General features: G+C 41.2%; 42 protein-coding genes (2 of these 42 running past the window's edge). 28 read left to right on the forward strand and 14 right to left on the reverse strand.

The genetic code is table 11. From position 1 onward, the window contains the following. From IPM95_09735 to IPM95_09750, 4 genes are all read right to left on the reverse strand, one after another. On the reverse strand, positions 1-547 hold the 5' portion of the coding sequence (locus tag IPM95_09735) for a nitrous oxide reductase family maturation protein NosD (protein MBK9329569.1). The gene continues 686 nt to the left of window position 1, outside the view; only the first 547 of its 1233 coding nucleotides appear in the window; it begins with the start codon at positions 545-547; its stop codon lies beyond the left edge, outside the window. An 8-nt stretch (positions 548-555) separates the two neighbouring features. Beyond that, positions 556-1587, reverse strand: coding sequence for a nitrous oxide reductase accessory protein NosL (locus IPM95_09740; GenBank protein MBK9329570.1), 1032 nt, complete (start codon positions 1585-1587; stop codon positions 556-558). A gap of 91 nt (positions 1588-1678) precedes the next feature. Then, positions 1679-3667 (reverse strand): Sec-dependent nitrous-oxide reductase, encoded by a 1989-nt coding sequence (nosZ, locus tag IPM95_09745; protein MBK9329571.1) that lies wholly within the window; start codon positions 3665-3667, stop codon positions 1679-1681. 23 nt (positions 3668-3690) lie between these two features. Continuing rightward, the gene (locus IPM95_09750) at positions 3691-4182 is read right to left on the reverse strand and encodes a cytochrome c (protein MBK9329572.1); all 492 of its coding nucleotides are present in this window, start codon (positions 4180-4182) and stop codon (positions 3691-3693) included. A gap of 203 nt (positions 4183-4385) precedes the next feature. Here IPM95_09750 and IPM95_09755 point away from each other — a divergent pair, with 203 nt between their 5' ends. Together IPM95_09755 and IPM95_09760 are read left to right on the forward strand one after the other, a co-directional pair. Next, positions 4386-5012, forward strand: coding sequence for a Crp/Fnr family transcriptional regulator (locus tag IPM95_09755; protein MBK9329573.1), 627 nt, complete (start codon positions 4386-4388; stop codon positions 5010-5012). Positions 5013-5061: 49 nt separating this feature from the next. Then, entirely contained in the window at positions 5062-6282 is a 1221-nt protein-coding gene (locus IPM95_09760) for a hypothetical protein (protein MBK9329574.1), read from the forward strand. Positions 6283-6341: 59 nt separating this feature from the next. Here IPM95_09760 and IPM95_09765 read toward each other — a convergent pair whose 3' ends face one another. Beyond that, positions 6342-6674, reverse strand: coding sequence for a YegP family protein (locus IPM95_09765; GenBank protein ID MBK9329575.1), 333 nt, complete (start codon positions 6672-6674; stop codon positions 6342-6344). Between the two features lie 56 nt (positions 6675-6730). Then, complete coding sequence (locus tag IPM95_09770) at positions 6731-7963, reverse strand: DNA polymerase IV (protein ID MBK9329576.1); 1233 nt, start codon at positions 7961-7963, stop codon at positions 6731-6733. Between the two features lie 122 nt (positions 7964-8085). Between IPM95_09770 and rpiB the strand changes: the two genes are divergently transcribed. The 4 genes from rpiB to IPM95_09790 all read left to right on the forward strand — a co-directional run bounded on the left by rpiB (position 8086) and on the right by IPM95_09790 (position 9742). Continuing rightward, positions 8086-8520: a ribose 5-phosphate isomerase B gene (rpiB, locus tag IPM95_09775; protein MBK9329577.1), complete on the forward strand. Its 435-nt coding sequence runs from the start codon at positions 8086-8088 to the stop codon at positions 8518-8520. Positions 8521-8664: 144 nt separating this feature from the next. Next, the gene (locus tag IPM95_09780; GenBank protein ID MBK9329578.1) at positions 8665-9018 is read left to right on the forward strand and encodes a 30S ribosomal protein S6; all 354 of its coding nucleotides are present in this window, start codon (positions 8665-8667) and stop codon (positions 9016-9018) included. Between the two features lies 1 nt (position 9019). Further along, positions 9020-9286 (forward strand): 30S ribosomal protein S18, encoded by a 267-nt coding sequence (locus tag IPM95_09785; GenBank protein ID MBK9329579.1) that lies wholly within the window; start codon positions 9020-9022, stop codon positions 9284-9286. A gap of 9 nt (positions 9287-9295) precedes the next feature. Then, entirely contained in the window at positions 9296-9742 is a 447-nt protein-coding gene (locus IPM95_09790) for a 50S ribosomal protein L9 (protein MBK9329580.1), read from the forward strand. A gap of 74 nt (positions 9743-9816) precedes the next feature. On the opposite strand, the gene IPM95_09795 is transcribed toward IPM95_09790, so the two are convergent. Then, positions 9817-11052, reverse strand: a complete 1236-nt coding sequence (locus tag IPM95_09795; protein MBK9329581.1) for an ABC transporter permease — start codon at positions 11050-11052, stop codon at positions 9817-9819. Between the two features lie 202 nt (positions 11053-11254). On the opposite strand from IPM95_09795, the gene IPM95_09800 reads away from it, so the two are divergent. From IPM95_09800 to IPM95_09825, 6 genes are all read left to right on the forward strand, one after another. Continuing rightward, positions 11255-13522 (forward strand): aconitate hydratase, encoded by a 2268-nt coding sequence (locus IPM95_09800; GenBank protein MBK9329582.1) that lies wholly within the window; start codon positions 11255-11257, stop codon positions 13520-13522. 85 nt (positions 13523-13607) lie between these two features. Then, entirely contained in the window at positions 13608-14501 is an 894-nt protein-coding gene (locus IPM95_09805; protein MBK9329583.1) for a bile acid:sodium symporter family protein, read from the forward strand. A gap of 51 nt (positions 14502-14552) precedes the next feature. Further along, positions 14553-15077: a ferritin gene (locus tag IPM95_09810; GenBank protein ID MBK9329584.1), complete on the forward strand. Its 525-nt coding sequence runs from the start codon at positions 14553-14555 to the stop codon at positions 15075-15077. A gap of 46 nt (positions 15078-15123) precedes the next feature. Beyond that, positions 15124-16611, forward strand: coding sequence for a cellulase family glycosylhydrolase (locus tag IPM95_09815; GenBank protein ID MBK9329585.1), 1488 nt, complete (start codon positions 15124-15126; stop codon positions 16609-16611). A 206-nt stretch (positions 16612-16817) separates the two neighbouring features. Continuing rightward, positions 16818-17357, forward strand: coding sequence for a hypothetical protein (locus IPM95_09820; GenBank protein ID MBK9329586.1), 540 nt, complete (start codon positions 16818-16820; stop codon positions 17355-17357). 21 nt (positions 17358-17378) lie between these two features. After that, entirely contained in the window at positions 17379-26282 is an 8904-nt protein-coding gene (locus IPM95_09825; protein MBK9329587.1) for a T9SS type A sorting domain-containing protein, read from the forward strand. Between the two features lie 185 nt (positions 26283-26467). On the opposite strand, the gene IPM95_09830 is transcribed toward IPM95_09825, so the two are convergent. Further along, on the reverse strand, positions 26468-28318 hold the full coding sequence (locus IPM95_09830; GenBank protein MBK9329588.1) for a hypothetical protein: 1851 nt from the start codon (positions 28316-28318) through the stop codon (positions 26468-26470). A 146-nt stretch (positions 28319-28464) separates the two neighbouring features. Here IPM95_09830 and IPM95_09835 point away from each other — a divergent pair, with 146 nt between their 5' ends. The 9 genes from IPM95_09835 (at position 28465) to IPM95_09875 (ending at position 43470) form a co-directional block, all read left to right on the forward strand. Then, positions 28465-29046, forward strand: a complete 582-nt coding sequence (locus IPM95_09835) for a hypothetical protein (GenBank protein ID MBK9329589.1) — start codon at positions 28465-28467, stop codon at positions 29044-29046. Positions 29047-29050: 4 nt separating this feature from the next. After that, positions 29051-30208, forward strand: coding sequence for a hypothetical protein (locus IPM95_09840; GenBank protein MBK9329590.1), 1158 nt, complete (start codon positions 29051-29053; stop codon positions 30206-30208). A 287-nt stretch (positions 30209-30495) separates the two neighbouring features. After that, the gene (locus tag IPM95_09845) at positions 30496-38721 is read left to right on the forward strand and encodes a T9SS type A sorting domain-containing protein (protein ID MBK9329591.1); all 8226 of its coding nucleotides are present in this window, start codon (positions 30496-30498) and stop codon (positions 38719-38721) included. Positions 38722-38760: 39 nt separating this feature from the next. Continuing rightward, entirely contained in the window at positions 38761-39627 is an 867-nt protein-coding gene (locus IPM95_09850; protein MBK9329592.1) for a hypothetical protein, read from the forward strand. Further along, positions 39627-40751 (forward strand): serine hydrolase, encoded by a 1125-nt coding sequence (locus tag IPM95_09855; GenBank protein MBK9329593.1) that lies wholly within the window; start codon positions 39627-39629, stop codon positions 40749-40751. Before IPM95_09850 ends, IPM95_09855 begins: the two co-directional genes overlap by 1 nt. 76 nt (positions 40752-40827) lie before the next feature. Further along, a complete protein-coding gene (locus IPM95_09860) occupies positions 40828-41598 on the forward strand; it encodes an FKBP-type peptidyl-prolyl cis-trans isomerase (GenBank protein ID MBK9329594.1) in 771 nt (256 codons plus the stop codon). Between the two features lie 47 nt (positions 41599-41645). Beyond that, entirely contained in the window at positions 41646-42428 is a 783-nt protein-coding gene (locus IPM95_09865; protein MBK9329595.1) for an FKBP-type peptidyl-prolyl cis-trans isomerase, read from the forward strand. 113 nt (positions 42429-42541) lie between these two features. Next, on the forward strand, positions 42542-43087 hold the full coding sequence (locus IPM95_09870) for a cob(I)yrinic acid a,c-diamide adenosyltransferase (GenBank protein ID MBK9329596.1): 546 nt from the start codon (positions 42542-42544) through the stop codon (positions 43085-43087). A 161-nt stretch (positions 43088-43248) separates the two neighbouring features. Beyond that, positions 43249-43470 carry a DUF2795 domain-containing protein gene (locus IPM95_09875; GenBank protein MBK9329597.1) on the forward strand — a complete coding sequence of 74 codons (222 nt, stop codon included), beginning with the start codon at positions 43249-43251 and terminating at the stop codon, positions 43468-43470. A gap of 76 nt (positions 43471-43546) precedes the next feature. Here the strand turns inward: IPM95_09875 and IPM95_09880 are convergent, their stop codons facing one another. Both IPM95_09880 and IPM95_09885 read right to left on the reverse strand, forming a co-directional pair. Next, the gene (locus IPM95_09880) at positions 43547-43963 is read right to left on the reverse strand and encodes an SET domain-containing protein-lysine N-methyltransferase (GenBank protein ID MBK9329598.1); all 417 of its coding nucleotides are present in this window, start codon (positions 43961-43963) and stop codon (positions 43547-43549) included. 92 nt (positions 43964-44055) lie between these two features. Further along, positions 44056-45843, reverse strand: coding sequence for an arginine--tRNA ligase (locus tag IPM95_09885; GenBank protein ID MBK9329599.1), 1788 nt, complete (start codon positions 45841-45843; stop codon positions 44056-44058). 104 nt (positions 45844-45947) lie between these two features. Between IPM95_09885 and IPM95_09890 the strand changes: the two genes are divergently transcribed. Both IPM95_09890 and IPM95_09895 read left to right on the forward strand, forming a co-directional pair. After that, positions 45948-47336 carry an arginine decarboxylase gene (locus IPM95_09890; protein ID MBK9329600.1) on the forward strand — a complete coding sequence of 463 codons (1389 nt, stop codon included), beginning with the start codon at positions 45948-45950 and terminating at the stop codon, positions 47334-47336. Positions 47337-47578: 242 nt separating this feature from the next. Further along, a complete protein-coding gene (locus IPM95_09895; GenBank protein MBK9329601.1) occupies positions 47579-48913 on the forward strand; it encodes an ammonium transporter in 1335 nt (444 codons plus the stop codon). 73 nt (positions 48914-48986) lie between these two features. Here IPM95_09895 and IPM95_09900 read toward each other — a convergent pair whose 3' ends face one another. The 3 genes from IPM95_09900 to IPM95_09910 form a co-directional block, all read right to left on the reverse strand. Continuing rightward, a complete protein-coding gene (locus IPM95_09900; protein ID MBK9329602.1) occupies positions 48987-49577 on the reverse strand; it encodes a riboflavin synthase in 591 nt (196 codons plus the stop codon). 51 nt (positions 49578-49628) lie between these two features. Next, entirely contained in the window at positions 49629-52313 is a 2685-nt protein-coding gene (locus tag IPM95_09905; GenBank protein ID MBK9329603.1) for a gliding motility-associated C-terminal domain-containing protein, read from the reverse strand. 79 nt (positions 52314-52392) lie between these two features. Next, the gene (locus IPM95_09910; GenBank protein ID MBK9329604.1) at positions 52393-52665 is read right to left on the reverse strand and encodes a hypothetical protein; all 273 of its coding nucleotides are present in this window, start codon (positions 52663-52665) and stop codon (positions 52393-52395) included. Between the two features lie 262 nt (positions 52666-52927). On the opposite strand from IPM95_09910, the gene IPM95_09915 reads away from it, so the two are divergent. Next, positions 52928-53278, forward strand: a complete 351-nt coding sequence (locus IPM95_09915) for a 6-phosphogluconate dehydrogenase (protein ID MBK9329605.1) — start codon at positions 52928-52930, stop codon at positions 53276-53278. 6 nt (positions 53279-53284) lie between these two features. Here the strand turns inward: IPM95_09915 and meaB are convergent, their stop codons facing one another. Continuing rightward, entirely contained in the window at positions 53285-54259 is a 975-nt protein-coding gene (meaB, locus tag IPM95_09920) for a methylmalonyl Co-A mutase-associated GTPase MeaB (protein ID MBK9329606.1), read from the reverse strand. A gap of 82 nt (positions 54260-54341) precedes the next feature. Between meaB and IPM95_09925 the strand changes: the two genes are divergently transcribed. From IPM95_09925 to IPM95_09940, 4 genes are all read left to right on the forward strand, one after another. After that, the gene (locus tag IPM95_09925) at positions 54342-54521 is read left to right on the forward strand and encodes a hypothetical protein (GenBank protein ID MBK9329607.1); all 180 of its coding nucleotides are present in this window, start codon (positions 54342-54344) and stop codon (positions 54519-54521) included. Positions 54522-54918: 397 nt separating this feature from the next. Then, positions 54919-56277 carry a porin gene (locus IPM95_09930; GenBank protein MBK9329608.1) on the forward strand — a complete coding sequence of 453 codons (1359 nt, stop codon included), beginning with the start codon at positions 54919-54921 and terminating at the stop codon, positions 56275-56277. A 33-nt stretch (positions 56278-56310) separates the two neighbouring features. Next, on the forward strand, positions 56311-56955 hold the full coding sequence (locus IPM95_09935) for a DUF47 domain-containing protein (protein ID MBK9329609.1): 645 nt from the start codon (positions 56311-56313) through the stop codon (positions 56953-56955). 80 nt (positions 56956-57035) lie between these two features. After that, positions 57036-57671, forward strand: partial view of an inorganic phosphate transporter gene (locus IPM95_09940; GenBank protein MBK9329610.1) — the 5' portion only. It continues 1035 nt past the right edge of the window; only the first 636 of its 1671 coding nucleotides appear in the window; its start codon is at positions 57036-57038; its stop codon lies off the right edge, out of view.

The raw sequence follows: 57671 nt of genomic DNA on the forward strand, positions 1-57671 counted from the left end.
TTCCATCCCGGTGGCCGCTTATTTTATTGCCGATAATCTGCAGGCTGTCACATTTCCAGGCGTGAATGCCGTTGCCGATCTGCTGTTCTTTGACGGCATATGACTGCAGGGTATTGTTCTTGATGATGCAGTTGGTTCCGTATTGTATATAGATGCCGAAAAACGTATCATCGAGTATGTTATTGATGATGGAAACGTGATGATTGTTATATATTTTTATGCCGGCAGGGTCTTCCAGGGTTCCCATTCCCGAATGTATGATCTTAAATCCGTCAATGGTCACATGATTCGATTTAACGGATATGATCTCATATTTGTCTTCACCGTCTAAAACAGGGTGGTTGATGCCTTTTAAACAGATGGCTTTATTGATAAGAAGGTTTTTTTCATGATAGATCCCTGCGTCAACCATTACCGTATCTCCGTCAGAAGACAGATCAATGGCCTGCTGTATGGTTTGCATTCCGTATTGCTTACCTACATGATAAGTATTGGCAAATACAGGAAATGAAGACAACAGCAATATATTGCACAGCAGATTATACATGAATCCAGTTATTTTATAATATCGTCCCAAATCACACGCACCCCATTTTTTTCTGACATTATTTTTTTCAAACTGTCGATATTCTCAAAGGCAGCGATATTACCCCCCATCGGACTTCTGAAATCCTCGCTTTTTACCAGATGCGCCTCTGTAACCTTGATAAATTTATGCACACCGGAATAGTCGGCCAGATAGATATCTTTTACGCTTTGTTTTGCGTCTTTGTTTTCTTTCAGAAAGCCAATCACGCAATGTACATCATCAAAAAGATACACCTTTCCCTTTTGGGTAATGATTTCAGCGGGATAACGGGCATCGCTTATTGACATTTTACAGTAATGGCACTGGTCGATACCCAGTTTAACCGGCTTAGGCTGGGCAGAACAGGAAGTAAGAGCCGTAGTAAAAACGATAAAAAGAAGAACGGAAGAAACAGTGCTTTTTTTCCTGAATTTTTTCAGGACGCCAGTTTCAATGAATACAGCAACCAGCATACATATTCCGCTGGCAATAAAAAGCCAGCCGCCGTAAGAAGGCATTGAGAAGGCTCCGAAATTCAGCAATTGCTTGAATCCGATCAGCGGAGGCTGATAGGCCATGCCCGGAACGATGATGGCCGCATTCGGATCCAGGTTGTGCCCGTAATCATATTCCCATCGCCAGAAATCAATCATGGATAAAATACCGAAAAGGGCAAAAGCGGCCAACAGGACGAAAAGCAGTTTTTTTCTGGCTGCCAATGCCACAATCAGGGTGAAAAGTGCATAAACACCGATAATGTAGGGGAGTACTGTAAATTCAATAAAATCTTCGGCATGTAACGTTTTCATTCCGATGTAGTGGTTGAGGCCGTTTATGATGTCTACATTTCCGGCTAATTTATACGTATATATCAGCAGGTATAATCCTTCAGGATATTGAGGCGCATCCAGGTCAATCCGCCATAACGGTACAAAAATGGAAACGACCAGCATTGCTGCAGCAATCAGTATCAGCACTCTCGATGCACCGGACATTTTGTTGATGCTACTATTTTTCATGAATGTAGAATTTAAATTTAAACAGAAAATTAAAAGGAGCAGGAAATTTGATTATCTCTGCTCCTTTATTTATAAAAATAATTAGATCGTCTTATTTGGCAGCTTCAGGAGCAGATGCCGTTTTACCCACATGGAATGTAAGCGGTACATTGCTTCCTGCTGGAGAAACCCTGACATATCCCTGCATCTCCTGATGTAAGGCACTGCAGAAGTCTGTACAATACATAGGGAACATTCCCACTTTCTCCGGCACCCATTTCAGTGTCTGCGTTTCACCCGGCATGATCAGCAATTCAGCGTTGTTGGCACCTTTTACAGCAAATCCGTGCGGTACATCCCAGTCTTGTTCCAGGTTGGTGACGTGGAAGTAAACTTCATCACCCATTTTTACACCTTCAATATTATCCGGTGCAAAGTGGGAACGCACGGAAGTCATATAGACGTGAACTTTGTTTCCTTGTCTTACCACTTTAGATTCTCCCTCACCCTTTGTAGCGTATGGATGCTTGTTGTCTTCAATTTTAAAGATTTTCACCTGATTTTTGGTAATCAGGTCAGCAGATAAGGCTTGTGCGTAATGCGGTTCGCCAATGGTTGGGAAGTCTAAAATCAGCTGCATCTTTTCACCACTGATGTCATATAATTGTGCACTCTGAGCCAGCTCCGGTCCGGTTGGCAGATATCTGTCCTTGGTAATCTTGTTGTAGGCGATCAGGTATTTCGGGTTCGGTTTTCTGGTGTTTCCACCGGGTACACATAAGTGTCCTACAGAGTAGAATGTTGGTACGCGATCCACCACTTTCAAGTCTTTTATATTCCATTTCACCACTTCAGAAGAAACGAAGAATGAAGTATAGGCGTTTCCTTTTCCGTCAAATTCCGTATGCAGAGGTCCTAAGCCCGGTTTTTTGACTTCACCGTACAGGGCGGATTCATATTTGATGACAGGAATGCCTTCAAATTCTCCGTCGTAGGATTTATCTGCAATGGCTTTCTGGATCTTATCAAAACTGAAAACCGGAATCAGCGCTGCCAGTTTTCCGCTACCTACGATAAATTCACCTGTTGGGTCAACATCACATCCGTGCGGTGATTTTGGACAAGGAATGAAATAGCAGATATCCTTTAAAACAGAAGCATCCAGTACGGTTACTTCCGTCTTGATGGTGGAGGTAGCTGTATGGGTTTCATCGCTGTATACGTTATGAGCATATTTAACAGGAACTTTTGTGCCTTTTCCAGCTTTCAGGTATTCCTCAGCCTTTTTCCAGTTCACCGCCATGATAAAGTCTTTGTCTTTCTGGGAAGCATTCACTTCCAGCAGGGTATTTGCCTGTTCTGTGTTGTAACAGGAGAAGAAGAACCATCCGTGTGATTTCGCTCTGCCGCAGCGTGCAAGGTCAAAATTGACACCCGGTGTTTTAATCTGGAAGGCGATATTCATTCCGCCGTTCTCAGGATTGATGCTGACGAAGCTGATATGCCCTTTGAAGTTTTGTTTGTAGGAGCTGATTGCAACGTCTCCATTCGCATTGTCTGCAGGTACACTGAAGCGGGTACCAGCCACTATGTATTCTGAATTTTCTGTACCAAAAGGGGAACTGTGGTTACCGGCACTGTTGGGTAACTCAATAATCTCCGCTGTGCGGAAAGTTCTCAAATCAATACGCGCTAAACGGGGCGTGTTGTTAGCATTGCCAAATACCCACTTTCCGTTTATTTCTCCATTGGTTTGTGAAAGTTCCACATGGTGCAAATCATCCCAGGGAACAAAGCCATGAGACGTGTTTAACATGGGTTTGGTTTCTTCACTGTAACCCCAGCCTTTCTCAGGATCTACCGAGAAAACGGGGATTACACGAAGTAAACGTGCTGACGGCAATCCATATACAGACATTTGCCCGCTGAAACCACCGCTCACGAAGTTGTAGAACTCGTCATATTTTCCCGGTGCCACATAGGTTTTTTTTGCTGCGTCACCACTCACCGCACTTCCTACGTTTTTAGGTCTGCAGGCGGTCATGGACACCGCTGAAAAGACAGCGATGCAAACGACCAGTTTTAGATTTAACTTCTTCATTTTATATAATTTTTAAGGTGCATTTATTTTACTCCGTCATTTTTACGCATGAATTCAAGCAAATGTCTGGCATCATCATTTGTAAGACTTTGATTAGGCATTCTGACCAAACAGATTTCCAACTGTGCCTGTGCTGCAGGGTCTTTGTCTAACATTGCGTCAGTATTGGTAATGAAATTCATGATCCATTCTGGAGTGCGACGGGTAGTAACACCTTTCCAGCCCGGACCGACTAATTTTTCATCCGTCAGTTTATGACAGGAAGAACATTTTACATTAGATACCTTTTCCCCTTCTGTCGCCATGGCGGCATCCAGCGTTGCGCCTAGTTCCACTTTAGTAAATTTTCCTTCTCCTCTGTTCGGGTCATAAGAGGGATTCCCATTTTCGGTTGTAGTTGCCTGAGGCGTTTCAGTAGTCGTTTCGGCAGTGCTTTCGCCTCCTGAGTTGGAGTTACAACCGGCAAAAAATGCGGATATGGCTCCCATTGAAATGATAATAAGTAGCTTTCTCATAAAAAAAATATTTGTTGATTTATAGTGCAACATTACATGCATTTTTTGAAATAGTTTATGATTGCAATCATAATATCGTTTTAATTGAAAAGTTGCGCTTATAAAAATGAAAAACATGACTAAAATCATGTTTATAATGACATAAACATGCTGAAATATCGTCAGATAATCAGTAATTTTATCGAAAATGATTACTTGAAATGATGATAGATATTGACATATTACTGGCATCAGGCGCAAAATATAAGAAGGTGAGAAAAGGAGAATATCTTTTTCATGAAGGAGCTGTCTGTAACTATTACTTCCAGTTAGTGGAAGGAAGGGTGAGTTGGGTTAATTTCGATGATGAAGGGAAAATATTCATTCAGTCGATTTTAGAACCGGGTGAATGTTTTGGTGAATTGCCCCTGTTTGATGATGAACCCTATGCCGCTAACGCAGTTGCAGAGGTTGATTCTGTCATTATTCAGCTTCCTAAGCTATCCTTTTCACAGCTGCTTAGAAATAATTTTGATATTCAGGTTGCATTCAACAGGCTGTTAGCTCAAAGGGTAAGGTATAAGTTTTTTATACTGAAAGAAATAGCGTGCTGCAGTCCGGAACATAGGATCCTGACCTTACTGACGTACTTAAGTAAGAAGAATAATATAAATAATACGGAACATTTTGTGGTTAATTATACCAGACAGCAAATTGCCGGCATGACGGGACTGAGGGTGGAAACCGTAATACGCGTTATCCGGCATTTGCATGATCAGGGGAAATTAATGATAGATAAAGGAAAGATTATCATGCCAAATCATGATTACAATCATAAAATTTTCGCCTGAAAACAATTTCCTCTGCGGCAGAAAATTTTAAACACATACTGGTTTTTCAATGGATATAATTTTACGACGCTGGTTAAGAGTATCCTTATTGAATTTGCTGATAGTGGCTTCAATAGGTGTAGTACTGAGATATAAGATTGCTTTTTCACTTCCGTTTATTGACCAGAAATTCCTGTTGCACGGGCATTCCCATTTCGCTTTCTCCGGCTGGATAACCCAAACCCTGATGGTGTTGCTGGTGGCGTATTTGTCTAAACAAACACAGAAAAATAAATTTACAGAATATCGGGGGTTGTTGCTTGCGCATCTTGTAACGTCTTATGGAATGCTGGTTGCATTTCCGGTTCAGGGGTATGGCTTTGCCTCCATCGCCTTTTCCACGATTAGTATTTTCATCCTTTATTTCTTTGCCGTTAAATACTGGAAAGATTTAAACAGGCTTACCTCCAAAGGTATTGTGCATAATTGGTTTAAAGCGGCGTTTCTTTTTAATTTTCTGTCGTCTTTGGGAACGTTTGCATTGGCTTATATGATGGCCAATAAGATCATTCATCAGAACTGGTATCTGGGAGCGGTTTATTTCTTCTTGCATTTTCAGTATAACGGGTGGTTTTTCTTTGTCTGTATGGGATTGGTTTGTGGTCAGCTGTCTGTCAAATCTTTTCTCTCTCAAAAGCTAACAGTCGTCTTCTGGATGTTTGCCGCAGCCTGCATTCCTGCTTATTTTCTGTCGGCACTTTGGATGCCTATTCCTAATTGGGTGTATGTATTGGTTGTCGCCGCCGCTGCCGTTCAGTTCATCGCATGGGTATTGCTGTTTAATCTCGTCAGGCACCACTGGCATCTGATTAGTGAAAACCTGCCGGTCATCAGTAAATGGATATTAGGTTTATCCGCATTAGCCTTAACCGTAAAATTATTGTTGCAGTTAGGCTCTACGATTCCTGCATTAAGCCAGTTGGCATACGGCTTCCGTCCCATTGTCATAGCCTATCTGCATTTGGTGCTGTTGGGGGTAATCACGTTGTTTCTGTTAGGTTATATGTTCGGAACCGGAGTCCTGTCTATAACAAGACTGGCGGTAACGGGGTTGATTATTTTTGTGCTGGGAATAATGCTGAATGAAATCGTATTGATGATACAGGGGGTTGCAGCTATTAGTTATAACAGTATTCCTCATACCAATGAAATATTACTGGGTATTGCTCTGGTGATGTTTTCCGGAATCCTGTTGGTCAACTTATCCCAAATCAACGAATCACATTTATAAGAAAAGCTTCAAAACGGCAGAAGCCATTTTGAAGTTTTTGTTCTGAAAACGATGAATTATTATTCGGTGGTATCTTCTGTCGGTGCTTCAGGCGCATTCTTCTTGACACTCTCAATGCCATTATCTCTGGCTGCTTCACTCTCATATAATTCGCTGGTTCCTATGACTTGTCCGTTCCCTGCTTTCAGGTTAAAGTAAGGCTTGCCGTTCGTGGATACCTTGCGGTCATAACGCCCGTCGTCCGCTGCATTGGATTTGACGGAATTAATGCCGTTCAGGCAGGCAGGCTTGGTGGTATAGGCTTCACTGCGTAAAATTTCCTGGCCGTTGCCGGCTAACAGACGGAAAACAAACTGTCCGTCTTTTTGAGTTTTGATTACAAACTTTCCCATGAGATTAATTTTTATTAAAGGTAAAAAATTTTTGTTCTATTGAGCGAAGAATTTTACTATCCGTATTCGCCGTTGTTCACATCTTTAATGCTACCGAATCCTATTACATCATCCACCGCATCTTCATCCCGCAGTTCGGAAGCACGCTTGATGGTTTTCAGCCCGTATTTGTCTTTTATCTGATAGACGGTTTTTCGCAGCTTATTGTTTCTGATGTGTGAGTTGTCAAAAATGTTTAACTGAATTATCTCTTCATCGATAAAATCCTGTATCACTACACCTATGCTTGTTACATTGGGATTGATGATTTTTTCCGTCAGGTGGTTTCTTTGCCTGTACGCCTTCATCCTTTCCTCAAGAATATGGTATATTTCCATGCCGTCCTGCAAAGGTTGTTCAGTATGAAAATGATCGTCATAGCTGCTGCCGTCTTCATAACGTATATAAAACATAACATGTTTGCAGAAGAGTTGCTTCTTCATCATCCGTTTTTCCAATGTCAGGCACAGCATGCTCAAAATATCATACAGATTCTGTACGTCCTTCCGTTGTTCTTTAGACACCATTCTCATGGCAGACATGTTCTTGTATTCTTCCGTCGTTCGAAGGTCCACTTCCTGAAAATGCAGGCGGTGGTACCAGTACACACCGACAATGCTTTTGCAGGCGGCTTTCAGCTTTTCAGGGGTGGAATAACGAAGTTCGAGCGGTGTGTAGATGCCGGCTTTGTTCAGTCGGTTTTTCATACCTTTGGAAATCCCCGGGAAATCGGTTAGTTCCAGCTTTTTCAGCACGGAATCGATATTTTCCGGGTCAATCACCGTCAGGCCGTCCGGCTTTTGTATATCGGAAGCCAGTTTGGCCAGAAATGCGTTCGGCGCAATACCGATTGAGCACTTCAGCCAGTCGCCGACTTCCTCATTAATATCCCGTTTTATCTTCTTGGCCACTTCCACCACATCCGGGTAAATGTTTTTGTAGCTGGTTAAATCGACCACCGCTTCATCAATACTGCGCGGGATGACATCCTCCGAATACCGTTTCAGGATATTCATGATGCGGGCGTGGAAGGTGCGGTATTTATCGGGATTGGTTTCCAGCGGCACCAGGTCCGGGCAAAGCTTCATGGCATCATTTAAACGCACACCCAGCTTAATGCCTTTTTTCTTTGCCTCAATGGAGGGTGCAATCACACAACCGTATTTTCCCGTGTACACACAAACGGCCACCGGACGGCCCCGCAGCCAGTAATTAGTCTGCTGCTCACAGCTGGCAAAGAAACTGTTCATGTCAATAAAAAGGACACGCGCTTCCAGTTTGGTATGCAGGGAGTTTGGATTCACAGGTTTAAGTTAATAGATTTTTTCTCATAAAATCATAAATCTTAAATCATAAGTCTTAATTTCGTCAGATGAATTTTCCCGCAAAGATTGTAATAGGTTCAGACCATGCCGGTTATGAATACAAAGAAGCCATCAAGCAGTATCTCGCTAAAAACAACATGGCCATTACCGATGTCGGGACAAACAGTCTGGAAAGTTGTGATTATCCGGATTATGCCCATGCGGCAGCCGGGGAAATAGAGAACGGCCATGTGGAGTATGGAATACTGATTTGCGGTTCGGCCAATGGGGTGGCCATTACAGCCAATAAACACCGGAAAATCCGTGCGGCGCTATGCTGGCAAAATGAAATAGCCCGCTTGGCCCGCCTGCACAATGATGCGAATATCATTTGCCTGCCGGCGCGTTTTGCAACGATAGACGAAGCGCTGGAAATGGTACACACCTTTCTGACCACCGGTTTTGAAGGAGGCAGGCATCAGAAAAGGGTGGAAAAGATCTGATTTTACCGGTTTCCAGCTGTTTTCTTTCGTCCAAATCACAGAAATTTAACATAAAACCCCATTTCTAAGGGGCGATAATTCGTTAATTCTCCATTTAATTAGTACCTTTGCACTCCATTTTTAATCAAAATTAGAAACAAAATTATGAGCAATTACGAAACGGTTTTTATTACAACGCCCGTGCTCTCTAACGAAGAGTACACAAGAACCGTAAAAAAGTACGCAGATCTCGTAGAGAAAGCAGGCGGAAAGGTGGTTCACAGGGAAGATTGGGGAAGTAAGCAGCTGGCTTACCCAATTCAAAAGAAGACGACAGGTTTTTATACCTTGTTGCAGTTTGAGGTCGATCCTCAATTCATCCGCAAATTCGAAGTGGAATTTAAACGCGACGAGAACATCATGCGTTTCCTGACTACCCGATTGGACAAGTATGCGTTGGCTTATGCACAACAACGCCGGGACAAATTAAGTGGTAAATCTAAAAAAGCGGAGGTATAACATGGCAACACACGAAGAAATCAAGTTCTTAAACTCCCCGAAAATCGGCTTGCAAAGAAAAAAATACTGCCGGTTCAAAAAAAGCGGAATCCGATACATCGATTACAAGGACCCGCAGTTTTTATTGAAATTTGTAAATGACCAGGGAAAGATGCTGCCTCGCCGCATTACGGGAAACTCACTGAAGTTCCAGCGTAAAATTTCAACGGCAGTGAAAAAAGCGCGTCATATTTCATTATTACCTTATGTTACTGACCTTTTAAAGTAAAAAATCAACATGGAAGTCATTTTATTAAAAGACGTAGATAATTTAGGATTAAAATTCGACGTAGTAAACGTAAAGCCGGGCTACGGTCGTAATTTCCTGATACCTCAAGGATTCGCTCAGGTAGCGAATGTATCCAACAAGAAGCACGTGGAGGAAGTGAAAAAACAACAATCCGCTAAAATTGCCAAATTAGTCGAAGATTATAAGGTGTTGGCGGAGCAATTGAAAGCTTCTAAAATCGTAGTAGGCGCTAAGGCCGGAACTACGGGCAAATTGTTCGGAAGTGTTACGAATATTCAGGTTGCCGAAGCGTTGAAAAAACAATTCGACCTGACTGTTGACAGAAAACGAGTACATATTCAGGGAGAAGTAAAAGAAGTCGGTGCCTATAAAGCGACCGTCAACTTATACAAAGAAGTGACTGCTGAAATTGAATTTGAAGTAGCAGCGGAATAGTCATACAAGCAATAAGTTGAAATGAATAATTAAAAAAACACCGGACGAAGTTCGGTGTTTTTTTAATGGTATCTCTATTCGTAGCGAAGCGCTTCAATCGGATCGAGGTTGGAGGCTTTAAAAGCAGGATAGATGCCGGAAATCAGCCCAACAATCAGACAGAAGGACACACCCACCAGCATCCACATCCAGGGTATGATAAATGCACCGCCTACAGATAGGGAAACGGCATTGCCGGCTGCAATTCCAAGCAAAATACCTAATATGCCGCCCATCTGGCAGATGACAATGGCTTCCAGGATAAACTGCATCCGTATATCTCTTTTGTTGGCACCAATGGCCTTTAAGGTGCCGATTTCTTTGGTTCTTTCCGTTACACTGACCAGCATAATATTCATTAAACCGATGGCCGCCCCGATTAGAGTGATGATGCCGATGATGAATCCCGCCATGGTAGCGTACTGCATCTTCTCTACAAACATACCAGAAATACTGTCGCTTTTCAGAATGTCAAAATTGATGTCTTCTCCCGGATGTAGCTTACGGACATTTCGCATTAAATAGATGGCCTCGTCTTCAACAGGCTGCATGTTTTCCGGATCATCTCCCTTTACGCTAATGACATAGGATGGATTTTCCTGTGGATAGGCCTGCCGTGCTTTGTTTAACGGGATAAGCGCCATATTATCGGTGCTGATAAAACTCGACCCCTTTTCGTCCAGCACACCAATGACCTTATATTTTACGTCGTCTATCCGTACGATTTTATCTTCTATGGTAAAATTACTGCCGAATAATTTCTTGGCGACGGAATAGCCCAGCAGAACTACATTGCTTCCTGATTTTTGTTCAGCTGGCGTGAAATTTCTTCCCTGAAATAATACGTAACTCTCGTTTCTCAGATAGTTTTCATCGGAGCCGAAAATGATGATATTCGGATTGGTCTTTTTCCGGTTGTACTTCACCGTGGAACCCTGATTGGCAAGATATTGAATGGAGGTGGAGTAACGCTCATTGAATTTCTTCTTAAATTCCATGGATTCCAGGTAGGTGATGCTTCTGAAAACTTTAACCGGTGCGTCTTTATCAGAATCCAGGCTGAATCCGAGATTTCTGTTTCGTATTTTAAACGTACCCGCTCCCATACTGCTGAAGCTTTTTGACAGGTAGCTTTTCAGCCCGTCTACCGATGTCAAGATACCGACCAAAGCCATGATTCCGAACCCGATAATGCAGCAGGTAATGATGGTCCGTACAATATTGGCACGTACGGATCGGAAAGCTAATTGCAAGACTTCAACGAAATTCACGGAATAAAGATAATTTTTTTAATGGATTGTCTGTTTGCCTCATCCAAACATTCCGGATGAAACTTAACAATTTGTCGTTGCCGTTCGGGAACTATTACCTGATAAATGAAATTAATGCATTCAAAGGCAGTTCTTTTTTGAAAAAATTGTACCTTTGCGCTCGATTTAAAATCTTATTTTCTAATCCTTTAAATATTTTCCGATGATCTTTGATTTGGATATGATTAAAAAAGTCTACGCAGCTTTTCCTGCCAGGGTAGACAAGGCGAAAGCAATACTCAACAGACCTTTAACATTGGCAGAAAAAATCCTGTACGCGCATTTGCACGAGTCGCAGTCTTTGGAGAATTTCCAGCGCGGCAAATCGTATGTGGATTTTGCTCCGGACAGAGTGGCCATGCAGGATGCAACGGCCCAAATGGCCCTGTTGCAGTTTATGCAGGCAGGCAGAAAAAAAGTGGCGGTTCCTTCTACCGTGCATGCGGATCACCTGATTCAGGCCAAAATAGGCGCGGATAAAGACCTGCAGGAAGCCATTAACAAGAATAATGAGGTATATAATTTCTTAGCGTCCGTTTCCAACAAATATGGTTTGGGTTTCTGGAAACCGGGAGCCGGAATCATTCACCAGGTGGTGTTGGAGAACTATGCATTTCCGGGTGGAATGATGATTGGTACGGATTCACATACCGTAAACGCCGGTGGTTTGGGTATGATTGCGATTGGTGTGGGCGGTGCAGATGCGGTGGATGTAATGGCGGGTATGCCGTGGGAATTGAAATGGCCTAAATTAATCGGGGTAAAACTGACCGGCAAATTAAGCGGCTGGACTTCTCCTAAAGATGTGATTTTAAAAGTAGCCGGAATCCTTACCGTAAAAGGAGGAACCGGAGCTATTGTAGAATATTTTGGTGAAGGTGTTACTTCCATGTCTTGTACCGGAAAAGGAACGATTGCCAACATGGGTGCTGAAATCGGTGCTACCACCTCTACGTTTGGTTATGATGATTCCATGTCAAGATACCTCAGAGGCACAGGCAGGGCGGAAGTTGCGGAACTGGCAGACCAAATCAAGATACATTTGAATGCAGATGCGGAATGCTATGCAGAACCGGAAAAATACTTCGATCAGGTGATTGAAATTGACCTGAATACCCTGGAACCGCATTTAAACGGACCGTTCACTCCGGATTTGGCTACACCGATTTCCAAAATGAAGGAAGAAGCCGTTAAAAACGGATGGCCGCTGGAAGTGAAAGTGGGCTTAATCGGTTCTTGTACCAACTCTTCTTACGAGGATATTTCCCGTGCGGCTTCCCTGGCTAAACAAGCCGTTGCAAAAGGCATCCAGCCTAAAGCGCAGTTTACCATTACGCCGGGTTCCGAGCAGGTGCGCTTTACTATAGAGCGCGACGGATTTATCGATCTGTTCGATAAAATTGGTGCGAATGTATTTGCAAATGCCTGCGGCCCCTGTATCGGTCAATGGAGCAGGGAAGGAGCAGAAAAAGGTGAGAAAAATACTATCGTCCACTCCTTCAACCGGAATTTTGCCAAACGCGCGGATGGCAACCCAAATACTTATGCATTTGTAGGCTCTCCTGAGATGGTTACAGCCATTGCCATTGCGGGAAGACTGGACTTTAATCCCATTACGGATACCTTAACCAACGAAAAGGGAGAGCAGGTGACATTAGATGAGCCGACAGGTTTCGAACTGCCGCCAAATGGTTTTGCGGTGGAGGATGCCGGATTCCAGGCTCCAGCAGAAGATGGCTCCGGTGTGGAAGTAATCGTAAAGCCGGATTCGGAACGCCTGCAATTGCTGGAAGGTTTTAACCCATGGGAAGGTACAGATGTGACCGGTTTAAGATTATTGATAAAAGCTAAAGGAAAATGTACTACAGACCATATTTCTATGGCAGGTCCCTGGTTGCGTTACAGAGGCCACTTAGACAATATTTCCAATAATATGCTGATTGGTGCCGTGAATGCGTTCAATGATAAGACAGATAATGTGCTCAATCAGTTAAATGGCGAATATGGTGCCGTGCCGGCAACTGCGCGCGCTTATAAGGCAGCAGGAATCGGTTCTGTCGTGTTTGGGGATGAGAACTACGGTGAAGGTTCTTCCAGAGAGCATGCCGCCATGGAGCCAAGACATTTAGGTGTCAGAGCGGTGGTGGTGAAATCATTCGCGCGTATCCACGAAACCAACCTGAAAAAACAAGGTATGCTGGCGCTGACTTTCGTCAATAAAGACGATTACGAAAAAGTACAGGAAAAGGATACAATTGATATCGCTGGCTTGACGGATTTTGCTCCGGGCAATAATCTTACTATCGTATTACACCATGCAGATGGAACAACGGATAGTTTTGAAGTAGCACACTCTTACAACGAACAGCAAATCGGCTGGTTTAAGGCCGGTTCTGCCTTAAACCTCATCAAACAGCAGGTTGCAGGATAAAGACAGCATGTTTTCTATAATACTATCGCCGGCAGTTTGTATAAACTGCCGGCTTTTTTTATTCGATTTTTTGTATTTTTAATCAATGTCTACAATCGACCAGGTTCAAATTCAGTTCTCTCCGGGCGGACAAATAGCTTTGATGGCCGTGTTGTCATTTATCATGTTTGGCGTGGCATTGGATATGGATTTCAATAAATTCAGGGAGATTTCTAAAAAGCCTAAACCGGTGTTGGTTGGACTGTTGGCTCATTGGATGTTGCTGCCGCTGGCAACTGTTTTCCTGGTGAAAATCATCCAACCCAGCCCTTCCATAGCGTTGGGTATGTTTTTGGTGGCCGCCTGTCCGAGCGGAAATATGGCAACCTACATCACACATCTGTCAAAAGGAAATACAGCTTTGTCCATCTCTATCTCTACGATTATTGCACTCACCTGTTTTGTGACGACACCCCTGTTCTTTTTACTGATGGCTAAAACGTACTTACCCGCGCAGCCATTATTGCATCAGATTGATATTGATATCTTCCACCTTATTGCTGAGATAGGATTCATATTGGGATTGCCTATGCTGATTGCCGTTATCCTGATAAAAAAGAAACCGGTTGTTGCCTTAAAGATCAAAAAGCCAATAAGTATTTTTTCATTCGTGCTATTTATTATCTTCTTGGTAGTTGCGTTTATAATAAATAAGGCCGTTTTTATAGAGTATGTTCCCGCTGTTGCATGGATAGTGGCCATACACAATGCTGTCGGTTTTTTAATCGGTTTTGTTTCCGGTAAATTAGCCGGTGTGAAAATAGCGGATGCTAAGACAATAGCCATTGAATGTGGTATCCAGAATACAGGGTTGGGTCTTGTGCTGATATTTTCGTTTTTCGGAGGACTGGGGGGAATGGCATTGATTGCCGCATGGTGGGGGATCTATCACATCATAGCCGGGATATCTTTGTCTTATTTATTTAGGAAGATTGTGTAACTTTGAACGGAGAAACGCTTTATCTGTTAGTACCATTAATAAGTTCATATGATTATACCTAAAAAAGTGGAAAAAGTTTTAAATGCACACCTGGAATTGGAAGCAGGCGCATTTTTCAGTTATCTGGCAGCTGCAGCATGGAGTGAGAAGGAAGGCCTGGAAGGATGTGCAAAGTTTTTTCGCAAACAATCAGATGAAGAGCATGTGCATTTCATGAAATTCTTTGACTATGTGAATGAAGTGGGAGGGCATGCGGTGGTGCCTCCTGTGAAACAGCCTAAAATTGACTTTAAGGACATCCTGGAGGTTTGCGTACACTCTTTGGAGAATGAGAAGAAGGTAACCAAATCCATTTATAATATACTGAAGGTTACACAACAGGAAGAAGACCATGCAACAGAGGATTTTTTACAGTTTTTTGTTGCGGAACAAAAGGAAGAGGAGGTGCTGTTCAACCGAATTGTCGATAAGATTAAACTGATAGGAAAAGGACCTCAGAGTTTGTATTATATTGACAAGGAATTTGAGAAGTTAGTTGCCTTACAGACAAAAGAATCCAAAAAGCAGAAAGAATGAATAAGTCCCGGCAATAACCTTAATTGATAAAAAAACTGTAATTAATTTGAAGATTTCCCTGTATCTTATATTATTGGTATCGTTTGTCCTGTTCTCCTGTAATAAAGACACGGGCAACGTATTTTCAGATAAGCTCTTATACGCAGCAAGCGGTAGTCATCCCGGTATTTACGATCAATCAGGCCGGTATGTTATTTTACGGGGAGTGAATTATAATTCATTGGGAGATTATTGGCAGGGTAATCCGAATGTTCCTGCAATAAAAGAATATAATCCGGAGGATATCAGGATGATGGCTTCTTATGGATTTAATTGCATCCGGCTGCTGTTCAGCTGGAGTAAACTGGAGCCGGAACGAGGAAAGTATAATTACGATTATATACGTCAGCTTAAAAACGTAATAGAAGAAGCTGCAAAATATGATATCTATATATTGCTGGATATGCATCAGGATGCCTGGGGGAAATATATCGCTACTCCTCAGGATGTGAACTGCGAAAAGCCTAACAAAGGATGGGATGGAGCACCACAATGGGCAACGATTACAGATGGTGCATCGACCTGTACAGCTGACGGCTCCCGGGAATCCGCACCGGCCGTTTCTCATGCCTTTCAGAATTTTTGGGACAATACGGACAATATTCAGGATGCCTGTATCAGTGCATGGGCGGTATTGGTGAAAGAAACGGCGAAATATGGAAATGTGGTGGGATATGACTTGCTTAATGAGCCGGGGTTGGGGTATAAGCCACTCAATGAGGAAGCCAGGAAATTGAGTACCTATTACGGTAAATGTATCCGTGCTATCCGATCGGCGGAGCGGGATGGAAGAGGGCTGGAGCATATCATTTTCTTTGAAATGAGTATTACCTGGAATGGTCAGCCGGTTCCTTTTATTCCATATCCGGATTTTACCGAAGATAAAAATATCATTTTTGCGCCACACACCTATTTTGAAGCCATCTCATATATACTCACTATAGAACAGGGACTGGATTTGCTGCGTCTTTTATCCGGTATATATAAAACCGGATTGTTTATTGGTGAGTGGGGATTTTTCGGAAATCCGGCAGACGATGTCTCAAAGGTAAAACGGTTTTGTAAGAAAGAAGACGAATATTTAATCACGGGATCTACCTGGTGGCAGTGGGCGCAGGCTCCCGGTGATCCGCACGGCATGAGCTGGGACGGCACTCAGTATGCAAATACCTCCATGCACCTGATCGAACTGGATGTCAATGGCAATTTTACAGGGAATAAGAATGACTATTATTTAAAGGTATTAAGCCGCACCAGACCTGTTGCCATATTTGGAAAGCCTTTCAGGTTAGAATCCAACCCGGATGACGGAACCATGCAGTTGGAAGCCAAAGCTACAGGAACTGGAATTTCAACACTTTGGATTCCGGACAGATTTGGCGTGCCTGCAATCGCCGGCGATAATATACTTTCGTCAAAAATTAACAAGGTAGACGGCGGATATTTTGCTGAAATTTCTGTCAGCGGAACCTACCGTATCAGCATCTCTTTCTGAGTATTTATCTCTTCTTTTCCCGATAGAATTCATTTCTCAGTTCCATATTTTAGTATGAATCCCTTTACACGTATGATTGAACTTTATTTTGCTCTTGTCATGCCAAATGATAAGAAATACTGCTTTTAATTAAAAAAAAATTGAAATTAACAGAATTTTGTTTGGAAATTGTTTATCTTTAATACACTCAGCAAGTAGTATAATTTATGACAAAACGTATACATTTATTTATTTGTATATTCTTTTCTGTAGCTTTCTTACCGGTAAAAGCACAGGATACAATTATGGTAAATGTAGCCGCTGTACCCGGGTATTATCAGTCACTTAATCTGGATAATCAAACGCCGTGTAATTGTAATGAGAAAACGGAAAGAACATTCCAGTTGAATAAGGGGCTTGTTGAGGGAGATGTAGTCAGTTATAACTTGCATGCATATTCGTTCTCATTCGGCAGTAACACACTTCCTGCATCCAAGCTGTTCAAGGCATTTGAAAATGATAAAACGGTTTACAAAATCTCCGTAAAAGAATGGGATGCCTTCATGCTGCTGACCACTCCTGAATTTAATAAAGCATCTTTTGAAAATGCTGCCTCAGGGGTCTTCGCTGATTTTTCCTCCATTGCTGCAACAGATTTCCTTAAAAACAAGAACCTGAAGGCCTATTCAGAATATGTGAACTCTCTGAGCAAAGAAACAAACAACCCCAAAGAAGAAAATATTATTCCTGAAAAAATTACGCATTAATTCTTTGGACAAGTTGGTTATATGAAGAATCGATACCTGCAAATAAGTTCCTGTTTTATTCTCTTCTTTCTGTTGGGTTTTACACACAATGCATTGGGTCAAAAGAATCTAAAATTAAGAATAATCAGTGTCCGTTATCAGCAGACATCTGGTACGGATTGCGATGATGGAGCCTGCTTTGCAGGAAATGGTAAAAATGATATTGCTTTTGATATAGATGATGGTTCGGATGATGTGGATGAAACCTGTCATGAAGGAGATAATAATACGACAGATTACACCTGGAATGCTAATTTTAATCCATACGACAGAAATTTTGATTATGCCTGCCAGTGGCCTTCCGGGAATTTAAACTTTATTGTCGAGGCATGGGACAGAGATGTAGTGCCTGTTGTATGCCCCTATGATCAATGTATAGGCGGAGGTTTGGCAAATACCACCAGTGATAAGATATGTGATGTGAACATTACCGCTGCCTATCCTTCCAGTGTATCCGGGATTGGTGTTAATCAGACCTTAACATGTTCTGCCACAAAAAATTTTGACGGAGGAGGAAATTGCGGAACCACTGTGACTGTTGTCTATCGTTGGGAGCAAACCGGAAACTGGCGGCCACAGACAAGTGATGACTATATCTGCGGAGCCTATAATTTAGGTACTTTAAATTCAGGTGCAACCCTAAGCAGGAATGATTTTAATAATTACGGATATTCAGAGGAGGATATCTGTTCATCCAATGAGCCCAATATTTCAGATGGAGATGAAACCATCTGGCTGAAATTTAAGACAGGCCCAAGTCCCGGTACGAATATCAATGTTGATGCATCGGGTATTGGAGGCAGCGGTTCCGGCGGTGCCTGTATTGCAGGTGGAACCCTCTTTGCCTGGTGTAAAGTGTACGAAGGTCCGGATAACCTGACAGGCTGTCCGTTTACATATTCCTCTAATCAGTTTTCACAACTTTCTCAGGTCGGCAATACCGGATTGGATTTAAGTGATATCGACATTCAATGCCCTAAAGCAAACCAGACTTATTATATTCAGGTGGAAAGTTGCACTCCTGGAGTTGAGTTTGGATGTGCTGCATTGTGTGATGAAGGAAGGTTTAATCTGTCCGTTAATGATAACGGTGTGAAAGCAGGTCCGGATTACATATGTCTTCCAGCCGGCTCATCAACTGTTGGCATCGATGGTTATATGGGAACATTAAACAGTTCTTTTGATCCCAGAACAACAACAGGTTCTGCTACGGCCTGGGATAACAGCGATTATGATCTGGCTATCTTTAACCAGTCTACGGATTGTGCTTCTCAAAGTAAAGGTTGTTGCAATGAGCCGGATAATACAACGATTCTGTCCTCTTTAAGTAAGACCGTTTGGTATCGTTTCAGAACACCTGCACCCGATTATCCGTCTGCTCCTGCTTTGGCGCAGCTGGCACACACCTATAAGGTATTGGTGGAAAGATTGGGCTCTTCCGGTACGTTGACGTATCCTGCCGTTTATGTTTATGAGGAGACCAATTCAGGAACGGTTCGCGTTTGCCCGAACAGCAACGGAGATTATGCCAACCTGTCTTTCATGGACAGAGATGAAATTGACCCGTTGAACATCTTCAACGGCGGAAATGCAGAGGTCAGGCGGCTTTGCCTGAAAGCGAATACGAATTACTTCATCCAGATAGACCCTGTAGGTATTTCTGACCGGGTCGATTTTAATGTAAAAGTGGTCAAGGATCAGTTCAGACCATCTGATATGATCTGTGATGCCGTTGATTTGGGGTATATCACTACGAATGGACTGCAAACCGGTGTGACAACAGGTGTAAACTGGGCTAACAACGGACCAGCTTCCAAGTTGGGTGCAGCCAAATTCTTCGGGTTGCCGCATACGAATAAATGTACCTCTGCGGAAAATGGAGAGCCTCAGGCTTCGCCGGGCGGACCGGGTACTTCCGGTACGCATACAGCTACCGTATGGTACAAATTCACCACAGGCAGCAATATTCCACCCGACTGGATTTACTGGTATGAAAATGATAATGAATTAAGCAATGCAAATCGCGGGTCTGTATGTATCGGTTTGGGTTTTCAGTCAAGAGTTACATTTTATAAGAATATTACATCCTATCCTTGTCCGGTTGGAGGCAATTTAATGGCACAGGATGAGATGAACATACCGGGTGATTTATGTGATGCCTCGACCGGAATAGGCTTTGGCGCACCCTGCTATGCTGACATGTTCAGGCTAAAATGTCCGGAACCCAATACAACTTATTATGTGCAGGTGGAAGACTTCAATGCGCTTTCCATTTGTTACGAAGGACAGTGGTCATTTGATAATGGTTCGTATAAAATAACAACGGCATCCTCCTTGGGTGGCGCCCCGATTAATGATACTATTTGCGGTGCTATTGATATTGGAACGGTACCGAATGGCGGACAACTGGCACCGGCTGCCATTTATGACAATTTCTGTGCTACACCGGACCTGCCCTGGAGAGCAGATTTTACCCAATCGCTGGATAAAGATGTATGGTTTAGGTTTAACCCGCCTTTGTCCGGGTCTGTCCGCATTACCGCCCAATCTGCCCCTACCGGCTCTCCGGGTATTGATGATGATCTGGATATGCAGGTGGCCATATGGGAACCCATTTTAGGGGATGGAACCAATGCACATTGTTCAGATCCCCGTTTCTTATGGACACCCATCATTGCACAGGATCATGGCATACAGGAAGCAACGGAGGAAAGTGCATCCAGTGCATTTGGACCATACTATAATATTTACAACACTTGCGGAAATAGTGTCTTGTGTAATGAAGGAAACAGTCTAATCGCTACGTGTCTGGACCCTAATAAATACTATTATATACAGGTTGACGGAGGGGATTATTTTGGCTGTGACTTATTTGATGCGGGTGATTGTATATCCGGTTATTTTAAACTTCAGGTGGCTGATGCCGGATTGGGATTATATAATTCTGCCAATCCGCCGGATGTGGGTACGCCATTCACCACTTTGGGTGTTCCGAATGCAACCTTAAGACATGATGAACCTTGTTTTGCACAAAGCTTACCGGTAAATGCATCCGCGACAGCATATGGTTCTTTATCGTGGACGAATATGACCAACCGTTGTGCCACATCTATCAACGATCCGGTTCCATCAGAATGGAGTGCACAGAATGCTTCTACGGACAAGACGGTGTGGGCCCGATTTGTGGCGCCGGCAAGCGGAAAAGTAAAAATCCGTGCTGAAAACCGGTCTCAGCTTAAAGGAGATGAAGACTATCACGATGATATCAATTTGCAGCTGGCCTTATATCAGACGGCAAATTGTTTTGATAAATGGCGATTGACAGAAGTTGGAAATGGAAACGGATTTGACGGTGGTTTAACCGAAACAGACTTTTTGAACGATGATGATTATACCGGTGTTTGTGTTCCTTGTGTAGGAATATGCGGGTATGATGAATATTATGTAGGGCGTTGTCTTATTCCCGGGCAAACCTATTATATCATGATTGATGGAGATGCGGGATATACCTGTGGAGCAGATGTGGAGGATGTCGAAGGGGATTTCCGGATTTCGGTTCAGGCATTAAACGGCATTCCGGCATCTACAAACGATTCGATTTGCATGGCCTATAATATGACACCGATTTCGAATGTGGTGGGTGCTGTTTACAATTCTCCGATTGCCTTTAACAATGAATGTGCCGGCATAGACCCTTCTTACGAGGGTTCCGGAAAAGTAGCGCATACTATTGCCGGAACATTGTTTGATTTTAATGTAGAGCATACCTTATGGTTTAAGTTTGTTGCCCCATCGACAGGAAAGGTGACAATAGAAGCTGTGGAAGATGGTGGCACAGATGATATTGACCTGGGCATCGCCATTTTTGACATTCCTTCTCAGAATTGTGCGGATATTCAAACCGGCGGATTTAAGTTTGATGATGACTACGATCCGGCTGTTTTTGGTATTGCCAGTTCAGATGATGAAGAGATTACCGTATCCTGTTTGGTTCCGGGAAGAACTTATTGGGTGCAGGTAGATGGTAACAGAAACCTGACCACCTGCGGACCTGCTTTTTCCGGTACGGATTGTGAAACCGGACAGTTCAGGATGAAAATTACAACGCTTGCCGCAGACCAGACCTATGCATCTACCGTCACTTATTCCTCACCAGCCACGACCAGTCCAGGCGGAAATGATATGTTCTGTCAGGCACATCAGGTCGTCAATGCAGGAGGTACCTATAATTCTGGAAACCAGAATACCTATTTACATCCCGGTGAAACGATCAATTTTCATCACAATAATAGATGTGCTACATCCGAACGAAATGAACCGGAAGCAAACGGCTGGGACCTGAATCCGTTTGATTCCGGTACCGATCCCACTGTATGGTACACCTTTAATACCGGACCATCCTTAGGTCCTCTGCGGCCCGGTGATATTACCATTAGAGTAACCAATCCTTCCGGATTTTGTCTTGACCCGGATTTGGATTTATATGAGTATAATGGCACGTTTACAGCTGCGGCGTGTAATCTACAGGCAGCATCAAACACACAATTCAGTCAAATACTTCGGATAGGTGAGGGTAAAGTATTTAATATCCTTCAACCAAGGGAAGAAGAAATAAAAATTACCTGTCCGAAACCTAATACGCGTTACTTCTTAAGGGTCTTGGGTACCAGTGCCTGTCCGTTATTCGGCGATGACATGGGGGAATTTGATATTTCTATTGCTATGAGCAATATTAATATAAACTTTCAAACGAACGATAATATATGCGGTGCAACAAACGTGGGCAGCGGTACACTGGCAAGTGGAGGTGTACTTTCGTTATCCAATCAGAATAATATTTGTGCCACTCAGGAAATAGGCGAACCGAATACTTCACAGGGCGCTGTTCAGAATGAACCGGAGTATGATGAGACCATGTGGTATAAGTTTACGACAGGCCCCAATCCGGGAGCTGTAGAAGTAGAGGTGACTTCTTTGGTAGGAATTGGCGGATTTTTCACGGTTCCATCTTTAGCGGTCTATAAATATGTACCGAGCGGCAACAATTGTTCGACAACGCCATTTGCAAATTTAGCTTCTCTGGATGATGATATTGGATTTGCCACTTTACTGGGCGGAATTACAGATTTTACGGCAAAAGTTACCTTGCCTTGTGTTTCTCCAAATACTACTTATTATGTTCAGGTAGACGGCGCAGATGTCAGTCTGTTCGGATTTACTTTCCCCGGTTTTACAGATAATTATTATTATGATATTGATGTAAGAGATTTGGGCAGTGGAACAGGAAGGGCGCCAAATGATAATTTAGCGAACGCCATTCCGGTTGACAATATCATCCCGATAGATGGTATGCTGCCTGCAGGCGGTACGCTGACCATAGGCGGACACAACCGATGCGCTACGTGTGAAAACGGAGAAGAAGGAGATTATTGCGGAATCGACCAGACAGACCACACCGCTGCATTCGGAGCGGAGGATGAAACGGTTTGGTACTATTTTACTACACCTTCCAATCCGGGTACAATCTCTATAACAGTGGCTGATGACCCCGGAGTTGGCGGTACTTTCAGTCCTAACTTCGCTTTATATTATAACAATGGTGCAGCACCGAATTACAGGGTGACGGCTGCTCCTTCTTCCAGCATAATTAAAGAAGGGTCTTCCAATACAGCCACTATTCCTGTCAGTTCCGTATCGGGAAATTATACCTGTTTACTACCGGATACGAAATATTATATTCAGATTGACGGAAATGATGTGGTACCGTTTACAGATGACCAGAATGATTTTATAGTTACGGTTACGGATGATAATTCCGGTAATCCCGGTCCGAATGTTCCAACCAACTATGATTTAATATGCAGTGCAAATGTTTTAACTATTCCGGCAAATGGTACTACCGGTTCACTGACAAGAACAAATAAGTGTGCATGGGAAGAAGCCGGAGAGCCGAACACCAGCGATAATATTGGCGGTTCCGGTGATGATGTCACCTCCAACAATTATGATGAGACGGTATGGTTCTCATTTGTGCCTCCTGTTGATGGTGATATGACAATGCTGCTGGAACCAACAGGCGGAATCAATGGTGGTGTTAATTATGTATTGTATCAGGCTCCGGGCACTGCTGCCATTTCCTGCTCCGGTGATATTCCAACATGGACACAACTGACAGAGATAGCCAGTGGAACGGGATTGGCATTAAATACCATTGGTACGACTGACCAGATTGTGGAAACATGGCCTTGTCTGAGAGCCAATAAACGCTATTATATTCAGGTAGACGGTAATGATTTGATTGGTTCTAACGATGTGGGTAATTTCACTATCCAGCTCACGCACGTTTCCAAAACCACTCCGGTGAATGATAATATCTGCGGTATTGGTATAACGTCGGCAACCGGCAACCTGGGTACATTTACCACTTCTGCTACAGCTACCGCAGCCGCACAGGATAACCGATGTGCGACACAGGAGATTGGTGAACCGGCCGTGAACGGACCGTATGATGATATCACAGACCCGGGCTACGACCATACGCTTTGGTATAAATTTGTGGCGAGCACCACAGATGGTACCTATTCAATCAGCATAACCAATGCCGGTGGTGATGTGATAAACGGTTACATCGGTTTGTATCGACAGGATGCAACGGTGTGCAGTGGCGTTACTCCTTCTTTTGGGAATCTGACATTGGTGCATGAAACCCCGCTGGTAAACGGTGCAACCAATAACGAGACGATGAGTTTAGAATGCTGGGAAATTGAGGAAGGAAAAACCTATTACTTCCAGGTTCAGGGTTTTGACGGACTGCTGGGAAGTGATGTTGGTGACAATTTCAATGTTTCGGTGGTATTTACCTCCGGTTCGAATAATCCGGCTGATAATATTTGTACTGCTCCTGCAGCAGCGATTGGAACTACTTATACAGCAGATAACAGATGCGCCACCACACAATCCGGTGAACCGAATATTTCACCATCGCCCCAGGATCCGTCAGACGGAGCTGATTATGATGAAACACTTTGGTATCAGTTTGTAGCACCTGCATCCGGGGAAGTCCGTTTAAATACATCTGCATATAGTCCGGGTACACTCACGTTAAGTGCCGATTTATATAGTGTTCCGACAGGATATAACTGCGGGGTTTCCGGATTTAACGGATTGGTGAGAGAAGATAATACCAATACATTAACGACACTTTCCACTGCCTGGGATTTGAGATGCCTGGTTCCCGGCAAAACCTATTATATGCGTTTTGATGGTAATGACGGTGTGCTGGGAATTCCGCCGGATAAAGGCACCTGGAATTTCAGTATAAACAATCTGGATGCGGCAACTTCATATCCAAGTGTCTTGAATGATGAACCGTGCGGTGCTGTTGACGTAACACAGCATGTAAGGACTGCAGCACAGGGGCCGTGTACATCCGACGGACAATATTACACGGCAAATTACAGCATTCTAGATGCGGCGACAGATATAGACAGAGCTACCCGGTCGGTAACCGCATTGGGTTGTAACGGAGAATTGAATTGCAACGATTACTGGTTTAAATTTACCGTTCCATTGGATGCAACGGGAATCCGGATTCAAGGAAACGATGAGTACCCGGTTGGTTCATTGTTTAATAATTCACACGAGCATATCGGTATTTACAGGTCTATCGGAGGAGGATGTGGCGGAACGTTACAACGTATTAATTGTGATGATGGAGGTTTAGGCGGTGATGTGGATTTATCCTTAGCGGCGTTCCCGGGAGAGACGCTTTTTGTACAGGTCTTTAATGAAAATGCTCCTGCATCACCGGCCAATTCGGCATTTGGTTTTTGTATTTCTGTTGACTGCCCGGCTAAAACAGCCTGTACAGCCAATAATTTAGTGTATAACCAGTCTCAATGCTGGAATATGAATACGAATGGAGCCAACCTTTCTCCTCAGTATTATGATTGTTTGCCGGGGTCTAATAACTCGGTCAACTATCTGTCTTTTTCTACAGATTGTGATGGTACACCAGTTGATACGGTTACGGTTGTGTTTTCAGTCACTACCATTGGGTGTGGGACTACAGCCATGTCCATGTTCCGCGATGAAACACCTTGCGTTGCACCAACAGGTCAGTATGACGATATTCTCATCAACTGCGCGGTCTTTGAGGAAGTAATGGGCGGGACTACCTCCACAAATTTCAACTCAACATTTATATTGCCGGCGTGTGCAACCTATATCATGCAGATTATCAGCGATGAAAATACTTCTGGTTGTGCGTCATCCGGACAAGTCGTTATTGTTAAGTCCACCTTGAATCCTACACAGATATTACCGGTGGAACTGACCATGTTTACCGGGTACAATAATGGAAGTGAAAATATACTGAACTGGACGACTGCCAGCGAATTGAACTCGCTTAAGTTTGAGGTGGAGAAAAGCACAGATGCCATCAACTTTGAGTACATAGGAGAAAGACCGGCTGCCGGAAATAGTAATTCACCTAGAAATTATACATTAGATGATTTGTATCCTGTTTTAGGTAATAATTATTATAGATTAAAAATGATCGATATAGATGGACAATTTAAGTATTCTGAAATTGTGGTTATAAAAGTTAACGAATTGAATCAGGTTTCAGATGGAATTGTATCAGTATATCCAAATCCAACTAATGATAAAGTGAATATTGTGTATCAATCCACTGAACAGCAAAAATTGAATTTGTTACTTTTCAATGCTATCGGACAGAATATGTATTCAAATAATTATGCTGTTAATTCAGGATTAAATACAATAACAATTGACGCATCAGCATTTGCAAAAGGAATGTATATTATAGGTTTACAAAACACATCAAAAGGAAATAACTACCAGGCTAAATTTGTAAAAGAATAAAAATTGCATGAGATTTATTTTTGTAAAAAAACAGGCAATTTATTTGTCTGTTTTTTTTGCAAATGATCTGTAGGTATTTATAAAAAAATGTATGTCTGATTTTACATCTTTACTACAGCAATAAATTCTAAGTAATCGATAAAGTACTGTTGTTGATTTTTTTTGTTTAGTAGAATAAAAAGTACTTATTTGATTTTTATGGGTACCGAATTTTCATTCAGACCGAATTTAACTGCTTTTCTGAAATATTCTTTAGCAGTCAAGGTGTCCCGCTCATTCAAATAATAATAGCCTAAATTTTCCTGTGCAGCAAAAATGGTAGAATCCTTACTTATTAAATCGGTGTTGAATGTTAGGCAATTTTCTTTGTCGTTCATTTCATAGTAAATTGTAGAAATATTGTTTATCAATAACTGAGAATTGTTTTGTAATCTCAAGCCGCTTTTGTAATAAAATATGGCACTGTCCATTTTCTTTAATGAGTAATAGGAGTCTCCTAAGAATACATAACTATCAATCTTCGAAGAATTATTTTTTACAGCGGTTTTAAAACAACGAATGGCCTGATCGGTTTGTTTATTTTGAAAATAATACTGACCTAAAAAGAGGTATAGTAAATGATTTTTAGGATAAACGCGAACACCTTTTTCTGCATAGTATATTGATTTTTCCAGGTAGGCCTTTCGTAATTCTTCATCTTTTTCTTTATCATATTCTTTGCCATATGCACCCGCTGCTATTCGCATGGCTTCATATGAATTATATAAACCAGGAGCATCGGTGTCAATCAGTGTTTTTAAGTTTTTCCATGCAGGAATTCGTAAAATACTCAACAAAGAAAATGGAATTATTATACTGAGAAGTATGAGATTTAAGTATTTTTCTTTATTAATAAATACTAAGATTAAGTATAGAGAATAGGTGAGCAGTAAACAAAAAAACAGGTTGGCTATAAAGATATATCGGTCCGCAATGATACCTGCAACTGCGGTATAGAAATTTAACGCATAGAAGGAAAGAATAAAAATTGCACTCAAAGATATGATTAAGTGCTTGTCTTGTTTTTTGATACCGGCAATTAATGCAATAATAAAACTTAAAACAATAATAAGTCCGCCATAAAATGAAAAAGTATTGACAGATAAAACAGCAAAATAATTGTAACCATAATAATATTTATAACTGGTAACAGGGATCATTTTGGTAAAATAATAATAGACCGTGTTTACCAGTGCTATTACCCTGTTTTGTAATGTAAATGAAACAGCTAAAGGATTTTCAGTGAATGTTACTTTGCCAATCAAATTATCAGTAGCAGACAGGTGAGAAAGCGCATTGTCTTTAATTAATGAGGCGATACTTATGAGTAAAAGTATAATTAAAAATGAAAGAATCGTATAAATTAATTTCTTTTCTTTCTTAAAAAAAAGTACATAAGCGACACATAGAATTAAAAAACCCAAAGCATCCATTTTTGAAAGAATTGCTATAATAGTGAATAGAAAAAATAAAAAGAGATTTATTGTTTTTCTATTTTGCAGTTCAATAAATTGTATAAAACAATAAAACGCAAGCATACCAAAGAGCATGCTTAATAAATTATCTCTGCATTTTAAACTGCACACCACTTCAGTATTTAACGGATGCACACAAAATAGCAATACAGCAAAAAAATACAACGTTGTATGTTTGTTGTCAAAAATGAATTTGAAAAGGCTAAGTGCAATACTGCATATAACATAAAAAAGAAAAACATTAATAGCATGTGAAACTGAAGGATTGATTTCACCGAATATGTACTGTTCAATTCCATAACTCAATAAAACAACAGGTCGATAGTCAGTCTTATTGTATGAAAGGTTAAATAAAGACCAAACATCTTGTAGGGTCGGCGTCTTGTTTGCAATGGTATTTAATATTATATCATCATCCAGATTAAATCCAAAGTAGATAGTTTTGTAATACAACAAAAAGCTGATAATCAATAATAAACAGTACTGAGCCTTAGTGTTTTTCAAATAATTAATGGAAATCATAGGCCTTAGTAAAATTTGATGTGAATTTATTGTTAATTTTTTATTTAAACCGCACAACGGGTTGTTAATTAAATAAAAAACTAGTAAATTTAACAAGTGTTTTTAATTTGTTCACTTTTGGTGGGCAACTTTTATAAATAGTTGGTATGCATAGATTCTACACTTTATTATTTTTAATACTTTTTTCTCAGGCTCAGGCAAAAATAAATGATGTTGCACTAAGTAAAGAACAATTTGATTCATTGCTGCAATTCAAAATAAAAAATACCGATACCGGAAGTATAAAAATAGAAGCATTTATAAAATTTTACAAACAAAACCCTCAGTTGAATACTATTGATTCTTCGGATATTATTTCAATCGCCAAACTACTTATTCAAAATAATTCGTTAACGTATAAAAATGACAGCCACCAGTTGATTTGTAATAAACTAAGCGAGGATATTATTAATTCTGATTTTAATAAACGATGTTTGTTACTAGCAAAAGAACAACAAGCAGAGATTAGTGACTACTTTAAACAAAATTTAAAAAAATATTTACAGAACGAAATATTTAACTTTTACTACAACAATAATGTACTTTCCTTTCTAGATAAGCAATCATATGTGGAAGTATTGAAACCGGCTGCACTAATTGATTTATTAGAAAAACAAAAGGCGGAACGTTTTTTAAACGAATTAACCTTTGTCATTAAAAATTCAAAACACAATTTATTTAACCAATAATGCTATGGAAAATTTTTACAAAATATTGTTTTTACTCCTGACAATTTTGGTTTTCCATTCAGCTCAGGCTCAAAAAACACTCAGAATCAGGGTTTCAGAAACCTATAAAAATGGTGTAACGGATTGTGATGGAAATGATGATGAAAAAGAATGGCTGTTCACCAACAATTCAGTTTGTATAGAAAGAGACGGTGATGTAGTAACCATGCAGGACGCCCGAGACGTTACTTTATTTGGTACTAATACCTATTATTCTTTAGAGTGTTATCCAACATCCTACACCATTACTTTCAAAGGTCAGGAGGATAACGGTCTATCTAATTGCGATGAGGAATGCGGAGGGCAATGGATAGGGACAGCAAGAACTATTCAAACAACCGCGGGAACATATACCAGCTGGGATGATGTATCTATGGCAACGAATTGCGGCGGTTGTTCTGCAAATGTTACGTATCGGTACGATGCTCAACAAATTGTTTCAGGAAATTTTTCCGGTGGAAATTTAGATGGCTCCGGTAATGTAACTAATAAAACATGTGCAAGTGCGATTTATTTAGGCAACACAACCGGCACTCCGCGAACTAATGATGTCACGCAATGTACAGAATCCTGGTACTATTTTGATAATACAGCCACTGCACAAACCCTAACTTTCGACCCTAGCCAAAATGGTTCTTACGTTACTGTCTGGTATTCAGGCACTAATTCTTGTTCAGATTTATGTCAGGTAGCAGAAGGTAGCGGCGCTGCCACGGTTAATGGTCCTGTTGTAGGCAGATATTATGTTCGATTAGGGTCAAGCGGTGGTGGCAATACAAATTTAGCGGTTTCTCGAGCAGGAACCGCATCAAATAATAATGTTCAGCATGCAACTTCATTTTCTTTAAGCCCTGGTGGAACTTATACAAGTAGTTTTAATAACAGCTCATATAATAATCAACAATATGAAGGCTTGCCACATGGCGCTTATAATACTGCATGGTATACATTTACAACTCCTGCTGGTGGACTAACAAGTTTAACAGCTTCTCAATCTGAAAGTGGGAATGATAATACTATTGTTGCTATATACAGTAAAAGTTCCAGTAATTGTTTCTTTGGTAACCTTTCTTTACTTGCTCCAATTATGAGTGTATTAGTTCAAGTACTTCAGCAACTATAAATTGTTTACCTGGAAATACAACGTATTATATTCAATTTGGGACTCAGGACTGTACATTAGATGGCGGTACAACCGGTAATTATAATATTTCTATTTCTGCAGGTGGCAACCCATCTCCTGATGCTATATGTAATGCTATTACACTAGGAAGTGGTGGTGTTCTTGATCCAGGTGAAGCTGTAAATAATACAGTTGTAAATAATATATGTGCTTTACGTGAATCCGGTGAACCTCACAGTGATGTTTTAAATACAGTTTGGTATAAATTTGTTACACCTGCAACAGGTTTGGAAAGTGTAAACTTTCATTTAGGTGAAAATGGAAGCGGTGCAGATAATCCAGCTATTGTTGCATATCGATCATCAGGTGGTTGTACATTTGGCTCTCTTACAGAAGTAGGAAGCGATATTCCTGGATTAGGTACTGATGCAAATTCTGATTTTTCAATTAATTGCTTACAAGGGAATACTACCTATTTCATACAGTGTGGTTATAATGATAGAACATTAGATGCAGGATCAGCTGGTGTTTTTGATTTAGATATTAATGCAACTTCAGCAACTACAGGACCTGATAATATTTGTTCAGCAGTAAGTATGGGTACACTAAACGGAACTGCTGCAGCTTTGTCAATAAGTAATCAATCAAATATTTGTGCATCTGCACCACAGGCAAACGAACCAGGTGGAGGACAAAAAACAGTATGGTATACCTTTACGACGGGTGCTACTGTGGGTAGTAACCTCAATGTAAATATGGATGCAATTGGAAATGGTTTAAACGCTGATGTTTATTTATACAGAGCTTGTGGAACTGTGTGTTCAGGTTCTACTTTAAATGCAGGTGTATTACAGGAAATAGGAAACTGGTATGATGTTAACCCATTAGGCTCAGAGTTTGATGCAGGCGGCTCCGTGCAGGGTGTTATTCTTCCAAACACAACTTATTATATTCGGGCAGATGGTGTACCTACAGTTGGTGAAGATGGACAATTCAATTTATCAGTTTCTTTTTCCGGAGGAGCACCATTATCCAATGATCATTATTGTGGCGCAAGTAGTATGGGAACCGGATTTAATTATAATACTGCTCAGCTTTCTGTTTCAAGCAATACTGATAATGCATCCAGTGAAGATGTATGTTCCACCAACGAACCGGATAATTCTAACGAAAAATCACTGTGGTATAAATTTACTACAGGTGTCAATCCACCTGCAATCATTACCTTAAATCCATCAGCGTCTGGTCTTTGCACCGGACAAGCTTGGGTATATTCCGGTGCTGCTAGCGGTGCTTGTACTGGCAATGCTTTTTCTAACTATAATTCAGGCACAAATTTTAATGGATTAACACGTATCGACTATACTGAATTAGGTAATGATTTTACTATAAATTGTCCGGCTGCCAATACAACCTACTATGTTCAGGTACAGGTAGGCGGTGTTTGTAATTCAGGGGCCATTTCATTAACGGTAACAAGTAACGGAGCTCCAAAACCTTCAAATGACTTGTGTGCTAATGCAATAAGTTTAGGTACACTTGCACAAGGTGGTACTATTGGAGATGCAGCAGGTACTAACCGTTGGAATAATTTCTGTTCTAATGGAACAGGGGACCCAAGCCCGGGCTGGACATTTGATGGTACAACACGTCAAGCCGTTTGGTTTACATTTAATACCGGTACAACAGGTGCAGGTAGCGACATTACCATTGAAGCATATAATGATCCTGCTAATTTAGGTGATCAAATCGATCTTAAATTGGCTTTGTATGAAGGCTCATGTGGCTCATTGACCTATATAGACAGAGATTATAATGTACCATTGTTTGGCGAAACGATGGAAGATAAGTACTGCTTAAAACCCAACACCAATTATTATGTTTTAGTGGATGGTTCAGGTATAAATACACAAGGATTTTTTGGTCTTACCGTAAAAGATAATGGTCCTTACCCTGGTAATGATAAAATTTGTGGTGTAAATGCAGTTACGACTTATGATATTGGAACTTCAGCAGGTATAGCAACAAAAGTAGGTACAGTTAATTCTGACAGCAAATCAGGAACAACAGTAAAAGGTACTAATTGCTTTGATCCTTTACAAAACTGGAGCGGAGGCTGCAATCTGGCTTTTTCAGATGATAATGATTATGGCGTCTGGTACAAATTACCATCAGCTACTAAAAGAAAAGATGTGGTATTAAAAGGTGCTTCATTATCAAATGACATGGATATCAAATTTGCATTGTATAATCAACCAACAGCAAATGCCTTATCTCAGTGTAATGGAAGATTAGGTGGTGCTGATGCAATGTCATTGGTGTCAGGCTCTTATTATGGTGCTTTAGGTTGGGATGCTGCTATTCAGGGTACCTGTGCCTCTCCGGATGAAGATCATATTTATACTTGCTTAGATCCTACACAAACTTATTATTTGTTGGTAGATGCCGGAGAAGGTTTATGTGGTACAGGAGATTTTACAATTAATGCATACTATCCGCTAGAAGGCGGATCAACGCCGTGTACAGCTGAATGGTTACCAGGTGTAACAACTTCTACCTGGTCAGCAGGTATTCATAAGATAGATTTAGCAGCCAATTTCTGCGGAGCCACCTATGCGGGAATACCAACTGCGCCATGGACTTACGAAAAACCCGTATGGTGGAAATTTGTGGCACCTGCATCCGGTACAGTTGAACTAAGAATTAAAAGTGACTCTACCAATCTCGGGGATGAGTTGCGTCCTAAGATTTGGGTGTTTGAAGAAAATACAGCAGGTTCTTGCAGCAATACGTTATTAAATTATACAAACCTGGATCAGAAAGATCCGGATGATTTATTAAGTGTTGGAGATCCGGATTTATTAACGGAGATATTGGATGTCCGATGTCTGGTGCCGGGAAGAACCTATTATGTTGTAACGGATGGAGTAACGACGATTGCCGAAATATGTGGTGTCGGTACTAAAGTTGGGTTCTATAGCCTCGAAATTAAAGATTTGGGACAAACCAAACGCAAGAACGATACCATATGCGGAGCCACACCGGGCAGGGTGGCGGGAGATCCTTATTATTTTATTCCAACGGCAGCCTGGAAGACCGTGAATAAAGAGGTGGAATTAACGAAGAATAATCAGGATAATTATTGCTTTGTTATAGAGAATGAACCGTCCGCTTCCAGCTATGGAGGTACCTGGTCAACCATTAATAACGTTAGGGGTGGATGGTATTCTTTTACCGCACCACCTTCCGGTAAAGTGGAAATTGAATTCAATAATATATCGGTCACCTCAGATCAGGTCGATGCGCAGGTGGCTGTATATAGAATTAAAACGGGCAAAACGTGTAATGATGTTCAAACCACTTCAAATATTAATAATCCAACGTTATCGCCTCTCGAATTTTATGGAAGCAGTAATGACGCATATGCCGGCATTTTGGCGGATGAAGACTTAACGGTTTCCTGTCTGATGCCGGATAGCCTGTATTATATCTATATAGAAGGGATTAACAGCAATACTTTGGGAATTACCGATTTGGGAACAGGGGATTTTAATTTAACCATCCGGTCGTACCCTCAGGATCCTCCGGCGGCCAATGACAATAAATGTAATCCCATCTATCTGGGGCAACCAACCAATACGATTGGTTCCACGACGGGAATTATAAACGCCACTTCAACTAATTTTAACCGGACTTCCAGCACATTAGCTGGTGCTCCTACATTAGGAACGAATGGCGTGACGTTGGTCAAGGCAAGAGGAAATCATGGAGGCGTACTGCCAGTTTCGGCACCTCCGGGGGGTAATGAAGTGGCTTTATCCTGTTCTCCGAACCCGGGTTGTATAGATGGAATTGGCTCTGATTATGACCGGTCCGTTTATCCGTTTAATAATTTCTGTGCAACAGCGGTCGGTGACTCTACACCTGCCAATTGGGGGGCTATTTTCGGTGCGGTGGACGGTAAACCCCGTAAATCGGTCTGGTTTATGTTTAAGGCCCCGGCAGACCTGGATAACAACGGAGAAGAAGCGGTGGAGATTGCATTGAATCAGGAATTGATTTCACTAAATGCGCATAAGGATGGAATGGATTTGAGGGGAGCTGTTTTTGAATCTTCGGATAATACCTGTAACGGTTATTTCTTTGATATAAAAAGCGAATACGACATTGGAGATTTTGATGAAACATTTAAAGTGACATGTCTGGAACCGAATCGATTCTACTGGCTGATGGTGGACGGCTCTCCAATAAATGACGAAGGCTATTTTGGGTTAAAGATTTCAAGGGTAACACCTGACCCGCGTCCGGCAAACGATTATATCTGCAGCGCCTATACGCTCAGTAATTCGTTCTTCAGCGGAGCAGCCGTTGGCAGGACGAAGGATACAAATATTTGCGCAAGAATAACAAGGACATCTGTAGATCCGACACCTGAAAATGACCCGACCGGATTCGATTTGGATCATACGGTCTGGTATAAATTTACGACACCTTCCGCACCCGGAGACTATGCCGTAAAAGTGGATGTGAACGGATGGGGTCCCGGTTTGTTTGGTTATTCGGATAAGATGGATCCGCAGATTGCCATCTTTGAATCTCAGAATGGTACCTGCAACTGGGGAACTGACGGAACGAACATGGTCGAGATAGCCAGTGAATATGATGTCTTCCCGTTTGCTGAATCGATGATAGGCTATTGCCTGCAGCCAAGTAAAACGTATTATGTCATGGTGGACGGTTCCGGGTTAAATTCACAGGGATTCTTTGATATTACCATTGATGATTATTCACCCATCACTCCATTCCCGTCTGCAGTTGCCAATTATGATTTATTTGCAAATGCGGTATCACTCAGCATGCCGGTAACTGCCGGTGCAGGCGGAAAAACTACCTCTGCGTTAGCACATAATTATTGCTCGGGCATAGAAACGGATGAACCCGATTCCTGGACATTATACGATATTGATAATACCGTCTGGTGGAAGTTTACAGTACCTACAACGGGTATCTATTCGGGTCAGCATGTCGATATGACACTACGATTAAAAAGCGACCCCGGCGGTACTAAAAATGACGGTATTAATTTATTGGGTGCGGTATATGAATTAAATGGTACCGCCAATTTCAGTAACCTTACCAATATTGCTACGGGTACCAATATACTTATCTATGATGAAGATATTACACTGACTTGCTTGAAGCCGGGCAGTACCTATTATTTACAGGTAGACGGATATTCAGGTCCATTTAATATATTCAGGGCACAGGGACAAGGTTATTACAAAGTAGAGTTGGAAGTAGCTACCCTTACACCTAATCAGGGTAATGACAGTATCTGCGGTGCCATAACGGTTCCGGTTCATCCAACGAATTATTACCCAACCTCCGGTTCACCATACAACAATATTTGTAAAACGGTACAGGCGAAAGAAAATCTGCCGTGGCTGAATGCGGATGATAAAACCGTATGGTTTAAGTTCCAGCCTCCAGCTACCGGTAATGTTACGATTGATGTTCAAAGCCAGGGTGCGGATGATATCGGTGCACAGGTGGCGATTTATCAGTCACAGATTCCAATAGCTTCATCTGCTTGCCAAACAGTAGATTCATTAGTCTTAGTGGAACAGGATTACGATCCTTTAGCTGCCGGAGAAACGGTGACCGCAAAATGTCTGAATACTTCGGTATGGCATTATATTCAGGTGAACAGTGATATCGTATCTATTTGGGGACAGGGTACATTTAAAATCAATGTCAAGGATATTGGCGGCACCACCACACCGCCTTATAACGATAATATATGCAATGCCTATGATTTTGGAAATGTAACGAACGCAACGGGTACGGCGAAACAAAGACTGAGCGACAGTAACCGTTGTGCATCCATTCAGGTGAATGAGCCAAATACGACAACCGGTTGCAGCTGTATTCAGAAGTCTGTCTGGTATAAATTTACAGCGCCAATATCGGGCAGGGTTAAGGTAACGGTGCATGATGTGGATGGATTTTTAAGCGGAATCGATCCGGAAGTATATTTATATTCCGGAACACTGACGGGTTGTCCTTCAGCAACGCCGGCATTTACCGGTTTTACACAATTGGAAGGGGCATATAATCCGCTTCCGAATTTCCCATCCTCCACGACCGGCGATGAGGTTATAGAATATGAATGTCTGACTCCTGGGCAACTTTATTATATACAAGTCGATGGCACCACCGTTGGCGGCCCGCAGGGATTTTTTGACATTACCATAGAAGACCTTATTCCGAATTATGCTTCCTCTCCGAAAAAACCGGCGAATGATGAACCAGCCAATGCGGTGACATTAACCGTTCAAGATGAACAATGCGCCGTACCGATTGGTGTTACTTCAGAAGGAGATGAACTGCAGGGAAGCGGAAGTTGGTCCACTGAAAATTATAAGAAACCAACCATTACCAAGAAAGATGTAACGGGTACCTGCAATACCAGCGATAACTGCGGAGATATCTGGTATAAGTTTACCATGCCATCAGAAGACTGTATGCTGGGCAGTGTCGTAACGATTCAGGGATATAGTGACCAGGTGGCAATCGGTTCTGCGTACCATAATGATTTAAAGATTCTGGCATACCGTGGGACTATTGGAAGTTTAGTGCCTGTAGAATGTGGCAATACAGATGATAATGCACTTACGGTAGATTATTTCCATTATGAAATAACAGGAACAGCCGGTGAAACTATTTATCTGCAGGTTTTTGATCAGAATAATAATGATACGGATAATGATGATGAGGAGGATTTCTTTATTTGTGTTTCCAGACGTTATGGTGTCGATAAATGCCAGAATCTGAACAGCCTTCCATTTATGGATTTTGGTAAAGATTATTGTTGGAATGTGGAGGGAGCATCAGGTGAGACACCGGCTTCAGCTTATGGAGAAACCAATTCGTCTACGAATCCTACGGAAAATTCGGCCTACCTGAAATTTAAAATGACACCAAGTCCTTGCGACAGTATAAAGATTACCATTAAACAACCAACTCCGCCGAATCTGTTCTTACAGGATGGTACTTTCAATACCAATCAGATTGTATCCCTGAGTGTTTACAGAGAAGACAATGCATTATGTGATGGTACGATTGATGGTGCATTGGTGTCCAAATCTTACGTATGCTCCGGTCCTGCAGCTATTTTTGATAATACCATCACTTATACTGTCGGTGTCAGTAATTTGGATACCAATAAAGTGTATGTGGTTCAGATTGACGGACAAGGTCAGGATGTCACAGGGTATATTAACAACGGAACAATCAGGGTAGATACTTTCCAGCGGTGTGTAAATGTTCAGGCAGTTACATTTAATGATACCAGTGTCTCTTATTTTACATGTCCTGATGGCTGGAGATATTATCATGACAGGAACAAGATTATCATCTTCGCGTTGTATCCAAATGGCAATGTGTTTGATGGCGTGGCAAAGATAAATTATAAATCAACTTTTGACTCTGCCGTTTCCTGTCCTTCGCTAATGGCAGAATACAGTATGAGGAGAATCTGGGATTTCAGTATCTCCAGTGGTTCAATAAATCCGCTTGCTCCGGTGAAAGTCAGGTTCTATTACAGATCTCTGGAAAAACAAGCGATTATTGATGAAGCCAATGCATTCCTGACCAGATGCGGAGGGTTTTTCGAACCGTTCGAGTGGTTCAAGACTGCTTCAGGGATACAGTATATTCCTTCCACTCCGGCACAAATCAATCCGCAAAGAATCACAGCAGGCTACTCTCAAACGTCTTGTTTGGGAAGCGATTTGTTTGGCAGCCCGAATGGTTGTAACACTCTAACGGCTTCAGATAATCAAATCAGCTGTAATGGTACACTTTATGTCGAATTGGGAGCGATTACAGGGTTTTCCGGAGGATCCGGCGCGGTAGGTGTGGGACCTTGGCAGAATACATCACCGCTTCCTGTTGAGCTGACATCCTTTACCGGCTATAATGAAGGTGCTAAAAATGTTTTGAACTGGACAACGGCTTCAGAAAGAAATACACTCAAATTTATGGTTGAACGAAGCGGCGACGGTATTTCTTTCGATCCGATTGGTGAGAAAGCGGCGGCAGGTTACAGCGCATACCCATTAGATTATACTATGGATGATTCGTATCCGTTAGATGGTGCAAATTACTACAGGCTGAAGATTATAGACAGGGATAATACTTTTGAGTATTCACAGACGATACTCATCAGAACAGCCGGAGCTATCGTGTATCAGAATACGATATTGAATATCTTCCCGAATCCTACACACCACGCTGTATTTATAGAGTATCTGGCTTCTGCCAAAGGAACCGTTGCATTAAAGGTGTTTAATGCGCTGGGACAATCCATGCTTTCTAAAAAAACAGATGTAGAGAAAGGAAAACAGCTGATATGGATAGATGTGTCCTCATTTTCGGATGGAATGTATGTAATCCAGCTGCAGGATGAATCTACCGGAGAAATCCTTCAAAGCAAGTTTATGAAAGAATAAAATCATTTTAACATCAACTCATAAAAAAATCCCGGTGATATGCCGGGATTTTTCTATTTTTATACAATGCGATTCCTGTTGTGTCTCTTTGTTTTATTCCTTTCATCTATAACTTTTGGACAGGATTCTGTTTTAGTTTATGAAAGTAAAGGATCAGACAGTTTAACTAAAAATGATACTATTGTCAAAGATTCGATTCTCAAAACGGATACTGCTCTGAAAATCCAATTATCTGACTACCTGCCTCCTGCCAAAAAAATGAAGTGGAATGTTGAGAGGGTTCATCTGTTGTTTGGTATCGATTTTTCACCATTCAATCCAATGGTGGTCGAGAATGATATCTTTCACGGCCCCTATTATCCGGTGGAAGATTCCTCTGCCGTATGGCTGGACAGAGATACTAAAAGCAATTTATCAAAATCCTATAAGTCCGGGAATATTCAATTCAGTCTGCAGGCAAATTTCTGGAAGGGATTGTTCTTCGGAATGAATTATCAGTTCTTTACTATCCGGAAATATAAGAAAGAACCCAACAGGGGGAACTTGTTTTCAAAATCGAATTCCGTATTTTTTATTGTCTCCGCTCAGGTTGGATATGTCTTTGAGTTCCTGAAAAACAAATGTTTGCAGATACATCCCTCCATCCGCATCGGGGGCTATACCGGTGACGGATACTACGACAGCGGCAAGGGCAGTAAGTTTTATTTTGGCGCTGACCTCAGGGTCCGTTATCTTATTAAGAGGAAATTCGGTATAGGTGTTGGGGTAGATTATGATTTCCTCTATTATAAGCAAAAAGGGTACAGTGATTTATTCTCCAGAAATACGTATCAGAAGACGACCTTCAGTAATGTTCACCTAAACGTAGGTATTTCTTATAATGTCACGATTCGTACGAAGCCATAATGAAAAAGAGGATTACATTCGTAAAAATTTTCACCATCGGAATCGTTGTAGGATTGAGCGTTCTTATTTTAAGCTATAACGATTCATTAAGGGTTCCGTCTATTTTTGACGGTAAATTTTATACAGCCGCGTTTATAAAACCGGCAGAACATCCATATCGTATTCCTGAAAATCAAATTGCACTTCCTGAACTTTCCGGATGGACTGACAGCGCCATAGCTGCGGAATACCAGTATCCGGATTTTTTACTCCAAAGTACCAGCACCACTTCATTTTTAGTGGTTCGGAATGATACCATCATTTTTAAACGGTATATGAACGGAGTTAAAGAGGGAGATAACACCCAGTTATTTTCGGTTACAAAGGTTTTTGTAACAGCCTTGCTGGGGATGGCAGTCAAGGATAAGTATATTGCAGACGCGGAAATACCTGTAACGGATTATTTTAAAGGTTTAAAAAATCCGAAATTCAAACAGCTGACGTTAAGGCACCTGGCTCAGATGCAGTCCGGATTGAACTATGATGAATATGGTAAAATATTTCAAACGCTACAGTATTACTACAATAAAAATCTAACCCGGTCCATATACGGTGCTCAGTTTGATACGCCGCCGGGTATGCAGTATATGTATAAATCCATTGATACGCAGATTTTAGGGGAATGCATAAAAAATTCATTAGGCGATAAGAAATTTCTGGATTATTTATATGAACGATTATGGAATAAACTGGGAATGCAGGATACCGCTTATTGGGCATTGGACAGTAAACTGACGCGCAACCCCAAATACTATGGAGGGCTGAATATGTCAGCCAGAGACCTGGCTAAATTCGGCATGATGGTACTGCACGACGGAAGATTTAAGAAAAGGCAGTTACTGCCCGGAGCATGGTTCAATTATTGTGACGATACGCTTCACCGCTGCAGGGAAGATGATAAGTATTGTATGGGCTGGTATTATTCCGTTGATGATAACGAAAGTGATGTATACTGTGCCGCCGGCTTTAACGGGCAGATTATGCTGATTAATGAAACCAGAAATGTAATTGTTATTCGTATGGGAAAAGACCGTGGCGGCGTGGACTGGTACCCGATTATGAAGAAATTATCGGCAGCCGTCTGAAATCTATCATTAAAAATCGTTAATAAATGCATTTATAGTCTCAAATACCGTATTTTTGCACTTCAAATTTTAATCAATGAGAGTATTTATCCTGTTCATATTACTGACTGCTTCCACGATAGGGTTCGCTAAAAGGAACAAATCAAAATCAAAGCCTGCCGAGCCTGTTACCCAGCCGTCAACCACGCTGAAAAATAAGGTGGACACCATCTCTTATTTTATTGGTCATCAGATTGGCAACGACATGAAGAAGAATGGTGCGGAAGATATTAATCCGTACGCAGTTCAGAAGGGGATGGAAGATGCCCTGAAGCATGATACATCCATCGTAGATGAAAAAATTGCAATGGGACTTGCTCAGCAGTTCTTTACAGAAAAACAAAAGCAAAAAGCTGCGGAGAAGGCTTTAAAGGCAAAGACATTCCTGGAAGATAATGCCAGACGCCCGGGTGTCAAAGTGACTCAGAGCGGTCTTCAATATGAAATTATTCATGATACGACCGGTCAGAAGCCACTGGCAACGGATGTTGTTACGGTACACTATACCGGAAAGCTGGTGGACGGAAAAACATTTGACAGTTCTGTGGGTGGTGAGCCGGCTACTTTTCCGCTGAATGGCGTGATTCCGGGATGGACGGAAGGATTGCAGTATATGTCAGTCGGCTCAAAATACAAATTTTTCATTCCTGGAAATCTGGCTTACGGCGAGCAGGGTGTACAACAGGCAGGAATAGGTCCGAATGAAACGTTGATCTTTGACGTAGAATTGCTGGATATTAAAGCACCGGCACCGGCAATCCCTGAAGTACCCAAGGCACCTTCCAATATCAAGGTTACGGAAGAATAATCAATCAATCAATCAATTAATCAATAATAAACTATCAAAACAATTTTATGAACAAAAATAGTATGCCATTGATACTTGCAGCAGTAATCGCACTCTTTGCTGCCTGCAATAACAAAAACAGCTTTGTAAACTCAAAGCCTAAAAAAGAAATTGACTCCGTCTCCTATGCCATAGGATTACAGATGGGACAAAACCTGAAAGCAAACGGATTAGACAGCACACTGAATGTCGATATTCTTGCACGCGGAATTTATGATGCCATGAACAATAAGAAGCAATTGTTCGGCGGTGATACCATTACCGAAGTGATGATGAAACACTTTAATCCTCAGATGCATGCTATGATGAAAGAAAATGACCGGAAGGCTAAAAAATTCTTTGAAGAGAACGCTAAAAAAGCCGGAATAAAAACGACAGCGAGTGGTTTGCAGTATGAAGTGGTTTCAGACGGAACCGGACCAAAGCCCCAATTGACGGATGTGGTGAAAGTAAATTATACCGGTTCGCTTTTAGACGGAACTGTTTTTGACAGTTCTGTAAAAAGAGGCCAGCCTGCCACTTTCCCTCTGAACGGAGTAATTCCGGGCTGGACAGAAGGATTACAATTGATGAATGTAGGATCTAAATACAAATTCTATATTCCGGGTAAATTAGCTTATGGTGCACAGGGACAACAACAGGCGGGCATTGGTCCGAATGAAACCTTAACCTTTGAGGTGGAGTTGCTCGGTATAGAACCTAATCAACCGCAGGAAGGTGGAGGCGATAACGCGGCACTTCAGCAAATGATTCAGGAAGCCATGAAAAAACAACAGGCGCAAGGCAAATAAGCAGTGCCTCTTAATTATATAAAGTCTTCCGGAAACGGAAGACTTTTTTTGTGCATAAAATAAAACACTTCATTACACTGTTTGTTAGTATTTTTAAATAAAGCAAAATTCCGATGAAAATATATACTAAAACGGGTGACAGCGGTACAACTACTTTATACGGAGGGAAGCGGTTGTCAAAGGCAGAGATGAGAATTGAAACATACGGAACGGTGGATGAGCTTAATTCGTACATAGGTCTGGTGGCTGCTTACATGGAAGAAAAAGAGTATACCGATTTGCTGACAGATATACAAAGCAGATTGTTTGATATCGGAACCCATCTGGCGGCAGAGCCCGGAAAGCAGAACCTGATTTTACCGGAAATACCGGAATCCAAGATAACGTTGATGGAAGAATATATAGATAAGATGAATGAGCATTTGCCGGAATTGAAGTTCTTCATTTTACCAGGAGGAACACATGGAGCGGCCATCTGCCACGTGGCACGAACGGTATGCCGCAGAGCTGAACGCCGCGTGGTACAATTGTCGGAAACCGAAGAGGTGCCGTTGGTGTTGATTCGTTTCTTAAACCGCCTGTCTGATTTTTTATTTGTATTGGCTCGGAAAACAGCGCATGATTCAGGTGCGGCGGAAATTATATGGAAAGCTCACTGATAAAGAATGAATTCCAGAATCAAGGTGACTGAATATGTGTTAAATATACTGATTGTCAATTGTTTATAACTATTTTATTTTTTATTTTGATTTTTGAATTTTAGGCATATATTTGCACTCCGTTAGAGGTTCATTTTTACTAAAAATTAAAAATATTTAATATGTATTGGACGTTAGAATTGGCATCGTATTTAGAAGAAGCACCGTGGCCTGCATCTAAAGATGAATTGATTGACTTCGCGATACGCACAGGTGCACCGCTTGAAGTGATTGAAAACCTGCAGGAACTGGATGATGATGAGGAGCTATATGAAAGTATTGAGGATATCTGGCCGGAATATCCTACCAAAGAAGATTTTCTCTTTAATGAGGATGAGTACTGATTCAACTCAATGATAAACAAAAGCCGCTTCAAAAGAAGCGGCTTTTTTATTTTGATTTAGAATTTTCAGACCTTGTCTATGTTATATGACTACTTTTCAGAGACTTTTTTGCCTTTTTTTTCTCCACATCAAACCAGACTAAAGTCTGCTCGTCCGGATAGAAATTGTAGTTGATGGTGATTTCGGTATTGGCAGGAATAAGCCTGCGTGCCTTCACCCGGAATATTTCTTTTTCATAAAATGTCTCGTAGACGGCGTTCGGATTATAAGAGTGGTTGTACATGGCACCATATCCGCAAACTACGCCAGCGCTCTTACCGTCATTTCCCCACTGGAAATAATAATGATACAGGTGTGTCTTGTCTAAGTGTTTGCAGTCTTTAGCCGGGCAGACGATTACCGGGCAAACTTCGATGATATCTCCTTCGTGTAAATCCACGGTACAAAAAACGCCTCTTCCTTTATTTCGTACTTTCTTTAGATATAGTTCCATTTTATATTTCCATAGATATAGTCCATAGTCTATGGTGTATTTGAATTAAGAATATCTATGGTCTGAGGACTATCAACCATCGACTGTTATATTTACATCCTTTCCGGTACTTCGATGCCTGCGATGGAAAAACATTTTTTCAGGATGTCTCCGGTTCGTTCGGTTAGAAGAATTCTGAAATTTTTCTGTTCGGCTTTTTCGGCGGCTAAGATAGAACAATCCGTGTAAAATTTATTATAAGTTTTCGCCACTTCGTAAGAGTAGTCAATCAACTGCGCCGGATTCATCTCTTTACAGCATTCTTCCAGTACAATCGGATATCTGTAAAGCATTTTTATCAGCTCTATTTCTGTTGGATGCAGCAATTCTTTTGCAGGAAGTGGTTGCTTCATGACCTGATTCCCCGTTCCCGATTCCTGATTCCTTCTTAATATACTTCTTGTTCGTGCATAGGTGTACTGAACGAAAGGGCCAGTGTAACCCTGGAGGTCAATGCTTTCCTTTGGGTCGAATAAAATTCTTTTTTTTGGATCAACTCTCAGCAGGAAAAATTTTAATGCTCCCATCCCAATGGTTTTGAAAAGAGCGGTTTTTTCAGCTTCGCTGAAATCATTCATTTTTCCCAGAGCTTCAGTCTGCTCCCTTGCATTTACAATCATATCCCCCATCAAATCATCCGCATCTACCACTGTTCCTTCCCTGGATTTCATCTTGCCGCTCGGTAAGTCCACCATGCCGTAGGAAAAATGATAGATACCATTTGCATAAGGACGGCCCAGTTTCTGCATGATTAACTTCAGCACCTTAAAATGGTAGTCTTGCTCATTACCAACCACATAAATGGAGGTATCCATTTTAAAGTCGTTGTATTTCAGATCGGCGGTACCCAGGTCCTGTGTGATATATACAGAAGTGCCGTCGGCACGCAGCACCAGCTTATGGTCCAGTCCGTCCTGGGTTAAGTCAATCCATACACTGCCATCCTCTTTTCTGTAGAAAACATTCTTTTGAATACCCTCTTCAATGATATCCTTTCCCAGCAGATAGGTGTCCGATTCATAATAGAATTTATCAAAATCGACCCCAAGGTTTTTGTAGGTGATTTCAAAACCGGCATATACCCAACTGTTCATCGTGCTCCACAAATCCATCACTTCCCGGTCGCCTGCTTCCCACAGGCGCAGCATTTCCTGTGCTTCCAGCAGGATGGGAGCCTGTTTTTCAGCTTCGTCTTTTGTGTTGCCCAGAGCCGTCAGATCTTCAATTTGTTGCTTATAATGCCTGTCAAATTCAACATAGTATTTGCCGACCAGTTTATCGCCTTTTATCCCCGTACTTTCGGGCGTTTCACCTTTGCCGTATTTTTTCCAGGCGAGCATGGATTTGCAGATATGGATGCCACGGTCATTGACCAGATTGGCTTTTATAACCGTATATCCGTTTGCTTTGTAAATGCCTGCCAATGCATAACCCAGCACATTGTTGCGGATATGCCCTAAATGCAGCGGCTTGTTGGTATTGGGGGAAGAGTATTCTATCAGTACTTTCTGCTGTTTTTCAGCGGGAGCCTGGTTTATGTCATATTGTACAATATAGTCTACCCAATAAGATGTATCGACAGACAGGTTTAAAAATCCTTTGATGACATTAAACGCAGTGACATATTTTTTTTGAGTCACCAGATAATCACCAATCACCTTAGCCGATTCCTCCGGATTCTTTTTAGTCAGTTTCAGTAACGGAAAAACGACCAGTGTAACATCTCCTGTAAAATCTTTCGGTGTTTCATTGATGGTGATTTTGCCCGACTCCACTTCACTGCCGAACAGAGTGGGAAATGCCTTACAGACCTCCTGTTGTATTTCCTGATAAATATTCATTTTTGCACTGCAATCACTATGGGTAAAGTGTAATTTTGACGCAAAAGTAATACATTTTGTTAGTACATTTGCAATCTAATTATTTGTAAACTACCCGCTGCAGCATGAGAGACCGTTATATAGACCTTATCGAACAGACATATTACTTCCCTCAGGATGGTTTTGATTTGGAAGATAACTGGCTTCGTTTCCATAAAATAGATTTGAAAAGTGTCATCGAACAACACGGGGCGCCGTTGAAACTTACCTATCTTCCTAAGATTGGGGAAAACATTAACCGCGCCAGAAGATGGTTTTATGAGGCATTTGAAAGCGTCGGGTATAACGGACATTATTATTATTGTTATTGCACCAAGAGCAATCACTTTTCGCATGTTTTGAATGAGGTCTTGAAGAACAACGCCCAGCTGGAAACCTCCAGTGCATATGATATTGATTTGATACGTGCCTTATTGAAAAAGAAGAAGATTGACAAGAAAATCCGGATTATCTGTAATGGTTTTAAACCAAAACGCTATACGGATGCTATCCTGGCCTTGATAAAGGACGGTTTTACCAATGTCGTTTCGGTATTGGATAATATGGAAGAATTCGATGCCTTCCTGAATTTTGAAAAAGACTTGAATATTGGAGTCCGTATCGCTGCGGAAGAAGAACCTAACTATCAGTTTTATACTTCCCGTTTAGGTATCCGTCAGCGCGACTTGATACCGTTTTATATTGAGAAGATAAAGCCAAATGCCAATATCAAATTGCGGATGCTCCATTTTTTTATAGATTCCGGCATAAAAGATTCCGCCTACTACTGGAGTGAACTGAATAAATCGCTGACCATGTATGTGGAATTGAAGCAGGTTTGTCCTGAACTCAACAGCATCAATATAGGTGGCGGCATGCCTATCCGCTATTCACTGGGTTCCAAGTATGATTATGCTTACCTGGTCGAGGAGATAGTACGTAAAATCAAGAATTTCTGTGATGAAGCTGAAATCGACCATCCTAATATCTATACGGAGTTTGGAAATTTTACGGTAGGAGAGAGCGGATGTAATATCTTTGAAATCATTGGTCAGAAAAAACAAAACGACAGCGAGCTGTGGTATATGATCAATGGTTCTCTGATGACCACCATTCCGGACGTATGGGGGATGAACCAGCGGTTTATCTTATTACCTATTAACAACTGGAACCAGGCTTATCAGCGCACCATTATTGGTGGGCTTAGCTGCGACGTCAGTGATTACTACAACTCGGAGGTGCATATCAATCAGGTATACATGCCTAAAATAATCGGTGACCAGAAATTATATATCGGGTTTTTTCATACCGGCGCCTATCAGGATTCGTTAAGCGGATACGGAGGTACCAAACACTGCCTGATTCCTTCCCCCAAAAATATCATTATAGATAAGGATGCAAATGGAAAACTAACCTACGAGGTATTCGCGGAAGAACAAAGTTCGGAAGCTATGCTGAAAGTTTTGGGATATTAACGAATTATCCAACAGGTTCTTTTTTTTCAATTTATTTATTTTTCAATTTATTTTGTCCTATTGTGTTGATGGTCAATGTTTAGTATAAATTTGCTTCTCACTTTAAAAGTTATAAAAAATTAAATGTGATTTATTTTTCGTTAATAAATGATTAAACAATGCTATTTCTGTAAAATAATTAAAAATTATTCAATTACTTAGCTAAATCAATTATTAACCTTTAAAATTTATCAATTATGGCAATGCGAAAAAAATATTTACTTCCCGCGTTCATCTTCCTTGCATTAGTGGTTGCAGGTGCTTTCAACCCGGGACAGGCGTTAACAGGCAGCAGTGCCGGAGACATCAATACCGGTGATACAGCCTGGATGTTAGTGGCATCTGCGTTGGTGTTAATCATGACACCGGCATTGGGTTTTTTCTATGGCGGTATGGCAAATCGTAAAAATATCATCTCTACGGTTTTTCAAAGTGTAATATGCCTGGGTTTAATGAGTATAGTCTGGGTAGTCTTTGGTTTCAGCCTGTGTTTTGGAGATGATATTGGCGGTATTATTGGAAATCCATTCACCTATAAAATGTTTCAGGGTGTTGGTTTGAAGCCGAATGAAACCTTTTCGGCCACTGTTCCATTTGTAATGTTTGCCATGTTTCAGTTAAAGTTTGCCATCATCACACCGGCGCTGATTACCGGCTCTTTCGCACAACGCGTAAAGTTTTCCGGTTACTTACTGTTTATTACCTTATTTTTCATTTTTATCTATGCACCGGTCTGTCACATGACCTGGCATCCGGACGGTCTTTTATTTAAATACGGAATATTAGATTTTGCAGGCGGAACGGTGGTGCATATGACAGCCGGATTTGCAGCTTTAGCAGGCGCATTGTTTCTCGGCCCTAGAACGGAAAGTGAACGCACTCATGAATTTGCCAATGTTCCATACGTGATTATCGGTACAGGGTTGCTTTGGTTCGGATGGTTTGGTTTCAATGCTGGTTCTGCATTGGGCGTGAATGCAAAAGCAGCCAATGCCTTTGCCACAACCAATACTGCCGCCGCAGCCGCTATGATTTCATGGGTATTAATGGACGCTATGCGCGGCAATAAAATCTCATCTATCGGTGCCTGCGTTGGTGCGGTAGTTGGTTTAGTGGCCATCACACCTGCCTGCGGCTTTGTGAATGTAGGGGAGAGTATCGCCATCGGTGCCATCGCTGCAGCTGTAAGTAACATGGCGGTTCACTTCAAAAATAAATCAACGATTGATGATACGCTGGACGTATTCCCTTGTCATGGTGTAGGCGGTATGGTCGGCATGATTATGACCGGTATATTCGCTGCGGATTATGGAACCGGTATTACCGACTGGGGTTTAGCTTACGGTGAAACGAAGACCTTCATCCATCACATGATAGGATTGGTGGGTGTGGCAGCATTTGCCTTTTTGGGTTCTTATGCATTATATTACATCACCAATCTCATCGATCCGATTCGTGTCACGAAAGAAGAAGAAGAATTGGGACTGGATATCACTCAGCACGGAGAGTCTTATCAAAGTTTGAGAATTGATTTATAAAAACCAACCAACACACTAAACATCCTCAGTTTTTTAGAGTACGGCAGGCTCACCCCACTTGGGTGAGCTTTTTTTATCTATATTGTTTCATCAGTCGTTCCACATATTTGCCTAAAATATCAAACTCGACGTTCACCTGTGTACCTACTTTATAGTTGGAGAAAATGGTGTGTTCGAATGTGTAGGGAATAATGGAAACCGAAAATTTTTTCTTTTTGGTGGTCACAACTGTCAGACTGGTACCATCTATGCAGACAGAGCCTTTTTCTGCCAATGTAAATTTTGGCAAAGCATCGAACTCCAAGAAAAAGTCCCAGCTGCCGTTTTGTTCTTTTATGCCTGTAATGGTAGCAGTCTGGTCTGCATGTCCCTGTACCATATGCCCGTCGAGACGTGCACCGGCTACCATGGCCCGTTCTAAATTTATTTTATATCCCTTTTTCCATTTTGATAAGGTTGTAATGGCTAATGTCTCTTTTATGGCGGTAACGCTGTGTGTGGAACTGTCTTTTTTTATCACCGTCAGGCAGACACCATTGTGTGCAACACTCTGATCAATTTTCAGTGTTTTAGATAAACTGCTTTTTATGGTAAAATGGATATTATTCCCCTCTTTCTTAATGTTGGTTACTTCCCCGATTTCCTCTATGATACCTGTAAACATGTGCTGAATGGTTATTTAAAATGCGCAGTTTCTTACGGCTGCCAATTATCTTTATTCGCGAAACAGCTGAATGTATCCGCTGAGTGGTTTGTTTGTTTTCCGGATGCCGTCAATGGTTTGAAAATACACATCACATACATAATAATAGACTCCTGTAAATAATGGTTTCTTGGATTTATAATCGGTTCCATCCCAGTTAATGTCGGGTTGTGTGGTTTCAAAAACGAGATTACCCCATCGGTTATATATTTTCATGTCAATTTTCTCTACAAACCGGTAAGGGAAGATAGGGGTATATAAATCATTCTGTCCATCTCCATTAGGAGTGAACGTATTCGGTAATTTATAGATCGGACAATTATCCACGCAAACTCTTTCAGAAAGCAAACCGGTATTCCCGTTCTTACGGACAGCCTGTACCGCATAACAGCCTGCAATACTCCTGCTGTTCAATACATGAGTATAGTTGTTGAATACATTCCCGATAATACTGTCTATCTGTTTTAAGGTATCTGCTGAAGTGTTTGCATAGAAAATTCTTACCAGAACAATATCATCCGTTTTGCAGTTTGCATTTTGATTGTATGTCCATTTAAGATAATTTTTGTATTCAGAGGTATCTAGATTACTGTCCGTACAGAAATTGGAAATTTCCAGAACAGGCGTACACGGCGGAATGGTATCACTCGGACGTGCACAGGCTTCCTGGGAATAATTGATAAGCGGCGTTTTCAGTCCGGAAATCGAATAACTGCCAATTGCTTTAATCTTGTAACAGTATAAACTGTCATTCTCTAAATTGGTATCGCTGTATGACGTTGTCGTTACGGTAGTCAGAGAATCGAATGTACTGCCGCCCGGAAGTTTACGGAATATGACATAACTACCGTTGGTCCATGGTACCAAAAAGCTCCAGGAAAGGTTTAATATTTCAAACGCAGTGCCTACAGACAGAAAAACAGAAGACGCTGCTTCGCTCGTTCCCAGGCTATCATTTGACCGGGCAAAAAATGCCACTTTATAGTTATAAGCTGTGTTTACGGTGTTTAATCCGGTATCCAGATGGGTGGTATCGGTGATTTCCGAAAATGAATTGGCGGTCACCGTTTTTATTATGGTATAATTGGTTCCGTTTAACCCATCAGCTCTGAATAATTTAAATACATACGGCCCCGGATTGGTGATGGTGTCTAAGCGATTGGAAAATGGCCTGGACCATTCCACATAAATTTGTCCGGAGGTGGCATCCGTTGTTCTTACATCGACGTTATAAATCAGTGGAATGTCAGCCGGAATCACCACACAGGATTCTGCACTTGCCAGCCCGGAGAATCTGTTCAGGATAATTCCGACATTGCTTCTGTCACCGAAATTCGCCACCACCCTGTAGCTGTAGACATTGCCCGAACGAATGGTATTATCTATGAACGAATAATTCGCTGTGGTGGCGATTAATTCATATCCTAACGCAGCCAGATTGCTGCTGCAACTGTCAAGTGGCGTATTGCATCCTTTTTTTCTCCAAATGGAAAAGTTCAAAAACTTAGGATTTCCGGAACAGGTATAAAGGCTGTCCCAGCGTACTGCAACGGTTTTATTGGTAATGTTCAGCGTTGCCGTGAAATTTTCAGGTGGTGGTGCCAGTAAGGTAATGGAGAGTGTTTTCGAATTGGTAAGCGGTGGTGAACGGAAATTATCCACTGCATTGAATACGACGAGGTAGTCATTCTTTATCAGGTGGGTGCAATTCGTATTCCACCTGAAAGTACCGCTGACCGGATTGGCAGGACTTCCTACTGTGAACGTAGCAGGACTGTTACTGGCAATAAGCGGTGCACCATTTGCCCTTATGGTGACAACATCTGTTGTATTTGGATCGGATGCGGTTGCCGTGAATAAAATCGTATCGCCGGCGACTTTACAAATTTTAACAGGAACATTAAGGACAGGAGGTGAATTTAAGGTGGCGTCAATAATGATCTGTAAATCCCGTATGACGGTACCGATCAGGATGCCAGCCCGATATTCCCGGATCAGGATGACGATGTTATATATACCCGCCTGCTGCGGGGATTCCCATTTCAGTTCGCCGGTTTGCTGGTTGATGGATATCTGATTGTCGGGGCCCGGAAAAATTAAATTCGGAGGGGTGTATCCGTTTACAGGCAATCCGCTGGCCTGCAGCGGTGACATGATGGAAAAAGTCAAACTGTCGCCATCCGGATCGAAAGCATTGGGGTTATGAATAAATATCTGCCCTACATTTCCATATTCAATTGGAGGGTTCAGTAATTGCGGTGAATTATTATATCCTATTACATTAGGGTCTAAGATTTTAACGGTATCTTCTAAATAAAATAGTGTATTGACTGAGTTATTGATATTAATAATATTTTCTATCCGGTTTGGGTCAGAGACACCAACGACATAGGTAAATGGGGCAGAATAGGTATGAACGCCGATATATTTGTTTTGTTTGATATCCGCATCTAAGAAAATTTCAGAAGCTCTGGACAAAGAATCAAACGTACCATCCCCCCAGGATATTCCCAGACGCTGCCGGTCTGCATCACCACTCACGCCGCTTACTTTGGTATAGGTGGTAATGGTGAATTCATAGGAAAGACCCGATACATGTCTGTAGGTTATTTCACCCGCACGGTTGTGTGTACAGAAACTGTAAAAGGTTAATGTCCAAAAACCTACTGTTAGCAGTATTTTATAAAATGAATTCATCTGAAAGTATAAATATAACGCTAAATTTTAAACAAGGTAAATATAAAAATAGCATTGATACAAAAGTAAAATTTTCAAGCTATTTTTCAAGGTATGCTCCGAAAAGGAAGTCAAATAAAGGATAGGTGATGTTGAGATTATACTTTGTCATTAGGGGAACATCGTGATGGGTATGGTGCAGTTCTCGCAAGGTGCTGATAGATGGCAGTTTAGCCACAAAGTGACCTTCCGGCAAATGATAGGCGAAGTGCAGCCATTCATAATTCAGATAACAGGAAAAAACGGTTAATACGAATAACAGGACGGCATTTAACGACCAAAAGAAATAAAACAACAAAGCAGCAGACAGCATCTATCCAAGGCACCAGATGGTCGTAAACCAGAAATTGAGTTTCCCTGAATAATTCTTATCGATTTCTGAGGCATGGCATTCTGTTCTGAATGTTTTTGTCTCGGTGATTTCCATTTTATAAAACGTATGGTATTCAAAATTTATGTTTAATTTAGTAAAAATAATTGAGATGGTAGAACAACCTCCTTTAAAAAGTTCCGGCGCATCGGCATCACCGGTTAATAAACCAACACACACCGTTAAACATTTTTTCAGAAGATTACTGTTGTTCTTCCTCTTAATCTGTATTATTACAGTTACCATTACTTTTCTTTATTTTAATTTTACCTATAGCGAAGGTAACAGAGCCGGTATGCTGATTAAGTTTTCTACTAAAGGTTTTGTATTCAAAACCTTTGAAGGTGAACTCAATGTGGGCAGTGTCAACACAACTGTTGGAAGTACCGTTACCAATAACAGTTGGGCATTTTCAGTTAAAGATAAGCAGCTGGCCAATCGGTTAAGTCTGATGGAAGGCAAGATGGTACGGCTGCATTACAAGGAGAAAATAAAGAACCTGCCCTGGCAGGGTGAAACCAAATATTTTGTAGATAAGGTGGAAGTGCTGAAATAATAAGTGCTATCTTAACAGTTTCTCCGAAAGCAATTTTGCAGCACTGCTGACATCCATTTCACGTCGTATGATTCTTTGCTCCAGTTCGGTCTTCAGTTGAAGAATACCAGGGTCTGAATGCAGCTTACTTTTAAGCAGTTCTATTACGTGCTCTTCCAGCGCATGTATTTGCTGATGTGTCCTGTTGTGGCTCAGGAAACCGGAGTTTTCCATTTGCAGAAAGTACGAATCCAACTTTTGTCTACATTCCTCCAGTCCGGTATGTTCCAGGGATGAAACGTTCATGACTGGAATTGTCCAGTTCTTTTCATTGGGTGCAAGCAAATGTAAGGCAAGCTTTATCTGTGCAGCAGCTGTTTTTGCAGCAGCCTCATTAGCCTTATCTGATTTATGGATAATCACCATGTCAGCCATTTCCATAATTCCCCGTTTGATACCTTGTAATTCGTCGCCCGAATTGGGTAGCAGCAGCAGCAGAAATAAATCCACCATATTTTTGACCATAGTCTCCGATTGTCCGACACCCACCGTTTCAATAAAGATGTAGTCAAAGCCGAATGTTTCGCAAAGGGTAATGGTTTCTCTGGTTTTCCTCGCTACGCCACCCATCGTACTGCTGCTGGCTGTCGGACGGATATAGCAACCGGGATGATTCGATATGTCTTCCATGCGTGTCTTGTCGCCCAGGATACTTCCCCTGCTGATGGTGCTGGATGGGTCTATTGCTAATACGGCGATGGAGTTTTTTTCTTCTAACAGTAATTTTCCGAATGCATTGATAAATGTGCTTTTGCCGGCACCGGGAGCACCTGTTATACCTATTCGCCGGCTGCTCCTGTTGGTCTGCAAACAAGCCTGTATGATTTTTTCTGCGAGTAAATTATCTTCGGGTTTCGTACTCTCAATTATGGTAATAGCTTTGCTTAAAACAACCCTGTCTTTTTGAAGTATCCCGTTTATATAATAGTCAGCAGTCAGCATAACATGGCTTATCAGATAAAATTAGGAAAATATTCAAACAATACGACAGGAATCGGTAATTTAGATGTTGTAATAATAAACGGTGAGCAAAAAGAAAAAACAAACGACACCCAAACTCCATAAGGAATTGGAAGGCTTTCAGATTTCGGTGAACCAGTTTGGTGAAATTAAATCTACATTTCCGGTTGAAAAGCTCAATGAGTTTCTGAATAAAGAAACGGCAGATAAGAAATTGAAAGAACGCAAATCAGACAAAAAATAATCAGCAGACAGCTAAAACACGAACTCCCGGTACTGAAACAGGTTTCTTATTTTGTCTTTTTTGTGAATTTTATGTGAACGATACTCAAGTAGTTTGTAGTTTTTCTAAAATTATTCAAATTCATTTTTGCAAGTATAACATTTTCAGCTAATTAACAAAATATCCAATAGGAGGGTTTTAGCTGTTTAAAACTTCAGCTGATAATAATCATACTTATTTTGACGCTTATTGCTGAACTTTGTCCCAATGATTTGCAGGAATAAAATGACTTTTAAGCATAAGAATAATTCTTTTTTACACACAAGGAATTACCTGTTAACGACGCCATTCAGTGCGTCGTTTTTTATTGCTGTAAATGATGATGGAAATACACACACCAAAGCAAACACACACACAGATGAGAAACAAATTTTTAATCCTTCGGCTTATTTTGACGACAGCAGTTTTTGTTGAAACTCATATCAATACGTCAGCTGTGTCAGCTGATTCAGTTGTACAAACGGTAGCAGCAGTTCCTCCCGTAGCCAAAGACACCGTCTATATTATAGAAAAAAAGAAAAAAGGTAAGGCAATTACCGCTTTCAAGGTGTGGTATAATAACCAAAAGGAAGAAGGGTTGTCGACAAACACAGCTAAAACAGAAAAAAAATGGTATGAGTCCTTTGCCATTCGCGGATATACCCAATTCCGATACAACCGTTTGGCGGAAACCAATGAAAAATTAAAATGCGAACAATGTGATAAGAGTTGGGGAGAAGGCGGAGGGTTTTCGCTCCGGAGGTTGCGGGTGATATTGTACGGTCAGATAGGCAAACATGTCTATTTTTACATCCAACCGGATTTTGCGAGCAGTGTTTCCTCTACCGGACAGAACTTTGTACAATTAAGGGATGCTTATATGGATTTGGGTATTGGGAAACATAATGAATTTCGGTTTCGTCTTGGTCAGAGTAAGGTACCTTATGGCTTTGAAAATATGCAGTCCAGTCAAAATCGTCTTCCATTTGACAGAAATGATGCACTGAACAGTGCAGTATCAAATGAGCGTGACTTAGGCGTATTTTTCTATTGGGCACCGGAAAAATACAGAAAACTGTTTTCGGAATTGGTAAAAGACGGATTCAAAGGTTCCGGTGATTATGGACTTATTGCAGTTGGGGCATATAATGGACAAACTGCCAATAAGCCCGAATTGAATAAAACTCCTCATGTCGTGCTGAGAGCATGTTATCCGATAAAAATTAAGAATCAGATTCTCGAACCGGGTATACAGGGATATCTGGGCAAATACACAATTGCTTCGGATATGATCAGCAAAAATGCCAAATTCAAGGAAAACCGGAATTATTGGGATCAGCGAATGGCAGCAAGTCTTATATTATATCCAAAACCATTCGGCATTCAGGCAGAATACAATGTGGGAAGAGGACCTGAGTTTAACAAACTGACGGATTCTATAGAAACGAAACTGTTACATGGAGGGTATATTACGTTATCTTATTACTTACCGGTAAAAAAGCAGATTTTGTTCCCTTACTTCAGAGCTCAGTATTACAAAGGAGGTAAAAAACACGAACTGGATGCCAGAAGTTATACCGTTCAGGAATATGAACTGGGAATAGAATACCAGCCGGTTAAGCAGTTTGAATTTGTTATGGCATATGTTTATTCAGACAGACGGTTTGAGGATTTTGTATTACAGGACAATCATCAGAAAGGGCATCTTATCCGTTTACAGGCTCAAATAAATTTTTAAAGGCAAAATATTAATAATTTAAATCAAACAATTATGGCATTCTCATTTTTAAAATTATTTCAACCCAAAGACAAGATCTTTCAAAACCTATTTGAACAGACTGCAGATATTTCTGTAAAGATAAGTGAAGTTTTTTTGTCTGCTATGAAAGAAACAGATTCAAAAAGATTTGAAATCCTGGCTCAAACCGGACATCTGGAACACCAGGCCGATGATGTGGTGCATAATCTGTATGTTGAACTGAGCAAAAATTTCATCACACCGTTCGACAGAGAGGATATACATGAACTGGCATCCGCCATGGATGATGTCGTGGATTATATTGATGAGGTAGGGAACAAGATGAAAAACTACGATTTTACCGAATTCAATGACTATATTCTGAAGATGGCGGAGTTAAATGATGAATCAGTGAAAGCATTAAGAACGGCCATTTATGAATTGAGGGATATGAAAAATATGGGAAAGGTAAATGCAGCCTGTCTAAATATTCACGGTTATGAATCAAAGGTGGATTTATTATACAATCAGGCTATCGGTGATTTGGTTCGCAATAATAAAGACAATCCGGTTAAGATAATTGTCATGAAGGACTTATTCGAAGAACTGGAATTGGTTTCCGATAAATGTCAGGATGCATCGAATGTGATTGAGTCAATTGTAATCAAATATTCGTAACGGTGAACGGGAGTTAAATGATGTAAAAATCACAAAATGATTTTTTAAACGTACAGGTTTTAAACTTTTAAACTAAAAAAATGGAATTTATCATCATCATCATTGCGTTAGCTTTAATATTTGATTATATCAACGGGTTCCACGATGCAGCCAACTCTATTGCCACCGTCGTTTCCACGAAAGTATTGACACCGTTTCAGGCAGTTCTGTGGGCAGCATTCTTTAATTTTGTAGCCTTTTTGATTTTTAAGGATCATGCGGTTGCCAATACGATTGGCAAGACGGTCAATGAGGGGTATATCACCCTGCCGGTAATCTTTGCCGGGTTGATTGCTGCCATTACCTGGAATCTGTTAACCTGGTGGTATGGAATACCGTCCTCTTCTTCCCATACACTGATTGGGGGATTTGCCGGTGCTGCCATTACACATGCTTTCATCCAGCACAAAGGATGGATGCCGCTAAAAGAGATTATTGACAGCGCGAAAATACTAAAAACAATTGCCTTTATTTTTCTGGCACCGCTCATAGGTATGATCATCTCCATGTTTTATACCTTGATTATGATGAACAGAAACACCTGGGTGAAATGCGGTGTCCTATTGCTTACGTGTGTGGCTATCTGGTTTACCTTTATCCATTTTCAGGAAAAGAAAATTGATGAAAACGTGGCGAAGTTTTTCAGAGTGGATAAGTATAAAAAGGATATTGCAGAC

The organism is Sphingobacteriales bacterium (assembly GCA_016719635.1).
Classification (GTDB): Bacteria; Bacteroidota; Bacteroidia; order Chitinophagales; family JADIYW01; genus JADJSS01.

What these genes read in the sequence shown, in the direction of transcription:
- IPM95_09740 (MBK9329570.1), bottom strand. Translation starts at nt 1,587, where the DNA reads ATGAAAAATAGTAGCATCAACAAAATGTCCGGTGCATCGAGAGTGCTG.
- nosZ (MBK9329571.1), bottom strand. Translation starts at nt 3,667, where the DNA reads ATGAAGAAGTTAAATCTAAAACTGGTCGTTTGCATCGCTGTCTTTTCA.
- IPM95_09750 (MBK9329572.1), bottom strand. Translation starts at nt 4,182, where the DNA reads ATGAGAAAGCTACTTATTATCATTTCAATGGGAGCCATATCCGCATTT.
- IPM95_09755 (MBK9329573.1), top strand. Translation starts at nt 4,386, where the DNA reads ATGATAGATATTGACATATTACTGGCATCAGGCGCAAAATATAAGAAG.
- IPM95_09760 (MBK9329574.1), top strand. Translation starts at nt 5,062, where the DNA reads ATGGATATAATTTTACGACGCTGGTTAAGAGTATCCTTATTGAATTTG.
- IPM95_09765 (MBK9329575.1), bottom strand. Translation starts at nt 6,674, where the DNA reads ATGGGAAAGTTTGTAATCAAAACTCAAAAAGACGGACAGTTTGTTTTC.
- IPM95_09770 (MBK9329576.1), bottom strand. Translation starts at nt 7,963, where the DNA reads ATGAACAGTTTCTTTGCCAGCTGTGAGCAGCAGACTAATTACTGGCTG.
- rpiB (MBK9329577.1), top strand. Translation starts at nt 8,086, where the DNA reads ATGAATTTTCCCGCAAAGATTGTAATAGGTTCAGACCATGCCGGTTAT.
- IPM95_09780 (MBK9329578.1), top strand. Translation starts at nt 8,665, where the DNA reads ATGAGCAATTACGAAACGGTTTTTATTACAACGCCCGTGCTCTCTAAC.
- IPM95_09785 (MBK9329579.1), top strand. Translation starts at nt 9,020, where the DNA reads ATGGCAACACACGAAGAAATCAAGTTCTTAAACTCCCCGAAAATCGGC.
- IPM95_09790 (MBK9329580.1), top strand. Translation starts at nt 9,296, where the DNA reads ATGGAAGTCATTTTATTAAAAGACGTAGATAATTTAGGATTAAAATTC.
- IPM95_09800 (MBK9329582.1), top strand. Translation starts at nt 11,255, where the DNA reads ATGATCTTTGATTTGGATATGATTAAAAAAGTCTACGCAGCTTTTCCT.
- IPM95_09805 (MBK9329583.1), top strand. Translation starts at nt 13,608, where the DNA reads ATGTCTACAATCGACCAGGTTCAAATTCAGTTCTCTCCGGGCGGACAA.
- IPM95_09820 (MBK9329586.1), top strand. Translation starts at nt 16,818, where the DNA reads ATGACAAAACGTATACATTTATTTATTTGTATATTCTTTTCTGTAGCT.
- IPM95_09825 (MBK9329587.1), top strand. Translation starts at nt 17,379, where the DNA reads ATGAAGAATCGATACCTGCAAATAAGTTCCTGTTTTATTCTCTTCTTT.
- IPM95_09830 (MBK9329588.1), bottom strand. Translation starts at nt 28,318, where the DNA reads ATGATTTCCATTAATTATTTGAAAAACACTAAGGCTCAGTACTGTTTA.
- IPM95_09835 (MBK9329589.1), top strand. Translation starts at nt 28,465, where the DNA reads ATGCATAGATTCTACACTTTATTATTTTTAATACTTTTTTCTCAGGCT.
- IPM95_09840 (MBK9329590.1), top strand. Translation starts at nt 29,051, where the DNA reads ATGGAAAATTTTTACAAAATATTGTTTTTACTCCTGACAATTTTGGTT.
- IPM95_09850 (MBK9329592.1), top strand. Translation starts at nt 38,761, where the DNA reads ATGCCGGGATTTTTCTATTTTTATACAATGCGATTCCTGTTGTGTCTC.
- IPM95_09855 (MBK9329593.1), top strand. Translation starts at nt 39,627, where the DNA reads ATGAAAAAGAGGATTACATTCGTAAAAATTTTCACCATCGGAATCGTT.
- IPM95_09860 (MBK9329594.1), top strand. Translation starts at nt 40,828, where the DNA reads ATGAGAGTATTTATCCTGTTCATATTACTGACTGCTTCCACGATAGGG.
- IPM95_09865 (MBK9329595.1), top strand. Translation starts at nt 41,646, where the DNA reads ATGAACAAAAATAGTATGCCATTGATACTTGCAGCAGTAATCGCACTC.
- IPM95_09870 (MBK9329596.1), top strand. Translation starts at nt 42,542, where the DNA reads ATGAAAATATATACTAAAACGGGTGACAGCGGTACAACTACTTTATAC.
- IPM95_09875 (MBK9329597.1), top strand. Translation starts at nt 43,249, where the DNA reads ATGTATTGGACGTTAGAATTGGCATCGTATTTAGAAGAAGCACCGTGG.
- IPM95_09880 (MBK9329598.1), bottom strand. Translation starts at nt 43,963, where the DNA reads ATGGAACTATATCTAAAGAAAGTACGAAATAAAGGAAGAGGCGTTTTT.
- IPM95_09885 (MBK9329599.1), bottom strand. Translation starts at nt 45,843, where the DNA reads ATGAATATTTATCAGGAAATACAACAGGAGGTCTGTAAGGCATTTCCC.
- IPM95_09890 (MBK9329600.1), top strand. Translation starts at nt 45,948, where the DNA reads ATGAGAGACCGTTATATAGACCTTATCGAACAGACATATTACTTCCCT.
- IPM95_09895 (MBK9329601.1), top strand. Translation starts at nt 47,579, where the DNA reads ATGCGAAAAAAATATTTACTTCCCGCGTTCATCTTCCTTGCATTAGTG.
- IPM95_09900 (MBK9329602.1), bottom strand. Translation starts at nt 49,577, where the DNA reads ATGTTTACAGGTATCATAGAGGAAATCGGGGAAGTAACCAACATTAAG.
- IPM95_09905 (MBK9329603.1), bottom strand. Translation starts at nt 52,313, where the DNA reads ATGAATTCATTTTATAAAATACTGCTAACAGTAGGTTTTTGGACATTA.
- IPM95_09910 (MBK9329604.1), bottom strand. Translation starts at nt 52,665, where the DNA reads ATGCTGTCTGCTGCTTTGTTGTTTTATTTCTTTTGGTCGTTAAATGCC.
- meaB (MBK9329606.1), bottom strand. Translation starts at nt 54,259, where the DNA reads ATGCTGACTGCTGACTATTATATAAACGGGATACTTCAAAAAGACAGG.
- IPM95_09930 (MBK9329608.1), top strand. Translation starts at nt 54,919, where the DNA reads ATGAGAAACAAATTTTTAATCCTTCGGCTTATTTTGACGACAGCAGTT.
- IPM95_09935 (MBK9329609.1), top strand. Translation starts at nt 56,311, where the DNA reads ATGGCATTCTCATTTTTAAAATTATTTCAACCCAAAGACAAGATCTTT.